Consider the following 57,671-nt stretch of genomic DNA (forward strand, 5'->3'; position numbering starts at 1 on the left):
CTTCGGTGAAACCGTTCTGTCTCGTGAGAAAGCTAAACGTCACGAAGCGTGGCTGATGCTGGAAAAAGCTTACGAAGAAAACGAAACTGTTGTTGGTATCATCAACGGTAAAGTTAAAGGTGGTTTCACTGTTGAACTGAACGGCATTCGTGCGTTCTTACCAGGTTCACTGGTAGACGTTCGCCCAGTTCGCGATACAACTCATCTGGAAAACAAAGAGCTTGAGTTCAAAGTCATCAAATTAGACCAAAAACGTAACAACGTTGTTGTGTCTCGTCGTGCGGTTATCGAATCTGAAAACAGCGCAGAACGCGATCAGTTATTAGAAAACCTGCAAGAAGGCATGGAAGTTAAAGGTATCGTTAAGAACCTTACTGACTACGGTGCATTCGTTGATCTGGGCGGTGTTGACGGCTTACTGCACATCACTGACATGGCTTGGAAACGTGTTAAACACCCAAGCGAAATTGTCAATGTTGGCGACGAAATCACTGTTAAAGTCCTGAAATTCGACCGTGAACGTACTCGCGTATCATTAGGTCTGAAACAACTGGGCGAAGATCCATGGGTAGCTATCGCTAAACGTTATCCAGAAGGTACTAAACTGACTGGTCGTGTAACTAACCTGACTGATTACGGTTGTTTCGTAGAAATCGAAGAAGGCGTTGAAGGTCTGGTACACGTTTCTGAAATGGATTGGACTAACAAAAACATTCACCCATCTAAAGTTGTTAACGTTGGTGATGTTGTTGAAGTTATGGTTCTTGACATCGATGAAGAACGTCGTCGTATTTCACTGGGTCTGAAACAGTGCAAATCTAACCCATGGCAGCAGTTCGCAGAAACTCACAACAAGAACGACCGTGTTGAAGGTAAAATCAAGTCTATCACTGACTTCGGTATCTTCATCGGTTTAGACGGCGGTATTGATGGTCTGGTTCATTTATCTGACATTTCTTGGAATGTTGCAGGTGAAGAAGCAGTTCGTGAATACAAAAAAGGCGACGAAATCGCTGCTGTAGTTCTGCAAGTTGATGCTGAACGTGAACGTATCTCACTGGGCGTTAAACAATTATCAGAAGATCCATTCAATAATTACCTGTCTGCTCACAAAAAAGGTGCTATTGTTTCTGGTAAAGTAACTGCTGTTGACGCTAAAGGCGCAACTGTAGAATTAGCTGACGGTGTTGAAGGTTACCTGCGTGCTTCAGAAGCTTCACGTGACCGCGTTGAAGATGCAACTCTGGTTCTGAATGTTGGCGAAGCTGTAGAAGCTAAATACACTGGCGTTGACCGTAAAAACCGCGTTATCAACTTATCTGTTCGTGCTAAGGACGAAGCAGACGAGAAAGACGCTATCGCTTCTGTAAACAACAAAGAAGAAGTTGGTTTTTCAAACAACGCTATGGCTGAAGCTTTCAAAGCAGCTAAAGGCGAATAATTTAAGTTATTAACGGAAGGCAACGTTAATCGTTGCCTATTTATCGGTAGTTTAGGGAGGTAATATGACCAAGTCTGAGTTAATCGAAAGACTTGCAGGCCTACAATCTCATCTTTCGGCTAAGACGGTTGAAGAAGCTGTAAAAGAAATGCTTGATCATATGGCTGATACTTTAGCTGATGGTGAGCGTATCGAAGTCCGCGGATTCGGCAGTTTTTCTCTACACTACCGTGCGCCGCGTACGGGTCGTAACCCGAAAACTGGTGATAAAGTAGATCTGGAAGGTAAATACGTTCCACACTTTAAGCCAGGTAAAGAGTTACGTGACCGTGTAAATATTTATACGGAATAATAACTCCTGTCGAAATGGCACGATGTTAGTTAACTTTCTCAAAAACGGTGCTTAGGTGCCGTTTTTTTATTACTAATTGTTATGACTTTTAGTGTATTTTCTGCTCCCTAATCTTCTTCAATCTCTAATCTCTAATTGATTGATTGGCTCTATTTACTTTATCCCACTAGTACCTACCTTTCTTGCTTCTTCTTTACTACTGTATTCTGCTTTAGTTGTAATTTCTCTATTTAATTACCTATATCACTTAGTTGTTTTGTTTTTTACGAGTGTCTTCTCAAAATTTATTGTATGTAACAAGAAATCCTTTTCTTTTTATAAAGTATCGCTAAAAAATGACCTAAAAGCCTTTCTTTAATTAAATTATAACATCATGATATTTAAAGAATGATTGAAGGTAAGGATACTGAAAATGATTTTATTGAATCGTATGATAAATTTGTTTGAGTTAGAGGTAGTATCAATAAAACGGAAGTGCTTTCATTCAGCCTATTTTCAAAAACTCTATTTCACAAAGCTAACTTTAGATAATATTGCTTTAGCTATGGTATTAGGTTGTTTACCGTTATTAGTTCAACATACACTTTTTAGCCAAACTATTTATTCTATTATTATTTTTATTGCATTATTTCTATTATTTATTCCTTTTTGCTCATTCCGATTTTTAGCGATATTTCTGTTTTTCTGGGTTTATTCGAATATGACTGCGTCATCGTTAATGACGAGAACTGAACAGTTTGCTGATAATATGGTAATACTTGAAACCAAAGTTATGGAATATCGCCAATTAACAGATGGTAATATTATTATCAAAATACCTATTACGAAAAAAATGCTATTTTCATCATCTGTTTATGCTAACGTGTATTGGCGAAACCCGCCTAAAAATATAGCAGTAGGACAATATTGGAAGTTTAAAATTCAATTTAGAGCTGTACATAGCTATTTAAATGAAGGTGGATTTGATAGCCAAAAGTATGCTGTTTCTATGAAAGAAACGTTAACGGGTAAAGTGATGACAGCTAAGTTTATCCGAGATGATATGTCACTGCGTACTCAGCTTATTCAGACAATTTCAGCTTATTGGCAAACTGCAAAAAATAAAGGTGAAATTATTGCTTTAGTCTTAGGTGATAAACGATATATCGAACCTGAAAAAAAAGATCTCTATATGAAAACAGGGATTGCACATTTAATTGTGATATCGGGTTTACATATAGGTTTAGCCGCCTTTGCTGGTTGGGTTATTGCAAGAGGTATTCAATTTCTTTTTCCTATCAGATGGATTAATCCACAGTTCCCATTAGCCATAGCCTGGCTGTGTGGTGTCTTCTATGCTACGTTATCAGGTTGGGGAATACCAGCAACAAGGGCTGTTATTGGATTAACGGTTTGGGTGGTTTTACATTTTGGGAACCGATTATTTTTACCTTGGCAATGGGCACTTTGGAGTGCTGCACTCATTCTTATTGTTGAACCTCTTTCTATACTTTCAGCCAGTTTCTGGCTTTCATTTTCTGCTGTATTCGCCATTATTTTTTGGTATTGGATGTACCCATTAAAAACTAAATATAATCATAAAAAGCGGTGGTTTATTTTAAGATTAGTACATTTACAATTTGGTTTATTAATTATTTTATTACCATTTCAATTATATTTATTTAATGGTGCTAATTTTTTTAGTTCTATTGTTAATTTATGGGCTGTTCCTGTGATTTCTTTTATTTCAGTACCATTAATAATGTTTGGCTTATTGACATTTTTTCTCCCGTTTTTACAACCGATAATTTGGTATTGGGTTGATCTTTCTATTAGTCTTGCTTTTTGGGGTGCTCCATTATTTTTACCATTTTGGCAAGATAGTGGCGCTATTCCTTTATTATTAGGATTTTTAGGAATTGGTATTATTTTAATCATCAAAATGTCATGGTGGCGTCATCATTTTGTTTGTATTGTGGCTATTGCTACAATTTTATATTGTGAGTTAGTAGCTTCTACACATTATCAATGGCGAATGTCTATGCTAGATGTTGGACATGGTTTGGCGGTTATTATTGAAAAAGAAGGAGAGGCGATTATTTATGACACTGGAATACGTTGGAAAAGTGGTGGTTCAATTGCAAAAAGTGTCATTATTCCTTATTTAAAGAGTCATCGACTTAAACCAGTTGCATTGATAATTAGCCATGATCATCTTGATCATACGGGGGGAATTAAAGATTTAATAAAAGCTTATCCTGATTTAAGCATTCGTAGTAGTTTTGACGATCCTTCACATTTACCTTGCTTAAGTAATAAATCATGGCAGTGGAAAGAGCTTCAATTTGATGCATTATGGCCACCAAATAAATCATTCTCCCCGAAGAATAATCAATCTTGTGTGATTAATCTCAGCGATGGTAAACACAATATTCTTTTGACTGGAGATATAGAGAAAGAAGCTGAAGCTCACTTAGTAAGAGTAAAAAAAGAACAACTGAAAGCAGATGTTTTACAAGTTCCTCATCATGGTAGTCAAACATCATCCACATTGATGTTTATTCAAGCCGTATCACCAAAAATTGCACTCGTTTCTGCTGCTCGTTATAGCCCTTGGCGTTTACCTTCTGATAAAGTACATCATCGCTATAAAAAAGAAGCTATTAATTGGCTAACAACCTCTATTAGTGGGCAAGTTTCTATCGAGTTTAATCAAGATAATATTGATGTATTTACCTATAGACGAGATATTTTACCTCGTTGGTATCATCAGTGGTTTGGTGTTTTGACGTTTCCCGAGTAGAATGTCCGGCTAATTATTAAAAGTTTGGTAATGTATATATGAATGATGTAGATCTATCAACGTGGCAAACATTCCGCCGCTTATGGCCAATGATCCGACTTTTCAAAGCAGGTTTAATCACTGCTGCAGTTGCATTAGTCATCAATGCGGGCGTGGATGCATTTATGATTTCTTTATTAAAACCGTTACTTGATGAAGGTTTTGGTAAAGCGAGTAATGACGTATTAAAATGGATGCCTTTGGCCGTTATTGGACTGATAGTTCTGCGTGGTATATCTAACTTTATTTCAAGCTACTGCCTTTCTTGGGTCTCAGGAAAAGTGGTCATGAATATGCGCCGCCGACTGTTTTCTCATATTATGGGAATGCCGGTAAGCTTTTTTGATCAGCAATCAACAGGGACTTTACTCTCCCGTATCACATATGACTCAGAACAAGTTGCCTCTTCATCATCAGGTGCATTAATCACTGTTGTACGTGAAGGTGCTTATATCATTGGGCTATTTTGTTTGATGTTTTACTATAGCTGGCAATTATCCCTGATCCTTATCGTTATCGCGCCTATTGTTGCTGTTGTTATCCGATTGGTATCGACTCGTTTTAGAACGATCAGTAAACGAATTCAAAATAGCATGGGGCAAGTGACAACTAGTGCAGAACAAATGCTAAAAGGGCATAAAGAAGTTCTGATTTTTAATGGCCAAGAAGTTGAAAATAAACGTTTTAACCATGTAAGTAATCATATTCGCCGTCAAGGTATGCGTATGGTTGTTGCGTCGTCAATTTCAGATCCTATTATTCAATTGATTGCTTCTTTCGCATTAGCATTTGTCCTGTATGCAGCAAGTTTCCCTGAAATTATGGATACATTAACAGCCGGTACAATTACGGTTGTTTTCTCTTCAATGGTTGCATTAATGCGCCCACTGAAATCGCTGACTAATGTGAATGCTCAATTTCAGCGTGGTATGGCTGCTTGTCAGACGTTATTTGCTATCCTCGATATGGAGCAAGAAAAAGATACGGGTAAGCTTGAACTGAAAAAACCAACCGGTGATATTGAGTTTCGTAACGTGACTTTTCAATATGTCACAAAAGATACACCTGCACTGAAAAACATGTCATTTACTATTCCAGCGGGGAAAACTGTTGCATTGGTTGGACGTTCAGGTTCAGGTAAGTCTACGATTGCAAATCTGCTCACACGTTTTTATGACATTAATGAAGGTGAGATATTAATTAATGGTCATGATATTCGTGAATACACATTGAAATCTTTGCGTAACCAAGTCGCACTGGTTTCTCAAAATGTGCATCTTTTTAATGAAACTGTGGCAAATAATATTGTCTACGCTTGTGAAGATCAGTATACCCGTGAAGATATTGAAAAAGCGGCGAAAATGGCACATGCGATGGATTTTATCCAAAAAATGGATAAAGGTTTAGATACTGAAATTGGTGAAAATGGTGTGTTACTTTCAGGCGGACAACGCCAGCGTATTGCAATCGCAAGAGCGTTATTACGAGATTCACCAATTCTTATTCTTGATGAAGCAACATCAGCACTAGATACAGAGTCAGAGCGTGCTATTCAGTCTGCCCTTGATGAACTACAGAAGAATAGAACCTCTTTAGTGATTGCTCACCGTTTATCAACTATTGAAAAAGCGGATGAAATATTAGTTATTGAAGACGGTGAAATTGTTGAACGTGGCGCACACCTTGATTTGATTGAGAAACAAGGTATTTATGCTCAACTTCACAGGATGCAATTTGGCAAATGATTGAACGGATTTGGTCTGGTAAATCTTGGTTTTATATCCTATTGCTTCCATTCTCATGGTTGTATGGTGCGATCACACTGCTAAGGCGTTTTGCATATCAGAAAGGGTGGTTAGCATCATGGAAGGCTCCAGTTCCTGTTGTGATTGTTGGCAATTTAACCGCAGGTGGGAATGGCAAAACACCTGTTGTGATATGGCTTGTTGAGCAATTAATACAGCAGGGATTTAAACCAGGTGTTGTGTCTCGTGGTTACGGCGGGAAATCAGATCATTATCCATTACTTTTGACATCGGATACATCACCGTCCATAGCAGGTGATGAACCTGTATTGATTTATCATCGAACAGGTGTTCCCGTTGCGGTCGCACCTAATCGACGAGATGCAGTAAAAGCGTTATTAGATCAATATGAACTTGATGTGATCATCACTGATGATGGTTTACAGCATTATGCATTACAGCGTGATTATGAAATTGTTGTTATTGATGGTCAGCGTCGGTTTGGTAATGGTTGGTGGTTACCAGCAGGCCCTATGCGAGAGCGTGCAGGGCGTTTAAATTCAGTAGATGCAATTATCGTTAATGGTGGAGTAAGCCAAGGCAACGAGATAGGTATGGTGCTGGAAGGTGATATTGCTGTTAATCTTAAAACGGGAGAAAAGAAACCTGTTCAGCAAATTAAAAAGGCTGTTGCTATTGCTGGAATTGGTCACCCACCTCGATTTTTTAACTCTTTACATGAAAAAGGGATAGAGTTAATCACAACAAAAGCATTTAGTGATCATAGTGATTATAGTGTTCAAGAATTACAGGATTTAACACCTGATTTAGAACCCCTTATTATGACAGAAAAGGATGCTGTTAAATGTCAGCATTTTGCGCAAGATAATTGGTGGTATTTACCCGTTAGCGCTGAATTAAATAGTCAATCTGTGCTAAAACAAGTCAGTAATTTAATTTACGGCTCGAAAAAAACTTGTATCTGATCTGAAACAATGATATTTATAGTGAAAATCAGGATAGCGTTACATAAAAGATTACCTACCTACAGTCGCATATCGCTTTTGTCGTAGTTCAATTTAACTCGCCATTACCCTATCTACTCAAAGGCCTTGTGTGGAGAGTTTGTGGATCTTGAATGTAGGGTTGATATTTTGTGTAGTGAATAGCGTTGGCTTTTGTACACAATGAATGATAAAAACCATTTTTGATGGTGACTAATTATCTCTATATTCGGTTATCTTTTTTATCAGTGCGCAATAAATATCAACATGTCATCTTTTGGTCATATTGATACTGTAAATATTTATTGAGCTTTAAGATATTTATTAAGCTTAGCTATCACGATTTTGAACATTTATATTGAATAATAAAATGCACTACTTAAATTAATGTGTTCAGAATTTAATTGGGGTTTTATATAAGAAGACTTAATAAAAAGTAGGATGCATTTGTATAGGAAAATAAAACTATACAAAGAACAAAAGGAGTTTATCTATCATGACATTACAATTAAGAATGGGTCGCGTAAAATGGTTTGACAATAACAAAGGTTATGGTCTTATTGTTGCAAGAGATATTGAACAAGAAGTTTATGTCAATAAAAAAGCGATTGCCAATACAAAAAATAAAGCATTAACAGAAGGTCAAGACGTTGAGTTTTCTGTTATCAGAACAGCAGCAGGTTTAGAAGCCGCTGATGTTATTGGGTTTTAAATAAGGCTTAGCCTTGTTAAAGTTGTAGATAAAACGATAGTTTAACTTTGAGATTAAATTATCGTTTATGCCTATTTTTAGGTAGGCAAGCGGAAATGGTTTGCCACCAAGCTGAATAAGTAATATAAAAGGGTCGTTTCGTTAATTAGAATGTAATAAAGATAATAAAAAGGTTAAATTATTATCAATAAAAGCTGAATGTAATTCTTTATTAATGATGTTGCAGACTCAACGATAAAAAGCCACATTAATGTGGCTTTTTTGTTGCTTATAGTAAAAGATAAAATAATAAATTTATTAATAACTAAAATAATTTTCGAATTATCACTAAACGAGAGGTTTTGAGTATTAACGCTGATCCTTCCTTATGATATCCTTTTGCCATATAAAATGATTAACCCTTGAGAGGGACAAAATGGATCACCGCTTACTTGAAATTATTGCTTGCCCAGTTTGCCACGGCAAACTTATCTTTGATAAAGAAAACTCAGAGCTTATCTGCAAAATTGATCATTTAGCTTATCCTGTTCGTGACAATATCCCCGTTCTTCTGGAGAATGAAGCAAGAGAATTATCACTAGAAGAGGAAAAGTAACTTCATGTTCACGGTCATTATCCCTGGTCGATATGCATCGACCCGTTTACCGGGTAAACCCCTCGCGGATATTCATGGCAAACCTATGATTGTTCGTGTGATGGAACAGGCTATGCGCTCTGGTGCAAACCGCGTCATTGTTGCAACTGATAACTTAGATGTTGTTGCAGCAGTTGAAAAAGCGGGCGGGGAAGCGTGTATGACTCGCGAAGATCACCATTCAGGTACAGAACGTTTAGCGGAAGTCATTGAAAAATATCAATTTGCAGATGATGAAATAATCGTTAACGTACAAGGTGACGAGCCTCTTATTCCACCCGCTATTATTACCCAAGTAGCCGAAAATTTGGCAAGTTGTGGCGCAGGAATGGCAACATTAGCGGTGCCTATTGTTGACTCAAAAGAAGCTTTTAATCCTAATGCAGTGAAAGTCGTGATGGATGCAAAAGGTTTCGCACTTTATTTTTCTCGTGCAACTATTCCTTGGGAAAGAGACCGTTTTAATTTATCACATGATGAAATTGGTGAGCATTATCTACGCCATATTGGCATTTATGCTTATCGTGCAGGCTTTATTCGTCGATATATTACTTGGGAACCAAGCCCGTTAGAATCTATTGAAATGTTAGAGCAACTGCGTGTGCTGTGGTATGGCGAAAAAATCCATGTTGCAAAAGCATTAGAAGTTCCTGGAGTGGGTGTAGATACACAAGATGATCTTGTTGCAGCCAGAGCTGCATATCGAGCACTTAACCAAGAATTTTAGTCTTTGAGCGACAACAAATAATTTCAACGGCACTTAATTTTATTTAAGTGCCGTTTTTTGTATCAGCCAGCAAAGATATTTTTAATTATTGGCTTTCTTCTTTATCAGATTGATGATTTTCCTTTTCAGGAATAGTGGCGGGTTGTCCTGCCGGTTTTATTGATTGCCACATCGACCCTAAAAACTCATACCATGCACGTTCACTGTGTTGAAAATAAGTGGCGGAGGGAAAGTATTTCTCCCAGGGATGTAATGGTGAAGTGATAGCTAATTGATTAGCTGGTGCAACGATAGGGTTCATGCCTCGTGCTAAAAAGAAACGTTCAGCGCGTGCTAAATGGTTGGCAGACGTCACAAGTAAAAATGGTTTCTTACCAATTAATTTATCAACTTCATAGGCTTCTTCTTCAGTATCTTTCGGTATTGATAATGCGATAGTTCTCTCAGCAGGTACACCTAAAGATTGTGCCACCTGAGCCGCTACCTCTGCACTGCTTATCTGATTAACACCTGCACCACCTGTAAAAATCAGTGTCGAATTAGGATTGCGATAATAAAGCCTTACACCTTCAGTAACACGAAACAAACTATTGTTAAGAAGATTGGAACTTGGTGCCCATTCTGGGTTATAAGTAAATCCACCACCTAAAACAACAATGTAGTTCACATCTTGTTGCGAATTTTCTCGTAATTCATAACGAGCTTGATACTCTTTTTCACTTGGCATCAATAGTGTATCAGCAACAGGTTGTATGCCTAAAATAGTTAACAGAACAAGCGCAACAGTGAGTAGGCTTTTTCCGGTTTTTTGCCAACGCGTAAACCAAAGTAGTGCTAATGCAAAAAAAGCGATTAATAAGAGCAAAGGCAAAGGCATCAGAAAGCCTGCAACATATTTTTTGAGCAAAAACAGCATAAATCATCCTAAATTGAGTGAAATACATGCAATTGATAGCGAAAGCTTAGTGAAAACTAGGGGAATTCCAAGACGTTGTGTCAAAATAGCTAACACAACAACGTTTCACTAAGTTTTCATCAATAGAAATAAAGAACCGTTTAATTATTTATAAAAAACGATAAACGTTTGAACGTTAATTTTTTCATTAATAAGCGTTATATTTATACTGCGCTTTGCGAATAGTCTGATTCATGACTTATTTCTTTAGAGAAAACAGTCAGTATCATAGAACACTGGTAAAATTGCCGTCTTTATTTATGTACAGTGTCTCATATTTTTGAATTTATCAGAACGCAAAGAGCGCAAGTAGTAAGTTGTTATCATGAGGCGTTTTAATGTCAGATCGTAATTTTGACGATATTGCAGATAAATTCTCCCGCAATATCTATGGCACAACAAAGGGTAAAATACGTCAAGCGGTGATTTGGGAAGATTTACAACAATTATTGACCCTCTTACCTAACCGAAGTTTGCGTATTTTAGATGCAGGTGGAGGTGAGGGTTATTTCTCTCGTCAGCTTGCTAAATTAGGACACCAAATTATCTTATGTGATTTATCACAAGAGATGCTTAATCGCGCACAAGAGGCTGCGATTGAAGAGGGTGTAGTCGAGAACATGACGTTTATTTGTTGTGCAGCTCAAGAGATTAAAGAGCATATAGATGAAGGGGTTGATTTAATTCTATTTCATGCAGTGTTGGAATGGATCACGGATCAGAAAGACGCCGTAAATGTTCTTACCGATATGTTGCTACCTAGTGGTATCTTATCGCTAATGTTTTACAATGCGAATGGTATTGTCATGAGAAATGCGATTTTAGGAAATTTTCATCTGGCAAATCCTGAGATCCCACGTAGAAGAAAAAAATCACTATCACCTCAAAACCCATTGCAACCAGAAGATGTTTATCAATGGTTAAATGAGTTTTCGATGACAATATTAGGAAAAACCGGTGTCCGCGTTTTCCATGATTATTTGCAAAGTCGTCAGTTACAAAATAAAGATTTTCCATCGTTGCTTGCATTAGAGCAACGATATTGTCGGCAAGAGCCCTATATCAGTCTGGGGCGTTACATTCATGTCATGGCACAAAAGTGTGTAAATTAAGGATGTACTATGAGTGATTTTACCCAGACCGTTCCTGAGTTAGTGTCTTGGGCGAGAAAAAACGATTTCTCAATCTCACTGCCACCAGAAAGATTAGCTTTTTTGATGGCTGTCGCTGTATTAAACAGCGAGCGCCTTGATGGCGAAATCAGTGAAGGAGAGTTAATTGATGCCTTTAGGGAAGTGTGTAAAGGCTTCGAACAACCTGCTGAATCAATACAAGTTCGCGCGAATAATGCCATTAATGACATGGTAAAGCAGCGACTTTTTAACCGTTTTACCAGTGAATTGGTAGAAGGTAATGCAATATACCGTTTAACCCCGTTGGGAATTGGAATTAGTGATTACTATATTCGCCAACGTGAATTTTCATCATTGCGTTTATCTATGCAACTTTCTATTGTGGCGGGGGAACTTGATTCTGCGGCTAGCTCTGCTGAAGACGGCGGTGATGAATATCATTGGCATCGTAATGTTTTCGCGCCTCTAAAATATTCAGTGGCGGAAATTTTCGATAGCATTGATTTGTCTCAGCGAATTATGGATGAGCAGCAAAATACAGTAAAAGAAGATATTGCTGCGTTATTGAATCAAGATTGGCAAGCAGCTATTTCGAGCTGTGAACAGCTGTTATCTGAAACATCCGGTACATTAAGAGAGCTACAAGATACGCTTGAAGCCGCTGGCGACAAACTTCAAGCCAATCTTTTACGTATTCAGGAAGCAAATATGAATACGGGCCATGTTGAGCAAATAGACACATTAGTGTTTGAACTTCAAAGTAAGTTAGACCGCATTATTAGTTGGGGTCAGCAATCTATTGATTTATGGATTGGATACGATAGACATGTCCATAAATTTATTCGTACAGCAATTGATATGGATAAAAACCGTATTTTCTCTCGCCGTTTACGTCAATCCGTACAAAACTATTTCGACAACCCATGGGCATTAACTTACGCTAATGCTGATCGGTTGTTTGATATGCGTGATGAAGAGCTGGTTCTACGTGATGAAGAGGTCACAGGTGAGTTACCCGAAGAGCTTGAATATCAAATGTTCAGTGAAGTGAACGAACAGATAGCGCAATGGGTAGAACAAGAGCTTGCTTCTTACAAATTAGAACAACGAGCATTAGATCTCAGTTCAGTGTTAGTTGAATATCTTAATCGTTATCCGCAACAGAAACATTTCGATGTTGCACGTATTGTTATTGATCAAGCAGTACGATTAGGTGTAGCGAAAGCTGAGCTCGCAGGATTACCTGCAAAATGGTCAGAAATTAACGAATATGGAGCTAAGGTACAAGCGCATGTCATCGATACATACTGAACAATTTATGCCAGCTAAACTGGCGCAGGCATTAGCGAACTCACTTTTTCCTGAACTGGATAGCCAGTTACGTGCAGGTCGACATATCGGTATAGACTCTCTGGATAATCATGCTTTTTTGATGGATTTTCAAGATGAGTTATCAGACTTTTATGCGCGTTATAATGTCGAATTAATTAGAGCGCCAGAAGGCTTCTTCTATTTGCGTCCTCGTTCAACCACACTTATTCCACGCTCTGTTCTCTCTGAAATGGATATGCTGGTGGGGAAAATACTTTGTTATCTCTACCTTAGCCCTGAGCGATTAGCGAATCAGGGAATATTCACCGTTCAAGAGCTGTTCGATGAATTAAGAACATTAGCAGATGAAACCAAACTTCTACGTTTAGTGAATCAACGCTCAACAGGTTCTGATCTTGATTTGCAAAAATTACAAGAAAAAATGAGAACCTCGTTAAATCGTTTACGTCGTTTAGGCATGATTTCATTCTTATTAAATGATATGCAGCGTTTTTCGATCACTGAGTCTGTTTTCCGCTTTGGTGCCGATGTACGAAGTGGCGATTCTCCACTTGAGGCTCAAATGCGAATGATCCGCGATGGTGAAGCTATGGCGCTTGAAGATAGCTCAGAAGCACTTAACGATGATGAAGAAAATGAAGATGAGCAATTACAATCCAGTGAAGATGATGCGGAGGGAGAAAATAAATGATTGAACGGGGAAAATTTCGCTCATTAACACTTATCAACTGGAATGGGTTTTTTGCTCGTACTTTTGATTTAGATGAGTTGGTGACTACATTATCAGGTGGTAATGGTGCGGGTAAATCAACCACAATGGCTGCATTTATTACAGCTATGATCCCTGATCTAACTTTACTTCATTTCCGTAATACCACAGAAGCAGGATCAACAAGCGGATCTCGTGATAAAGGTTTATACGGGAAACTGCGTCCAGGTGTGTGTTATGCCGTATTAGATGTGATTAACTCGCGTCACTTACGTGCGGTGGTTGGTGTTCGTTTACAGCAAATTGCAGGACGTGATAAGAAAGTTGATATCAAACCCTTTATGATCCAAGGGCTGCCAATGGCGGAAAACCCAACAGAAATTTTGACGCAAGCTGTTGCAGATCGCCAAGCCCGTGTTTTACCGCTTAATGAATTAAAAGAAAAAGTTGAAGCCATTGATGGAGTTGTTTTTAGACAATTTAACTCTATCACTGATTTCCATGCTGTGATGTTTGATTTAGGGGTTATTCCTAAACGTTTACGCTCTGCAAGTGATCGTGCCAAATTCTATCGTTTAATTGAAGCCTCATTGTATGGTGGTATTTCAAGTGCGATTACACGCTCTCTACGTGATTATTTACTACCTGAAAATAGTGGTGTAAGAAAAGCGTTCCAAGATATGGAAGGCGCATTACGTGAAAACCGAATGACGCTTGAAGCTATTCGTGTTACTCAATCTGATCGTGACTTATTTAAGCATTTAATTACAGAAGCGACATCTTATGTTGCTGCTGACTATATGCGCCATGCCAATGAACGACGAGTTCATCTTGATGAAGCTTTAACCGTGCGTCGTGAATTATGGAGTCAGCGTAAATCCATTAATAACGAAGCATATCGTTTTGTTGAAATGGGTAAAGAGTTAGAAGAGCAACAAGCGTTATCTTCTGATCTTGAAGCGGATTATCAAGCGGCAAGCGACCGATTAAACTTAGTGCAAAATGCGGTTCGCCAACAAGAAAAAATTGACCGCTATGTCGCTGATGTGGAAGAAATCACTTTTCGCTTAGAAGAACAAAGTGAAGTGGTTGAAGAAGCCGCCTCAAAGAAAGAAGAACTTGAAGCACGTTTAGAGACAGCAGAAGAAGAAGTCGATGAACTGAAAAATCAGTTAGCAGATTATCAGCAAGCATTAGACGTACAACAGACACGCGCTATTCAATATCGCCAAGCTGTACAGGCTTTAGAGCGCGCTAAAGCACAATGTGCTATTGATGATTTAGACGAAACGAATGCGGAACAATGGGCTGAACGAATTCAGGCTAAAATTCAAACCATTACACATTCATTACTTTCTATGGAGCAGAAACTCAATGTTTCTGAAGCGGCTAAAACGCAATTTGATCAAGCCTATAAACTGGTGAGTTCAATTGTAGGTGAAGTTGAACGCCAAAACGCATGGGATGCAGCAAAAACAGCATTGCGTGAATGGTCTTCTCATCGACATCAAGCGGATAGGGTTCATCCTATTCGTATGCAGTTAGCTGAATTAGAACAGCGTTTACATCAACGAAATAACGCAGAACGTCAACTTGAAGAGTTTAATAAACATCATGGCAAATCGATGGAGCCAGATGACCTATTAATTCTACAAGATGAGTTAGAAGCCAAAATTGAAGAGCTGAGCGATTACGTTAATGAATCTGGCGAACAGCGTATGCAAATGCGCCAAGAGCTAGATCAGCTTAAACAACAAATTGAAAAACTGAAAAAACAAGCACCGGCATGGCTTGCGGCACAAGATGCGTTAACACAATTATGTGAGCAGACTCGTCAATCTTTTGAAACGGGTCATCAAGTAACAGAATATATGCAACAGTTACTTGAGAAAGAGCGTGAAGCAACTGTATTACGTGATGAAACGGCTTCTCGAAAACAACAGATTGAAGTGCAAATTGAACGTTTAAGTCAGCCAAGTGGTGCTGAAGATGGGCGATTAATTACGTTAGCGGAACGCTTTAATGGTGTTTTATTATCAGAAATTTATGATGATATTACGTTAGACGATGCACCTTATTTCTCTGCATTATATGGTCCTGCACGTCATGCAATTGTTGTGCAAGATCTCTCTTTGGTTCAGGAACAATTAGAAACATTAGAAGATTGCCCTGAAGATCTCTATTTTATTGAAGGCGACCCACAATCTTTCGATGACAGTGTATTTAATGCTCAAGAGATGGATAAAGCCGTTCTTATCAAGAGTACTGATAGACAATGGCGTTATTCTCGCTACCCTGAAATTCCACTGTTTGGTCGAGCAGCGCGTGAAAATCAATTAGAAATTTTATCGCGTCAACGTGATGAGCTTTCTGAGCTTTACGCAACACAAGCTTTTGATGTACAGAAGATCCAACGTGCTCACCATGCCTTTAGTCAGTTTGTGGGACAACATATTTCTGTGGCATTTGAGGCTGATCCTGAAGAGAATATTCGTCAGCTTAATCAGCGACGTAACGAGTTAGAAAGAGCGTTAGCGCAATACGAAGAGAGTACTCAACAACAGCGTCAACATTATGCCCGTGCTAAAGAATCGTTGAATCTTCTTAATAAGCTTATTCCTCAAGTTAATATCTTGATGGATGAAACGCTTATTGATCGTGTTGAAGAGTTACGCGAAGAACTGTATGCCGCTGAAGAGTCAATGCGCCACTTACAGCGTCACGAAAAAGCATTAGCAACATTAGAGCCTATCGCCTCAATCTTACAAAGTGATCCACAAGCGCATGAACAATTAGCGCAAGATTATGAGCAAGCAAAAGCAGAGCAGCAACGTTATCAGCAACAAGCTTTCTTGCTGGTGGAAGTGGTACAGCGCCGCCCTCACTTTAGTTATAGTGATGCCGTTGAGATTGTCAGTGAAAATAGTGATCTTAACGAGAAGTTACGTCACCGTTTAGAGATGGCAGAAACAGAACGAGCTACGGCAAGAGAACTTTATCGTCAGCAACAAGCCCAATGTGCTCAATTTAATCAAGTACTTGCATCATTAAAAAGCTCCTTTGATACTAAATCTGAATTGCTAAGAGAACTTGAGCAAGAGATGCGGGATACAGGGATCCATATTGATATTGGTGCAGAAGCAAGAGCTAAAGAGCTTCGTGATCAACGTTATTCTGCGGTAAGTGCAAACCGCACACGTATTAGCCAACTTGAGCGAGATATCGCACTGAGTGAAGCCGAGCGAGATAATCTAACCAAGAAAATTCGTAAACTTGAACGTGACTACATTCAAATTCGTGAGCATGTTGTGAGTGCAAAAGCGGGTTGGTGCGCGGTCATGCGATTAGTGAAAGAAAATGGTATGGAGCGTCGTTTACACCGACGAGATTTTGCTTATCTTTCTGCTGATGAATTACGTTCAATGTCAGATAAAGCGTTAGGTGCTTTACGCCAAGCGGTTGCTGATAACGAATATTTACGTGATGCGTTACGTCGCTCAGAAGATGCGAAATATCCTGATCGAAAAGTTCAGTTCTTTATTGCGGTATACCAGCATTTAAGAGAACGTATTCGCCAAGATATCATTAAAACCGATGATCCAGTTGATGCAATTGAGCAGATGGAAATCGAACTTGCTCGTTTAACTGAAGAGTTAACTAGCCGTGAGCAAAAATTAGCGATTAGTTCACGAAGTGTCGCGAATATTATTCGTAAAACTATTCAGCGTGAGCAAAATCGTATTCGTATGTTAAACCAAGGTTTGCAAGCAGTTTCATTTGGTCAGGTGCGTGGTGTCCGACTTAACGTCAATATTCGTGAAAGTCATCAAGTGTTATTGGATGTGCTATCTGAAGAAGATAACCAGTATCAAGATCTATTTAAAAACCAAAACCTGACCTTCTCTGAAGCAATGGCGAAACTTTATCAGCGTTTAAACCCTCAGGTGGACATTGGTCAACGTATGCCACAAACCGTGGGGGAAGAGCTGTTAGATTACCGTAATTACCTTGAAATGGATGTCGAAGTCAATCGTGGACCAGAAGGTTGGTTAAAAGCAGAAAGTGGTGCTTTATCAACAGGTGAAGCGATTGGTACGGGGATGTCAATTCTGGTGATGGTCGTACAAAGCTGGGAAGAAGAATCACGACGCTTAAGAGGAAAAGATATCTCTCCTTGTCGTTTACTCTTCCTCGATGAAGCGGCGCGTTTAGATGCGAAATCTATTGCGACATTATTTGAGCTTTGCGACCGTCTTGATATGCAGTTAATTATTGCGGCACCAGAAAATATCAGCCCAGAAAAAGGAACAACCTATAAATTAGTACGTAAAGTGTTTAATGGCACTGAACATGTACACGTTGTTGGGTTAAAGGGTTTTGGCCAACAGGCTGAAAAAGATAAAATTGCATCATCAAATGTTGCTGAAATAACAGAATAATTTTATTCCATTATCAGCCTCAAAGGGCAAGAATAAAGGCGCTACGAGCTTATGCTTATAGCGCCTTCTTTTTTTAAAGTGTTATATAGATCAAAAAATGAAAGTAAATTAACAAAAAAATGAAATTATAAATGACATAACGTGCGCCACATCTCATTTAAATGTAATTATGATGTTTATGATTGTTCCCGTATGTGATTAATATAAAAATTTAAAGGAAAGAGAATGCGTAAAGTCACGTTAGCTTTTAGTGCAATTGCTTTAGCGTTAAGTTTAAACGGCGCGGCAATGGCAAAAGTACATCTGCCAGAAGTTGTTAGCCCAGGTGTTACGGTTGCACAACTTGCACAACAACAACCAATTCATTGGGTTTCTGTTGCTGATATTGAAAAAAGCCTAGCAGGTCAAGCACCGATGGCGGTTGGTTTTGATATTGATGACACCGTTCTGTTCTCAAGCCCAGGTTTCTACCGTGGTAAACTGGAATACTCTCCAAACGATTTCAGCTACCTGAAAAACCCAGAATTCTGGGATAAAATGAATAATGAATGGGATAAATTCAGTATGCCTAAACAAGTCGGTATCGATCTTGTTCAGATGCACTTAAAACGTGGAGATACTGTTTATTTCATTACTGGTCGTACTCAAACTAAAACTGAGACTGTGACCAAATATGTACAAGAAGGCTTAAACATTCCTGCTGATAAAATGCAGCCTGTTATTTTTGCTGGTGACCAACCTGGCGCAAATAACAAAGTCAGCTGGATGCGTGATCACAAACTGAAAATTTACTACGGTGATGCTGATGCTGATATCGCAGCAGCAGATGAATTGAATATCCGTGGTATTCGTATTCTGCGTGCAGCTAACTCATCTTACCAACCACTGCCAAAAGCAGGTCAGTTTGGTGAAGAAGTCGTAATCAATTCAGAATATTAATCTTTACCCTTTGTTTACCTTTATTTGTAAGGCGTAGGAAACTGCGCCTTTTTCGATTTTAAAATACCTTCCATTTAAATAATCTTATTTATCCATTCATAATTCTTTATTATTTCTTGAAAGCTTATTTTTAATTTGTCTGTTTTTTGTTCTTTTATTGTGCCTTTATTTAAATTATATATTTGAATATAAAAACAGCTAAATAGTCTTTTTTTGATTAAATAAAATCAAATTTCTATCAAGGACTTACAAAACTTTAAAAATATTAGTTTATTCCTATAAAACTCTTTTCCAAGCTCATCTAATATTCTAGGATACCAAAATAATAATAAGGGATGAGGGTAGAGGATTTATGGCGCATAAACCAATTAAAAGAGCAATCGCATATTCAGTTGTTATAGGTACACTCCTATCTGGGCACTATACAATGGCCACAGAAACAGAGCCGGTGACTTTATCTGCACCCGAAACAGAAAACGCGACATTAGTTCCTGTGAATAACGAAACTATGCCAGCACCTGCAATTGTGGCTATGAATGTTCCACAATTGACGGAATTAGCAGTAAGAACAAAACTACAATCATGGGGCTCAACAGCAGGATACAAACCGTTATATTTAACCCAGATAGTGAAAGTTTACCAAGCAAATGACTTAGCATTAATCTGGCAAGATGAAAAAATAGTACAGCAATTACAGCAACAAATTGCTGAAGTGGCGATATCGGGGATCCAACCTCAATTTGGGCAATGGCTAATACAACTAGAGTCACCTGAATTAACAAAAGAAGCGCGTGACCTTATTTTATCAGATGCTTTTTTAGGCTATATCAGTTTTGTTGAGCAAGTAAATAAATCAGGCATATCTTTACTGTATCGTGATGTGATGCAAACATTACCATCACCAACTGATAAATCAGTCGTGGAATTACAGCAAAATATTCAAAATAATACCTTAGGTAGTTTTGTTATTTCTTATGCACCGTCTCATCCTTATTACGCCTTAATGAAAGAGGAAGTGCGAAAGCAGTTACATAGTTCAGTTGTTTGGCCAGAAATGAAAGGAACGACATCATTAAAGCCAAATCAATCATCACAAGAAGTTGTACCGCTGAGACAGATTTTACGTAATTTAAAATTAATTCCTGAGTTGGCAGCAAATGAGCAGGAAATTGTAACAACCGTTTATGACGCGCCTTTAGTTGCGGCAGTTAAATTATTTCAAACTGCTCATGGATTAGAGCCAGATGGTGTTATTGGGCGACAAACGCGAGTGTGGTTAAATATAACACCAGCACAACGCGCTAGTATTATGGCATTAAATATTCAACGTCTTCGCCTGACTCCTGCTATTGGTGATACTGGAATTTGGGTTAATATTCCTGATTTTTCACTCTATTTTTATGCTAATAACGAGCTTATTCTTGACTCAAAAGTTATTGTCGGCCGTCCTGATAGAAAAACACCGATTATGAGTAGTGCACTAAATAATGTCGTGGTTAATCCACCTTGGAACGTGCCAACAAGCATGACTCGTAAAGATATTGTACCTAGAGGTAAAGCAGATCCTAGTTACTTTAGTCGTAAGGGATATACCATTTACTCAGGATGGGGAAATGATGCTTATCCTATTAACCCATACGATATTGATTGGCAAAATATGAGTGCTAATAACTTCCCTTACCGAATTTGGCAGGCTCCGGGGCCAACAAACTCATTAGGGCGTTATAAATTTAATATGCCAAATTCAGATGCAATATATCTGCATGACACACCAAACCATTCACTGTTTTCAAAAAATATGAGAGCAATCAGTTCAGGCTGTATTCGTGTTAATAAAGCCTCTGAACTTGCTTCAATTTTATTAGGCGATGCAGGATGGAAACAAGATAGAATTGATGCGGCATTAAAACGTGGTTCAACACAATATGCGTTAATTCCTGAACGTATTCCGGTTTATTTATATTATCAAACAGCATGGGTAGCGCAGGAAAATGCGCCTCAATATCGTGCAGATATCTATGCTTATGATAAAAGTATTACAAATGCACAACCTTATTTAGAGAATATTAAGAAATACTTGTGATATAAATAAATATAAATTAAATAAAGGACAACTAATTTTATTGTCCTTTATTTTTATATAAATCAATAAGATGAAATCATTTTTTTGTGATTATTAATAAGAGAACTAAAAATATAAAATATTTTTAAAATTTCTATTAAAAATAGAATGATAAAAATAGAATTTAGTATAAATAACTAAATTTATAAAATTACTAATGGCGTTAAATTGAAATGAAGTGTTATTTACAATACTATACAAACAATAAGAAACAATTCGAGAAATTTATTGTCATAATAATGGTTCTTCCTCCTGAAATAATTTGTTGAGTGCATATACTATGGATATTATTGATTCACATCGCCGTAAATGGCTGGGGCTTGGTATGGCCGCAGTGGGATTAGGGTTATTGCCTTCTCATGCATTTGCTTCATTAGCAACACCTCGTCCGAAAATCCTTCGCTTTAATAATTTAAATACCGGTGAAACTATTAAAGCCGAGTTTTTTGATGGAAAACGTTATAATAAACATGAGCTTGCTAAATTAAATCACCTTTTTAGAGATTACCGTCAAAACAAAATCAAAACCATTGATCCCGCACTGTTTGACCAAATCTACTTATTGCAAGTGATGCTTAATAACAATAAACCCGTTGAACTTATTTCAGGTTATCGCTCTTTAGTGACGAATAATAATCTACGTCATAGTAGTAGCGGAGTGGCAAAGAAGAGCTATCACACGCGTGGACAAGCAATGGATTTTCGTTTAGTCGGCACTGATCTTTCTAAAGTTCGTCAAGTCGCACTAAGAATGAAAGCGGGTGGTGTAGGCTATTATCCAAGAAGTAATTTTGTGCATATTGATACAGGACCTGTCCGCTCATGGTAATCTATTGAGAATTAGATAATAAAGAGTGGAGTGATTCATGATGTATCACATTGTACCTGTGACAAACTATATGCAAAATTGCACCCTTATTTGGTGTGATGAAACGAAGGAAGCGGCGATTGTTGATCCTGGTGGCGATGTCGAAACGCTTATTGCGGAAATCGAAGAACGCCAATTAACATTGACCAAAGTATTATTAACACACGGGCACTTTGACCATATTGCAGGCACCTCACAAATTGTTGAGCACTTCAATGTCCCTGTTTATGGCCCTCATAAAGATGATAATTTCTTATTGGAAGAATTAGAACAACAGTGCCGTATGTTTAATTTCCCTTGCGGAAAGTCATTTACACCAGATAGCTGGTTAAATGAAGGCGATACCATCACTATCGGTAAAACCATTTCGTTATCCGTTTTACATTGCCCGGGGCATACACCAGGACATATTATTTTTGTAAATCACCAGAATAAAATTATCTCTATGGGAGATGTGTTATTCAAAGAAAGCATTGGTCGTACCGATTTTCCTCGTGGAAACCATGCTGATCTTATTGCTTCAATCAAAAATAAAGTTTTACCTTTAGGCGATGATTATCTGTTTATTCCGGGGCATGGTCCAATGTCTAATTTAGGACATGAACGCCAATATAATCCTTTTTTACAAGATGAAATGCCAATCTGGTAATACTGATAATATCTATTAATTGATGAAAAGCTCTTTATATTGAAGGGCTTTTTTTATGAATAAAAAGTGTGGTTTATATTTCTTTTATATCAATAAAAATGCCATGTTATTTAATAACATGGCATCTATCTTATCTAGCCTCTAAAAAATATCAGAGTACTGCAACAATGGCTTCACACAGTGGAACCATGTTCTCAAGGGTTAAACCTGCAACGTTAATACGGCCTGAACCCACGATATAAATACCATATTCAGCACGTAAGCGTTCAACTTGCTTTTTATTTAAACCACTAAATGAGAACATACCATTTTGGTCGATAATAAAGCTAAAATCTTGCTTAGCGCCTTTTTCTTGCAGAGTAGTCACTAACAGTTGACGCATACGCTGAATACGTTCGCGCATGGTTGTTAGTTCTTCAATCCACTCTTCTTTTAACTCTGGGTTAGAAAGGATCGTTGTTACTACTGAAGCGCCATGTGCTGGTGGGTTTGAGTAGTTTGCACGAATAATTGCTTTTGCTTGGCTAAATGCTTTCTCAGCAGTGTCGCTGTCTTTGGTGACAATGGTGCATGCACCTACACGTTCATTATAAAGACCGAAATTTTTAGAATATGAACTAGCAACAATAAGCTCAGGGTTCTTTTCTGCAAAAAGACGTAAGCCTTGTGCATCTTCTTCAAGACCACGCGCAAAACCTTGGTATGCAAAGTCAAAAACAGGTAACCAGCCTTTTTCTGCTGACAGTTCAGCTAATTGGCGCCATTGCTCTTCTGTTGGATCAATACCACTTGGGTTATGACAGCAACCATGGAACAAAACAACATCGCCAGCTTGAGCTTTGGCAAGGCTTTCTAACATGCCTTCAAAATCTAACCCATGATTTTCTGCATCATAATAATCATAATTACAGATCTCAAGACCTGCAGTTTGGAAAATATTATTATGGTTAGGCCAAGTTGGATTACTTATCCAGACGCGTTTTGCGGTGGTTTGCTGAGCAATAAAATCAGCTGCAATACGTAAAGCACCTGTACCACCTGGGGCTTGTGCTGTGCGTGCGCGTTTTTCAGAGATAATAGGATGCTGTTCACCAAACAAAAGTGCTTGGGTTACATTGCCAAATTCAGGGATACCGCTAATAGGAAGGTAGTTTTTGGTGGTTTCGTTTTCTAACAGGTATTTTTCTGCTTTCTTAACAGTGGTCAAAACAGGTGTTTTACCTGTCTCATCCTTGTAAACACCAATCCCTAAGTTAATTTTGTTTTCACGAGGATCAGAACGGAAACTATCAGCTAAACCTAGAATAGGATCGGCTGGTGCAGCAATGATTTTCTCAAACATAGTGTAATTGTTCCCTAAGCTCAAAACGAAGCCGAAATATGAGTATCAAGAGTAACGCTATGAGGGCTTTTTGCCAACTGTTTGTAGAGAAATTAGCAAGAAGTTGTGAACTAAGTGAGAATAAATAGCAAATCAAGATGTAAATAAGTGAATATCCTGTGATTACATTAACACGTAAAAATTATTACTAAAAAAACCTAATTGTTTAGTGCGATAAACTTTTTGATAATTTGAAAAACAAAGAAAAGAGGGGATGTTTTTAAGTGAATAAATAAATGGTACGTGTGGTGGAGGTAGTGATTGTTAGATTTAAAAATAAAAAAGCAACACCGAAGTGTTGCTTTTCAAATCAATTAACTTGACTGTTTAATTACCTAAGTGGTAATTAGAACTGATAAGTCAGACCTAAACCAACTACGTTGTCGTCGTTGATGCCCAGTTTGTTATCAGATTTCAGCAGGTTGATTTTGTAGTCAACAACTGCAGTCATGTTTTTGTTAAATTTGTAGAAAGAACCTACAGAGATATATTTAACTAAATCTTCATCACCAACAGCTACGCTTCCCTTATACAGGTCTTTACCTTTAGATTGAACATAACCTAAAGATGGTTTCAGACCTAAATCAGCAAAGTCATACTGTGCAGTTAACTCGATGTTTTGAGTTTTGTTAGCAATGTTACCGTCACCTTTGAAATGAGTCATGTTACGGGTTTCACCGTACATAGCTGCTAAGTAAACATTGTTAGCTGCAAATTTAGCACCGGCGTTCCATGCTTCTGCACGTGAACCTTTAGCAGAACTGAAGTCTTGTTGGCCAGAAGTACGAGCAGAGTTAGAATAACCACCACCCAGTGTTACGCCCCAGCCTAAGTTATAAGCTGTAGAGAAACCAAAACCGTCGCCATTAGCTTTTTTATCTACACTATAGTGAGTGCTACCGTTTTGTACCCATTTGTCGCCACGAGCATTACTGGTGTTTTCGTTGTTTTTACCTTGGTATTGCAGAGCAAAACTTAGGCCATCAACATAACCGAACATATCAGTGTTACGGTAAGTTAAAACACCAGTAGTACGGCTAGTCATGTAAACGTCAGTTTGTGCCATGGAGTCGCCGCCCCATAAAGGCAGTACGTCTGTCCATGCGTTGGTGTCGTAAATTACACCGTAGTTACGACCGTAGTCCAGTGAACCGTAGTCAGCAAATTTAAAACCAGCATAAGCAAAACGAGCACGTGAATCAGTGTCACCTTCAGTGTTGCTTGTACGGATTTCGTATTCGAAACGACCAAAACCAACTAAATCTTTATTGATTTGAGTTTCGCCTTTGAAGCCGATACGTGCACGAGATGCATCACCGTCTTCACCTGAATCTTTATCAGCGAAGTAATGACGAACGTCAACTTTACCGTAGATGTCTACTTTGTTGCCGTCTTTGTTGTACATTTCAGCTGCGTTTGCTGCACCAGCAAACATTAAAGCTGGGATTACCACTGCAAGAAGATTGCGCTTCATCATTATTATTACCCTCATTGGTGTTATTCAGACACCTTTGCCACTGCCAGAAATAGTTTCTTAATTTTTATGGAACTATTTATGAGAGTTAAGTGTCGTCTGTGTCGGGTGACAGTGTTCCATTGGTAAAAAATTTTATCTACCCCCAATTTGCTACAAAAACGAAAAAAGTGTAACAAATTGTAACTATGTATTTCAAAGTGTGTATTTCGGGGAACTTTTGAATCAAATAACAGCCATGCATAAAAAAAGCCAACCTTGAGGTTGGCTTCTTGATTTAAGTGAAACGAGTACAATAAAACAGTAATGCAAATTTCTAGTTGAATACTAATTAATCACTAAATTAAAAATCTGCATTTCTTGGTGTACGTGGGAATGGAATAACTTCACGAACATTTGAGACACCGGTCACATAAGCAACTAAACGTTCAAAACCTAAACCAAACCCTGAATGAGGCACTGTGCCGTAACGACGCAGGTCGCGATACCACCAGTAGTCTTCTTTGTTCATTCCCATTTCGTCTAAACGTTTATCAAACATATCTAAACGTTCTTCACGTTGAGAGCCACCGATGATTTCACCAATTCCTGGTGCTAACACGTCCATTGCTGCAACTGTTTTACCATCTTCATTCATACGCATATAGAATGCTTTGATGTCTTTCGGATAGTTTTTCACAACAACAGGTGCTTTAAAGTGTTTCTCTGCAAGATAACGCTCATGTTCAGAAGAGAGGTCAACACCCCAATAAACTGGGTTTTCAAATTTCTCACCACAGTTTTCAAGCACAGTGACCGCATCGGTATAATCAATTTGAGCAAAATCAGAGGTGATAAAGTTCTCTAAGCGTGTAATAGCGTCTTTATCGACACGTTGTGCAAAGAATTCCATATCATCTTTACGCTCTGCCAATACAGCTGCAAAGGTGTATTTCAGCATTTTTTCAGCAAGGGCTGCAATATCGTTAAGATCAGCAAATGCCACTTCTGGTTCAACCATCCAGAATTCAGCGAGGTGACGGCTGGTATTTGAGTTTTCAGCACGGAATGTTGGACCGAAAGTATACACTTTGCTTAATGCAGAGGCGTAAGTTTCACCATTTAGCTGACCAGAAACAGTTAAAAACGCTTCACGGCCAAAAAAGTCTTCACTGAAATCAACTTCGCCTTTATCTGTGCGTGGCAGGTTGTTCATATCTAATGTAGAAACACGGAACATTTCACCCGCACCTTCTGTATCAGCCGCTGTAATAAGTGGCGTAGAAACCCAGAAGAAGCCTTGTTCATCGAAGAAACGATGTAGTGCTTGTGCTAATGTGTGACGAACACGAGCAACTGCACCAATTAAGTTAGTACGAGGACGAAGGTGAGCAACTTCACGTAGGTACTCAATACTATGACGTTTGGCGGCCATCGGATAAGTTTCCGGATCATCGACCATTCCTACCACAACAACATTAGTGGCTTGAATTTCAAAGTTCTGTCCCTGGCCCGGAGATTCAACAATTTTACCGGTGACTTCCACAGAACAGCCTGTGGTTAAGTGCAGCACTTCATCTTGATAATTCGGTAAATTATTATTAATGATGGCCTGTACTGGATTAAAGCAGGAACCGTCATAGACGGTAAGGAATGAGATACCAGCTTTTGAATCTCTTCTTGTACGTACCCAACCGCGAACGGTGACGTCTTCGCCAACCGCGATACGGCCTTGCAGTACGTCGACTACAGGCGCAACGATCATAAATAAATCTCTCTTCGTTTAATTAAAATAATTGTTTGGTTAATTCACTCTGCCCCTGTCGGACAGTTTTTCTATGTTACTTGCAATAGCGCAGGAAACAAGTAGGAAATTTTAGTTTAAAGAGTCAATAAAGAAGAGAAAAGCTTTTGTATAAAATAAATTGATAAAAATAGGTGAAATATTGATGAAAGCGGGTGTTATGACAGCAGTATGACAAAAGAAAGGGCAATTATTACCCTTTCTTTTATTAATGAAGATTTTTAGCTAATTAACAGGCCTGTTTAACAAGAGGAACGTCAAAGGCTTTGCGTAGCTTGTCAACAAAATCATTATCGTCACAAATCGTTTTACCGGGGCTATCTGATAATTTAGCAACTGGCTTACCATTACACTCCACCAGCTTAATCACAATATTAAGAGGTGTAATTTCAGGAATGTTACAAGTGAGTCGAGTACCAATACCAAAGATTAGACGAATACGCTTATGGAAATGCTTATAAAGTACAAGTGCTTTTTGAAAATCGAGGCTATCAGAAAAGACTAATACTTTACTCATTGGATCAATACCCAATTTTTCATAATGCGCGATCGCTTTTTCACCCCATTCAATTGGATCGCCAGAGTCGTGACGTAAACCTTGGTAGCTATCGGCAAAGTTTTTATCAAAATCACGCAAGAACGCATCCATTGTAATGCAATCTGTTAATGCAATACCTAACTGATCTGGATATTCATTTAACCAAGATTGTAAGGCTGCACGCTGGCTATTAGCAAGCTCAGGGCTAATTTGCTGATGAGCTTGAAACCACTCGTGGGCCTGTGTTCCCACAGGAGCCAAATGCATACGTTCAGCTAAATAATAGTTACTTGTACCAATAAGATAAGGGAAATGATTTTTCAGCTCATCCACAATGGCACACTGCACATCATAAGAGAAACGGCGGCGAGTACCAAAATCCATTAATTTAAAATCAGCTAAGTCAATCTGTTGCTCAGCCGCATCACGGTAGAAGATATCAATTAATTTACGTAGTTGATTAACTGCATCATCTGGTGTGATTTGAGGAGAGCGAGCACGATGTACAATTTCACTCACTAAAGCCAACAAAGGAACTTCCCATAGAATAACTTCGCGCCAAGGGCCCGTTATTCTGATCGACAGTTGATTTTCAGGTGTTGTTGAAATATGGACTTGTTCTGGTTTAAAGCGAAAATGCTTAAACCATTGCAGATAGTCATTTTTGAAAAAGGGGAGGCTCTGAAGATAGTCAAATTCTTCATTCGTTAATGACAAGTCTGCCATCATATTAACTTGATGGCGTAAGGTTGTTGCATATTCACCTAGACGTTCATCACTCCGACAGCGGAACTCAGCAACGACAGGAATATCACTATAATGGTGGTAAACCGCTTGTTGCATGTGGAGCTTATATGCATCGGTATCCAACAGTGATGTAATAATCGGTGTAGCGTCTAAAATCATAGCGCGTCAAGCATCCTCACGGAGCGTTTTTATGTCTGCTAAATCGTTAAGGTTGGAGAGTATACCCGAATATGACGACAAAGCGTCACTATTCAACAATATTTCTCTGCGACATAAAAACAAGCTGTAAAACTTAGATGAGTTTACCACGTTAAACATAATTTGGGAGTATATTAGCATCATTTACCAAATAAATTGATTACATGTATTAATAAGCTATTAACATTCTGTTGACTTTTGGTGTTTTCAATTGAATATTCGACTGGCTAAACAGATTTTTGACGAGTAAGCTTTGGCAATATAACCGTTAAATAGTCGTGTTAACTAAAAGGTTTTTTCTATGACACAACAAAGAATCGCGAAATTTCGCAAAGATTATCGTGCCCCTGACTACACAATTACCGATTTACATCTTGATTTTATCTTAGATAAAGAAAATACCCAGATTACAGCAATAAGCCAATGTAAACGTCTAAACTCAGATGCGACAGCATTAGTGTTAGATGGTGAAGACTTAACATTAAAATCAATCGCAGTGAATGATGTTGCTTGGACACACTATAAAGAAGAAAACGGCAAACTCATCATTGAACAACTGCCAGAGCAATTTACATTAAAAATTGTTAACGACATTAATCCATCGGCTAACACGGCGTTAGAAGGGTTGTATGTTTCTGGTGATGCATTATGTACACAGTGTGAAGCTGAAGGTTTCCGCCATATTACGTACTATTTAGATAGACCTGATGTGTTAGCTCGTTACACCACAACAATCACGGCAGACAAAAAACAGTATCCTTATTTATTGTCCAATGGTAACCGTATTGCGCAAGGTGAACTGGATAATGGTCTTCATTGGGTAACATGGGAAGATCCACATCCAAAACCAAGCTATTTATTTGCTGTGGTAGCGGGTGATTTTGATGTATTACGAGATACTTTTATCACCAAAAGCGGTCGTGAAGTTGCCTTAGAGCTTTTTGTTGATAAAGGTAATTTAGATCGTGCAGATTGGGCTATGACATCATTGAAAAATGCGATGGCATGGGATCAATCTCGCTTTAATTTAGAATATGATCTCGACATCTATATGATAGTTGCTGTTGATTTCTTTAATATGGGTGCAATGGAGAATAAAGGACTGAATGTCTTTAACTCTAAATATGTGCTAGCGAAAAGTGAAACGGCAACTGACAAAGATTACTTAGGTATTGAGTCTGTTATTGGTCATGAATATTTCCATAACTGGACAGGTAACCGTATTACTTGTCGTGATTGGTTCCAGTTAAGCCTGAAAGAAGGTTTAACCGTTTTCCGCGATCAAGAATTTAGTTCTGACTTAGGCTCTCGCTCTGTTAATCGTATCAATAATGTACGAGTGATGCGTACCGCTCAGTTTGCAGAAGATGCAAGCCCAATGGCGCACCCAATTCGTCCTGATAGTGTGATCGAAATGAACAACTTCTATACTTTAACAGTATATGAAAAAGGTTCAGAAGTGATCCGAATGATCCACACCTTATTAGGTGAAGAGCAATTCCAAGCTGGTATTCAAATGTATATTCATCGTCACGACGGCAGTGCTGCAACATGCGACGATTTTATTCAAGCAATGGAAGATGCTTCTAATGTTGATCTTACTTTATTCCGTCGTTGGTATAGTCAATCAGGTACACCTCAGCTGACTGTTCGTGATAGTTATGATGCTAATAAAAAGCAATACACTTTAACTGTTAGTCAAATGACGCCACCGACAGCCGATCAAACTGAAAAGCAGCCATTACATATTCCATTGGATATTGAATTATATGATACCAAAGGCAATGTGATCCCACTGCGTTCACAAGGCCAAACTATTTCTAATGTATTGAATGTGGTACGTGAAGAGCAGCAGTTTGTCTTTGACGATGTGCCAGAACAACCGATCCCATCTTTATTACGTGAATTTTCTGCGCCTGTAAAACTTGACTATCCATTTACGGATGAGCAACTCTCTTTCTTAATGAAATATGCACGTAATGCATTTTCACGTTGGGATGCGGCTCAAGCATTATTAGGTCGCTATATAAAAGAAAATGTTGCTCGGGTTCAAAAGGGGGAAACCTGTATTCTGCCTGAAATGGTGGTTGATGCTTTCCGCGCAGTATTACTTGATAAAGATATTGATCCTGCATTAGCTGCACTTATTCTGACATTACCAACAGATGTCGAAGCGGGTGAATCATTTAGTATTATTGATCCAGTTGCTATCCATAAAGCGCTTGGCTTTATTCGTAAAACACTGGCAACTGAAATGGCTGATGAATTCTCAGCTGTTTATCATTCAATGCATATCGGTGCTTATCGTGTTAATCATGATGACATTGCAAAACGTGATTTACGCAATGTGTGTTTAAGTTACTTAGCGACTGAAAATGCACAAACAGGCAATCACCTTGTTGATGTGCAATATCACAACAGCGATAACATGACTGACGCGCTTGCTGCATTGAATGCCGCTGTAATGGCTCAGTTACCTTGCAAAGATGCGCTATTACAAGAGTTTGATGATAAATGGCATCAAGATGGTTTAGTGATGGACAAATGGTTTAGTTTACAAGCCATGAGCCCAGCAAAAGAGGTGTTACAGAAAGTACGTAGTCTGTTATCTCATCGCTCATTTACACTTGCAAACCCTAATCGTACTCGGGCGTTAATTGGTGCATTTGTGAATAATAACCCTGTGGCATTCCACGCAGAAGATGGCTCAGGTTATTTATTACTGACAGAAATTCTGACTGATTTAAATAGCCGTAACCCGCAAGTTGCATCACGCCTTATTGAACCGTTTATTCGTTTAAAACGTTATGATGCAACGCGCCAAGAAAAAATGCGTGCAGAGTTATTAAAACTGAAAGAACTTGAGAATTTATCGGGTGATTTATATGAGAAAATCACCAAGGCGTTAGCTGATTAATATTAGGTTTTATATCACTTTATGAGTGAGTAAATAGTATAAAATCAGCAAGATAATTAGATCCCCAGCATAGTCTGGGGATTTTTTATGGCGAATTGTGAAATTGAGGCGTTTACTTTTCGTGCTTTTATCTATATGATGCTCGACGCTTAAATTGTCGTAGACATATCATTCCTAATACCCGATATTCTCAATGGAGATCGTATGTATTATTCCTTAGTAAGGAAGGCATTGTTTCGGCTAGATCCTGAACGTGCCCATGATTTTACCTTCCGTCAGTTAAAACGTTTATCTCATTCCCCATTTCAATTTCTTATTCAGCAGTCACTTCCTTCTAAACCCGTTTCCTGTATGGGACTCTCATTTAAAAATCCACTAGGTCTTGCTGCCGGTCTTGATAAAAACGGTGATTGTATAGATGCATTGGGTGCAATGGGATTCGGTTTTATTGAAGTTGGTACGGTGACACCACGCCCTCAAGTGGGAAATGATAAACCTCGTTTATTCCGCTTAGTGGAAGCAGAAGGTTTAATTAACCGAATGGGCTTTAATAACCTTGGCGTCGATAACTTAATTGAAAATGTAAAACAATCTCGTTATGGTGGCGTACTGGGTATTAATATCGGTAAAAATAAAGATACCCCAGTAGAGCAAGGCAAAGATGATTATCTGATTTGTATGGAAAAAGTCTATGCTCATGCCGGTTATATCGCAATCAATATCTCATCACCAAATACACCGGGTTTGCGTACACTACAATATGGTGAAGCATTAGACGATCTGCTATCAGCAATTAAAAATAAACAATTAGAGTTGCAGGGTAAATATCAAAAATATGTTCCTGTTGCTGTTAAAATTGCACCTGATTTAACGCATGAAGAATTAATTCAAGTTGCAGATAGCTTAGTCCGTCATCATATTGATGGTGTTATTGCGACTAATACCACATTAGATAAATCATTAGTCAGTGGATTAGATCACTGTAATGAAGCTGGGGGATTAAGTGGTCGCCCGGTACAATCAAAAAGCACACAAATAATTCGACAATTAAATGAAGAATTAAAAGGTGCATTACCTATTATTGGTGTTGGTGGAATTGATTCATTAACTGCAGCCAGAGAAAAAATGGATGCGGGCGCGTCTCTTATTCAAGTCTATTCAGGATTCATTTATCAAGGTCCTGCACTTATCAAATCTATAATTAATCATATCTAAATACATTTAATAATGAGTTAGGGGCTTTTCTTCTGCCCCTAACTCGTTTATATTGCCCCTAGTTGGTTATTTTTTATTAAATTGCACTGATTGTGCTTAATTAATAGTAAAATGAATCCTGTTTTTGTTAGGTGATATTAAATATTTTATTTAGGTCATTTAATTTTGATTGTTTATCAGAGTATAAAACAGGGAATGAATCGAAGGGGGATTAATTAGTGATAATAAAACCCGATGATCGCTGGCGTTGGTATTTTGATGTTGAGCAACAAAAATTAATGCTTGATTTAGCAAACGGTATGGTTTTTCGTTCCCGTTTTCCAAGCAAAATGTTGAGTGAGAGTGCTCGACAATCAGCATCTTTTACCGTTGATGATGCAGCTCTTTATTATGGATACGATGAGCAAATTCGACAAATAGATATGCCATCAGAATCAAGAGCTGAATTAGCTTTAAATGCATTAATAGCCCATCGCTTTTTAAAGCCACTGATGCCTAAGAGTTGGTATTTTGAAGTTAACAATAATCAAATCAACCCTTATTTATCTCAAGTGGTAGAAACTTCATTAAAAGAAGAAGGCGAAACCGCTCTTTTTTTAGTGACTGAAGTGGGGGCTCAAGCTTGTTTATGTTTATTAGCTCAACCTCAGTTAACATTATTTGATAGAACGCTTAATTTTTGTGACCCAATAAAAATTATGAATGATAGGTTAAGCAATTACCATAAAGAGCCAGAGTCAGGATCATTTTTGTACGAGAAAGTTATTTAACAAAAAGAGTAAAAAGGACTTACTCTTTTTATCGTCACTCATTTCACTCATTATTTATAACATTCTAAAAACAAATCCACCCCAAACAATACTTCCTAAAATCAAATCTTCATTACTCTCTTTCTGTAATCTTTTTCTAAAAAATAAAATGAATTTATTGATAATTTATTATTGAGCTATTAATAAGATAATTCTTATTAAATAAACTGTTTTATTTAAAATAAAAAAGAAGGTAAGGGCAAATTACCTTCTTTTAATTTGTGATAGAGGTAAGCGTTATTTTTTATTAAGTGAAAGTTTCACATTACCGTTAGGCACACAGCTACAAGCTAAAATTTTACCTGAGCGTTTAATTGCTCCGGCTTTTAATGCATTAACATCGCCTTCATCTAATTGGATAACACAAGAGCCACAAAGGCCAGCTCGGCAACTATAAGGAATGGTATAACCATTATTCTCAAGCTGTTCTAACAGGACTTCTTGGTTATTACCCTCAAAAATTTCACCGTTAAATTCAATACTGACAGTCTGCTCTTGTGTGTGTTCAACAATAGGTGTTGATTGTGTTTCAACAGGTGCTGTTACAAGATATTGTTTCGCTTCTTTATAAGCTAATACCTCAACAGTATCTCCCACGCGAATAATACCAGTTTGACGAATGATGACATTTTGACCAAAATCGACATCACCTGTTTCATCACTACGGAATGTTTGCAGTGTTGCGAGTGGTTCTGTGTTAGGATGTTTAACGCCTTTATCAATACTAATTGTGGTCATGATGCAACGGCTACAAGGTTTCATCAGATCCATCACAACAGAGCCAACACGAATAGTCTGCCAAGTATCTTCTTCAAAAGGCTTTGCACCTGTTATGAGGATATTACCTCGAAATTGCTCAATATTAATTGAAGCAGGGCAACGCTGTTGCAAGTATTGAAATGAGGCTTCATTAATTAATAAGTAAGGGTAACCATCAGCGAAAGAAACAGCGGTTTCTGGATTTTTTTTCACTCGGCGTGTCGATTTTTCGCCAGTCCAACGAAGTTGAACATCCATTTTTAAATAACGACTGAACCACTGATTTATTTCATCTGGAGCCACATACGCGGTAAAATGGTTACCCCAAACTTCTGTTGGTTGCAATGTGGTTTCAAAATCTTGATAAGTGATCGCAATACCTTCACCATCAGGTGCTTGAATATAAATACCATTTGCCATGACAGTGGGAATAAAACACAGCAAAACGGGAAATTTTCGTGCCGTGATAAAAGTCCCTTCAGGGGTGGTTATCATAAAATCGCGATCAAACGTGAATCCGCTCTCACGAGCAAATGCATGAGAAAGTCGAATTCCCTTCATTGATTTAACTGGGTGTATATAAAGGCGTGAAACGTTGATCATCAGTGCTCCCCAAAAAACATTATTATTTTTTATAGCCAGTAACTTTATGACAACGTAATACAATTAGCTATAATGCCCAACAATTTTATTTTAGGTGGTAACAATATTATGCGCTCTCTGTTTGCCAGCACAGGCCGAGGTCTGGAAGAACTATTAAAATCTGAACTTGAACACCTTGGTGCTCAGGCTTGCCAGATAACTCAAGGCGGTGTTTATTTTCGTGCTGATGATAAAACCATGTATCAGTCTTTACTTTGGAGTCGTTTAGCGTCGCGCATTATGTTGCCGTTAAATGAATTCAATGTTTATAGTGATCTAGACTTATACCTTGGTGTGCAGGCAATTGATTGGAGTGAGATTTTTACAGTTGATCAGACTTTTGCTATCCATTTTAACGGCACGAATGACATTATTCGTAATAGCCAATATGGTGCATTAAAAGCGAAAGATGCCATCGTTGACTCATTTCAACGTAAAATAGGGCAACGTCCAGATGTTGCTAAACAATCTCCTGATATCCGTTTAACTATCCACCTTCATAAAGAAAAAGCTTCATTGTCTTTAGATCTAAGTGGTGATGGTTTACATCAACGTGGTTACCGTGATTTAACAGGACAAGCACCTTTAAAAGAAAACTTAGCCGCCGCAATTATTATGCGTTCAGGCTGGAAACTTGACACATCATTAATCGATCCAATGTGTGGCTCCGGTACATTATTAATTGAAGCGGCTATGATGGCGACTGATTGTGCTCCAGCATTAAATCGTGTGCATTGGGGATTCCGTCATTGGTTAGGTCACGATGAAGCACTATGGAAAGAAGTGACTCATGAAGCGTTTGCCCGTTTTCGTGAAGGTAAAAAGAATACCACTGCGCGTTTCTATGGTTTTGATGTTGATAAACGTGTATTGGATATGGCGAGAGCCAATGCTCGCAGAGCAGATGTTGCTGAACTGATCACATTTGCTCATGGTGATGCAGCTAAACTGACAAACCCTGCCTCAACAGAAATAAAAGGGACAATTATCAGTAACCCACCGTATGGTGAGCGTTTAGAAAGTGAGCCTGCGTTAATTGCACTGCATAGTCAATTAGGAAGAGCGATAAAAGCACACTTCCCAGGTTGGAGATTGTCACTATTTAGTGCATCACCTGAATTGTTAAGTTGCATTCAATTGCGTGCTGAAAGAGAGTTCAAAGCAAAAAATGGCCCTCTTGATTGTGTACAAAAGAACTATTTACTTTCTGATACACCTTCAACGATTAACACTGGACTTGCGGAAGATTTTGCAAACCGTTTACGTAAAAATGAGAAAAAACTCGCGAAATGGGCAAAACAACAGCAAATTGAATGTTATCGCTTATACGATGCTGATTTACCTGAATATAATGTTGCTGTGGATCGCTATGGCGATAAAGTGGTTATTCAAGAGTATGCGCCACCTAAAACAGTTAATGAACACAAAGCTCGTCAGCGTTTATTCGATGTGATTAGCGCAACAATGGAAGTATTGGCATTACGTTCTGATCAACTGATTTTAAAAACACGCCAACGCCAAAAAGGTAAACAGCAGTATGAAAAAATGGCCGAAAAAGGTGATTTTTTCTTAGTTGACGAGTTTGGTGCAAAATTCTGGGTAAATCTAACAGATTATCTCGATACAGGGTTGTTCCTAGATCACCGTATTGCACGAAAAATGCTGGGTGAAATGAGTAATGGAAAAGACTTCTTAAATCTTTTTGCTTATACCGGTACGGCTTCTGTTCATGCAGGAATTGGTGGTGCAAAAAGCACAACAACCGTTGATATGTCCCGTACTTATCTTGAATGGGCTGAGAAAAACTTCCAAGCGAATGGCTTATCAGGTAGACAACACCGTTTAATGCAAGCAGATTGCATTCAGTGGTTAATGCAGAGCAACGAACAATTTGATGTGATCTTTATCGATCCACCTACGTTTTCTAACTCAAAACGAATGGAAAATACCTTTGATGTACAGCGTGATCACATTGAACTAATGAAACATCTAAAACGTTTGTTGAGAAAAGGTGGAACAATTATGTTCTCAAATAACAAACGTGGATTCAAAATGGAACATGACGAGTTAGCAAAAATTGGGTTGTGTGCAAAAGAGATAACACAGAAAACATTATCACAAGATTTTGCGCGTAACCGCCAAATTCACAATTGCTGGCTGTTAACTCATGCTGGTGAGGAATAATTTACAATGCCGTTAATTAGTTTGACTGGGGCTTATTTATCTTTCAGTGATGCCCCGCTATTAGATAGCACCGATTTATTTATTGAAGAAAATGAACGCGTTTGTTTAGTTGGGCGCAATGGTGCGGGTAAATCAACACTATTAAGAGTGTTATCTAAAGAGCAACCTTTAGATGATGGCCAAGTTGTTTATGAACAAGATCTGGTGACTGCTCGCTTACAGCAAGATCCTCCAAGAGATATTGAAGGTACTATCTTTGACTTTGTAGCAGAAGGTGTTGAAGAAGATGCTAAATATCTAACAGATTATCACCATATCTCTAAATTGATTGAGACAGATCCTTCTGATAAAAATCTCAATAAAATGGCAGAGCTACAAGAAGTACTTGATAGTCGTAATTTGTGGTTACTTGATAGCCGAATTGCAGAAGTACTAGAAAAACTCGGTTTAGATGGTGAAGCGGAGCTTTCTTCTTTATCTGGTGGTTGGTTAAGAAAAGCGGCATTAGGACGCGCATTAGTCAGTGCGCCAAGAGTGCTGTTTTTAGATGAACCAACAAACCACCTTGATATTGAAACGATCCTTTGGCTTGAGAAATTCTTAAAAGATTTCCAAGGAAGTATTGTATTTATTTCCCATGACCGTTCATTTATTCGTAATATGGCAACGCGGATTATCGATCTTGATCGTGGAAAACTTTCCTCATGGCCGGGAAATTACGATAAATACCTTGAAAGCAAAGAAGAAGCATTACGTGTTGAAGAGCAACAAAATGCAGAGTTTGATCGTAAATTAGCGCAAGAAGAGGCATGGATACGCCAAGGTATTAAAGCTCGACGTACGCGTAACGAAGGTCGTGTGAGAGCATTAAAAGCATTACGTGTTGAGCGCAGTGAACGCCGAGAGGTGTTAGGCAGCGCACGTATGCAGGTCGAAGAAGCCACTCGCTCTGGTAAAATTGTTTTTGAACTTGAAGATGTTAATTACAGCATTGGAATGCGTAAGTTAGTTCATGACTTTTCTGCCAAAGTACAGCGTGGTGATAAAATTGCGCTGGTGGGACCGAATGGTTGTGGTAAAACCACTTTATTGAAACTCATGCTAGGCGATTTAAAAGCAGACAGCGGGCGAGTTCATTGTGGTACTAAGCTTGAAGTTGCTTATTTTGATCAGCACCGTGCGACACTTGATCCTGATAAAACAGTGATGGATAACCTTGCTGAAGGTAAGCAAGAGGTGATGGTAAATGGTCGTCCTCGCCATGTACTTGGTTATCTGCAAGACTTCTTATTTCCACCTAAACGTGCGATGACGCCTGTTCGTGCCCTATCAGGGGGAGAGAGAAACCGTCTATTACTGGCACGTTTATTCTTAAAACCAAGTAACTTACTTATTCTCGATGAGCCAACCAATGATCTTGATGTTGAAACTTTGGAATTACTAGAAGAGCTCGTTGATGCTTACCAAGGCACTGTTTTACTGGTTAGCCATGACCGTGAATTTGTTGATAATAGTGTTACTGAGTGTTGGATCTTTGAAGGTGATGGTGTTATTAACAGCTACGTTGGAGGATATTACGATGCTCAACAACAACGAGCACAGTCGGTTTCACTAAAGAATGCGACAAACAAACCACGCAACGCACCAGAAAAAGCTGAAAAAGAAGCAAAAGTGAAAGATAGCTCTAAAAAGAACACGCGTTCTAACAAGTTAAGTTATCATTTGACGCGAGAACTTGAGCAACTTCCTGCTAAATTAGAAAGCTTAGAAACGCAGTTAAGTGCATTGCAAGAAGAAGTGAGTGGGGCAGATTTCTTTACTCGTCCTCATGAAGAGACTGAAAAAGTCTTAAAGGCGCTTGCAGATAAAGAACAAGAGCTTGAAACTGCTTTTGACAGATGGCAAGAGCTAGAATTGATGCAAAACGGCGAATAGCCAACCGAAAACGGGGCATCACGCCCCGTTTTACTTTCTGGATTAAATATTCTTTTATTGATTACTCTAAATAAGAGGTGTCGCTGTGTGCTCTGGTCAACAACATCGTCATGAACATAAACATGAGCAAATATTATGTCCTCAGTGCGATCTGGTGGTCAGTGTTCCTCAATTAACGCAGGGAACAAAAGCAACATGCCCTCGTTGCCATACTGTATTAATTGCACGTTGGCGCCAACCTTTTTATCAGCCTGTTGCGTTGGCGATTAGCGCATTATTTATGTTGTTTATGGCGAGTCAATTTACTTTTGTGAGTATGGAAGTGGCTGGTATCGCCAATAATGTCACACTGATGCAAATTCCAGCTGTTATGTTTAGTGAAAATTACGTCGAATTAGGCGCATTTTTCCTACTGTTTGTCCAAATTGTGCCAGCTTTTTGTATGGTGGCAATCTTACTTCTTTGTACACCAATTCAATTACCTAGAAAGCTACAAATTTGGTTATCACGCATTTTATTCCAATTAAAATCGTGGTGTATGGCAGAGATTTTTCTTGCGGGAATTTTAGTTAGCTTTGTAAAATTAATGGCTTATGGTGATATTGGATTAGGACTCAGTTTTCTACCTTATGTGCTTTATTGCTTATTTCAAATTCGTGCTTTTCAGTGTCTTGATAGACATACTTTATGGGAAAAATTAGAACCTCGTCCAAATTACCCTGATATTGAATCAGGTAAATCGGGATTAAAACAAGGGGTTAGATTATGTCGTTCATGTACGGCAATCTTACCTGCAGATCAATACGAATGTAGTCGTTGTGAAGTGAAAGGGCATGCAAGAAGACCTAGAAGTTTGCAATGGACGGTTTCGTTGTTGATTACGTCATTAATTCTTTATATCCCCGCTAATTTATTACCCATTATGGTCACTGAATCTTTAGGTAATAACCTTTATTCAACCATTATGGCTGGGGTTATTTTGTTATGGGAAGATGGATCTTATCCTGTTGCAATGGTGATATTTATTGCCAGTATTATGGTACCAAGTTTAAAAATGCTCGCAATAGCTTGGTTGTGTTGGGATGCACACAAATCCAATGGAAAAAGAGATCCTGCTAGAATGCATTTTCTCTACGAAGTTGTTGAATATGTAGGGCGTTGGTCGATGATTGACGTATTCGTAATTGCTGTTTTAGCTTCATTAGTCAGAATGGGACGTCTGATGAGCATCTATCCTGATTTTGGTGTGGTGCTATTTGCATTGGTTGTAGTGCTAACTATGTTCTCTGCAATGATGTTTGATCCTCGATTGACGTGGGATAAGTGTACAACCGAGGATGATAAACCCACGATTAAGGAGCCTAAGGGTGACTGAAAAGAATGAAACTGCTTTAACTGAAGCAAAAATTAACAAACTCAAAAGCTGGTCTCCAGTTTGGATCATACCACTTGTCACTTTACTGATTGGTGCGTGGATACTTTATTATCATTTCAGCCATCAGGGCCCTGAAGTTACATTAATTACCTATAATGCCGATGGTATTGAAGCAGGTAAAACCAAAATTAAAAGCCGTAGTGTGGATATCGGTCTAGTTGAAAGTGTCACACTCGACAGCAATTTTAGTCGCGTTATTATTACGGCTCGTCTCGATAAAGGAATGAAAGAGTTATTACGTGCAGATACTGCATTTTGGGTTGTAAGACCTCAAGTCGGTAAAGAGGGTGTAACGGGTTTAGGCACCTTGCTTTCTGGTGCTTACATTGAATTGCAACCGGGATTAAAAGGTAAAGAAGAAGATGAATTTAATCTTCTCGACTCGCCTCCGTTAGCTTCACCAGATGCAAAAGGTATTCGTATCAATCTGGTAAGTGAAGGGGCAGGCCAATTAAATGCGGGCGATCCTGTTTTATTTAGAGGCTACCAAGTCGGCTCTGTTGAAACCAGTGAATTCAACATTGAGAGCCGAGATATGCACTATCAACTCTTTATCAAAGCACCTTATGACAAAATGGTGACCTCAAATGTTAGATTCTGGAAAGATTCAGGTATCGCTTTTGATATGTCTTCATCAGGTGTGCGCGTTGAAATGGCATCACTTTCTACACTCTTTAGTGGTGGCGTTAGTTTTGATGTTCCTGCGGGATGGATCCCAGGTGATCCTATTGCGCCTAAAACAGAATTTAAGCTTTACGATAATGAAAAAAGCATTCAAAACTCGCTATATACCGACTATCGTAGCTACATTATGTTCTTCTCTGATTCTGTAAGAGGGTTGCAAGCAGGAGCTCCTGTGGAATTCCGCGGAATTCGTATGGGAACAGTTGTACAAGTGCCTTATTACACTAAAGGTATGCAACAATCGCTGGATAAAGATTTTCGTATTCCCGTACTTATCCATGTTGAACCAGAACGTTTTGCTAATGATGTCGGTGAGAGTTTCGACTTCGTTAAAGAAATCACTTTTGCTTCTAATAATGGGTTAAGAGCATCATTGAAATCAGGTAACCTTTTAACTGGGGCGCTTTATATTGATCTTGATTTCTATCCTGATGAAGCTAAATGGGAAGGCCCTCAAGAAGTTGCTGGTTTCCAACAAATTCCGACTGTTGGCTCTGGTTTAGCGCAAATTCAGCAAAAAGTGATGACATCATTGGATAAGATCAACAATCTTCCTGTTGAACCAATGCTTAAAGAGATGACTGCCACTTTATCTGAAAGCCAAAAAGCAGTAACTGAGGCAAAAGAAACTCTGAAAGCATTAAATGCCATGATTGGCAGTGATGAATTTAGAAACCTTCCTAATGATATTCAACAGTCATTGAAAGAGATTAATCGCAGTATGCAAGGTTTCCAACCAGGCTCTCCTGCATACGGAAAAATGATCGATAATATGCAGCAGCTTGATCAGGTCTTAAGAGAAATGCAGCCTTTATTGAAAACATTGAACAATAAAAGCAACGCATTAATTTTTGAGGCGAAGGAAGGTAAAGATCCAGAACCAAAGAGGGCTGAAAAATAATGAAATACATCATTGGGATATTTGTATTGATGTTAACGGCATGTTCAAGTCAGATTGATAAAACGTATTATCAGTTACCTGATGTTTATCAAGGTGGCGTGTCAGAACAAGTCTTGGCAACACTGTCAGCCAAGAAGCCTCAGATTTGGGTTCAGCCGATCCGCTTGTCCAATATGCTAGTTAATGCAGGAATTGTTTATCAAACGACAGATATTAACTATACCGTGGCTAATCAGCATCTATGGATTAATCCACTTGATCAGCAATTACAGCAGAACCTTATTTCAGGTTTAACAAAAGCATTGCCGGGTACTGTTGTTGCTAATCAACCGGTTGAAGATAACTTGGCAAAATTAACAGTCACAGTTAATTACTTTCAAGGCCGTTATGATGGACAGGTAATTATTTCAGGTGACTGGATTTATACTGAAAATAATAAAGTAATTAATCAGCCATTCTCTTTAGTTTTGACTCAAACTGAAGATGGTTATCCTGCTTTAGTGCGTACATTAGGACAAGGGTGGGAGCAAGTGGTTTCTGATATAGCGAAAGCAATTCAAGCTCAATACTAACTGACTTAGCATTACGTATATTCAAACCCAATATTTTCTTAAATTGCATTTAAGTTGAATATTGGGTTTTGTTTATTTGAAAAAGGACAACAAAGGAAACAATATGTTAGAAATTCTTAAAAAGAAATATCCCACTGCAATCAGTTGGTCATTTGGTGATAATGCCCAGTTAGCGGATGAACTTGCTATGCTGGTGGTAGAAGGAAAAAAAACGGCAACGTGTAGTTCATTAAGTGGTTTTTTTAGTGACAGTGTTATTCCCGTTATTGGTGGTTTTAGCATAATTCTAAACAATAAAAATGAGCCTGTTTGTGTTATTCGTACACGCTCCTTACAGCTAATTCGATTTAATGAAGTTACAGAAGAGCAGGCTAAGAGAGAAGGTGAAGGCGATTTAAGTTTGGCATATTGGCAAGAAGGGCATAAAGCTTTCTTCAATCGAGAAGGTCATTTTTCAGAAGATATGGAGTTGGTATTTGAAGAGTTTGAATTAATAGAAGTATGTAAGAGGTATTAATAGTTGATTTTACCTCCAATAATGGCTAATTCCTTAATAAAACAAAGGTAATTAAAAAGAGTTTTCTACGAAAAAATAAAAATAGAGCAAAAAGTTATATTTATAAACCAAGTCTTATATTGACATAAATTTAAAAATAAACATCATTTTTTCTTATTTAATTTATTGATTACATAAGATAAAAATAAAGAAATTCATTTTTAAGTAATGATAATTATTAAATATCAATTGGTTGTGTTTTATTTTGGTATAACTCATTAAAAGAATTAGATAATCGTTAAGTTAAAGTATTAAATAAAATAAATAATAACACTAAGTATTAATTTTACAGTTAGCTCAACATCACAAATATGACATTTGTATTAACTTCTTTACTTGCTTAAATGTGCAATAAAGCGTATCAATTTATAGTGGTTGTTGAAAAAACAATCATTATCTTTCCGCTTAAACTTAGAACGTGAGGGTTGTCTAGATATGAAAAGACAGAAACGAGATCGTTTAGCTAGAGCATTATCGAAAGGTTATCAAGCTGGTATGCAAGGTCGTTCAAAAGAGCTTTGCCCTTATTTCGCCATTGATGCGCGTTCACATTGGCTTGGAGGTTGGCGACAGGCGATGGAAGATCGCCCGAGTCTGGTAAAATAAATAACCCGTCGTAGTGAAATAGATAATAGCTTATTTTTAGCTATATTAAATATTATCACTAAGATTTTACCGACAATCAAAACGAGGGTTATTTATATACATTCCTATGTACATATTGAGCATAGGACAATTTGAGTATAAATAACAAATAATCAATTTGGATATAAAAAAGGCTTACATTTTTGTAAGCCTTTTTACGTTATATTGTCATTATTATTTTTATGAAGAAAGAAATAGCGCCAATAATGCTGAAAATATTTTGGTGTATATCAATGCTTCCTATGACTATTGCAATAGCAATAAGTATTCAAAATACATTTGATAATACAAATGGTAGTAACCAAGCAGAAAATTTAGGTGGGATGTTAGGGATCTTATTTTTAGCGGGATTGCTTGTTTATCTTACATATAGCTTATTTTTCTCTGTTAAAATTAAACACTATTTTCAGTATTTACAAGATAAACAATCGACGGCATGTATTGATAAAAACTAAATTGAATATGATCTATTTTTTATAAAAAATAAATATGCTGCTAGTATAGATAAAAATACCGTGTATTTTATGTTACACGGTATTTCTATAATATACTCGTCATCCTTCAAGCTGCAGGGGTGTTGGCTATGCCCAGTTACTCGAATCACATACATGAGTATGCTCATCGGGATATCTTTGATTGCCACCTACCTGCACTCGAATGATTTAGAATATAGATTAGGGGGATCTATTTTAGAATGCAGTTGTATCTTTAAATAAGCCAACTTTTAAATCTTTTGCTTCATAGATCAGCTTACCATCAACATACACTTCACCATCGGCAATACCCATAATCAGTTTACGATTGATAACACGTTTGAAATCAATTTTATAGGTAACTTTCTTTGCTGTTGGTAATATTTGCCCAGTGAATTTAACTTCGCCAACACCAAGCGCACGGCCTTTACCTTCACCACCAAGCCAGCCAAGATAGAAACCAACAAGTTGCCACATGGCATCTAGGCCTAAGCAACCCGGCATAACAGGATCATTGACGAAGTGGCAATCAAAGAACCATAAATCTGGCTTGATATCGAATTCTGCTTCGATAAAGCCTTTATTATGGGTGCCGCCATCTTCTGTCATTTTAATGATGCGATCCATCATTAGCATATTACCAGATGGCAGTGGTGGGCCATCTTGGCCAAATAATTCACCACGGCCTGAAGCAATGAGGTCTTCTTTAGAATAAGATTCGCGTTTATCAACCATTGTCTATATAGCCTTTATCAAGTGTAAGACAACAGAATAGCTTACACTTGTACGCTGAACAACTCCGATCACTTGAAACAGAATTATCTGAATAGACGTAAGAACCAAGGTAATTTAGGTCTATCCTGATTATTTGCAAGTGTTATACGGTCATGAATAACAGCTAACAAGTGTGAGTCTGATTGTTCTGGTTCACATTGCTCTTCATAATATGGCTGACGAGTCAGTAACGTTATCGCTTCCGCTACATGAGTGACAGGCCAAATATGAAATTTTTCTTCTTTTACCGCTTGTTGTACATTTTCATTGAGTACAAGGTGACGAATATTGGCAAGAGGAATAATTACGCCTTGCGCACCAGTTAATCCTCTTTGTTGGCAAATATCAAAGAAGCCTTCAATTTTCTGGTTTACACCACCAATAGGTTGGACTTGACCAAATTGATCAACGGCACCTGTAACAGCAATTTGCTGATCAATAGGTTGCTGTGCCAGCGTGCTAATAAAAGCACATAATTCAGCCAAAGAGGCGCTATCTCCATCAACTTCACCATATGATTGTTCAAAAACAATCGAGGTGCTAAATGGCTGCGGCTGGTCTAAACGTAATTCTGAGTTTAAGTAAGCTTGCATAATCATCATTCCTTTAGCATGAAGATTGCCACCAAGCTCAGCTTTTCGCTCAACATCCGTAAACTCACCATCACCTATATGTGCAACGCAGGTAATACGGGTCGGTTCACCGATTAAATCAGGATATCCCGGGTAATCTAAGACAGAAAGCCCATTGATTTGACCAATAGCTTCACCTTCTGTTTGTATCATTACTTGGTCTTGTAAAATCTCATCACGACTACGTTCTAATAAATAACTGTGTCGCCATAGGCGATTTTCTTCAGCCTTTTTCAATGCATCAGCATTTAGAGAAGCACCATGATTAAAACGCATTGCATAACGAAGCTGGCGTAAGATCCATTCTAAATCAAGGCTCAGTATTAGCTGATCTTCATGTTGTCTTGCAGCTTGTGTTAGCAAGACTTCCCAAGCATCTGCAGATAAAGAAGGGAGGCGATATTTTTGGCACAGTGAATTTACAAAGCCACACCATTGAGAAAGAGCGGTTTCGTCTTCTAAATACATATCGTATTCATATTCACCATATAAAGCAGTGCTACTTAGTTCAGGCTCCATAAATTCAAGCTCTTCAAGACTAAGTCTATCACCAACTAAAATAACACGAAGATTGAGCGGCATGCTCTCAATAGGTAAAGGTAGGGCTTGATTGTCATTCCAGACAAGCCATTCAAAACGTTGTTCTTCAACCATTTTTTTAAGGCGGAACCACATTAGTGGTTGTGCAAGTAAAGATTTTATAGAGAGGACTAAGATGCCTCCATTTACTTTATGCAATAAACCTGGGCTGAGGGTAACTTCGTCTTTATGGCAATAGAATGAACCAAAGAGCTGTTCTGGCTCTATCCATTGGCAACAAATAATAGATTCTGATGATGAAAATGCACCTTGTACATTTTCTTGCCAATCGATTTTATTGGTTTCTGCTTGATAACTGCCAACAACAGGATCAGTTTTGATCTCTGATTGCGTTAATGTGTCTGTCAGCATATCGAAGTAAGCAGCAGAATCATCCGCTTTTAACAGCATAAACTGCCCTGAATCTGCATTGTTTAACCATTGCAGGCTTTCATACAGGCGAGGTTGAACCTCACGAAGTAGAGATGCAGGTAATTGAGATGCTGTTTGAAAGAAAGTTTGGTAGGAGGCGTAATCAGGACGTAACGCCTGCCATTCTAATTCGTTGTTTTTCAAGGTTACCGTTTTTATTATTGATTAGTGAAAAGAGATAATTAGATATCGTATAAGTCGATACCTATCCTGCAATAAGACGGTTCTTTAACTGTCATCAACTGCATAGGCAGGGAATATGTACCGCTACGACCTTATAATGACGGGTTAATAATTGGTCATTAAGGTTTTATGATAGCGACGCTCGATTCTATCATAATGTGCTCAGAAAACTATCCCTTATCAAGGCTTGTTACTAATTGATAAGAAAGATTATGTAAATTGTCTTTGCCTATAAATTTGCCTATAAAATAATCGAAAAATTTCGGTTCAGTGGCAGTATTTTTGTAAAATTGTTGATATGCTACTATATAGTTACGTTGTCACGGGATTTTGTATGAAATATCAACAGTTAGAGAACCTAGAATGTGGCTGGAAATGGGCCTATCTAGTAAAAAAACATCGTGAAGGTGAATTAATTACCCGTTATATAGAAAAAAGCGCCGCTGATGAAGTTGTCGAGCAATTGTTACTTCTTGAATCGCAACCATTAAAAGTTTTAGAGTGGATAGATTTGCATATGAATCCTGATTTATCTAATAGGATGAAGCAAACGATTAGAGCTCGTAGAAAACGTTATTTTAATGCAGAGCATCAACACACGCGCAAAAAATCAATCGATTTAACGTTTAAAGTTTGGCAGCGCTTATCCGCATTGTCACAACGAAGAGGGATCACATTATCAGAAACAATCGTGCAATTAATTGAAGACGCTGAACGAAAAGAACAATATGCATTAAAAGTGCATAGTTTAAAAGATGGGCTTATTGAGTTATTAGAACGCGATAAAGAAAAATAAGTTACATTAATTTTGGCTTATTGGTTTCGATAATTTATTTGTTTCTATTGTGATATTTCATACTGGTCTGAAAACGTTCTTGTCTTTATATTTTTACCTAATTTTATCTCCATAAAGAAAAACCCTGCCAATGGCAGGGTTTTGAATTCATCAACAGTAGATTATTCTACTATCTGAATTATTTACCAGCAGGAACAACAACTTCAGTTGTACCTTGGATTTCGATCTCAACACGACGGTCTGGCGCTAAGCAATCGATCAGAGCTGAACGAGCTTTAACGTTGTCACATGTGTTGCCAGTAACTGGATTTTCTTTACCACGACCTTCTGCAGAGATGCTGTTTGCAGGGATACCTTTAGAAACCAGGTAATCAACTACAGATTGAGCACGTTTTTCTGACAGAGGCAGGTTGTAGTTTTGTGAACCAATACGGTCAGTGTAACCGATAACTACTACACGACCTTGAGTTGGGTCGATGTTAGCCAGTTCAGTGTACAGACCATTCAGAGCTTCTTGACCTTCAGCTTTCAGAGTAGATTTGTTGAAGTTGAACAGAACGTCTGAACGCAGAGTAAAGGTTTTGTTCTCAACAACTGGAGCTGGAGCTACAACTGGTGCTGGAGCTACAACTGGAGCTGGAGTTTCTTGGTTGAAGCGGTAAGCAACACCAACACTCAGCATGCCGTTGTCTGGACGAGCATTCAGAGTACCTTTATCACCGATGTTGTTGATCCATTGATATTCAACACGGGTAGCGATGTTTGGAGTGATCGCGTATTCAGTACCTAATGCGAATACTGGAGAAACACCAGTGTCGTTATTAGAGAAACGTTCTTGAGCTGGAGATGGTGAAGTTGCGTTTTTAGTTGCAGAAGAATCTGCACGCCATACCATACCACCTAAACGTGTATAAACGTCTAAGTCTTCCATTACTGGATAGCTCAATTTAGTGGTTAATTGGATACCTTGTGCACGGAATGCACCGTTGTCATATGAACCTTTGTAAGTCATACGACCTAACCAATCATAACCCAGCTCAAAACCTAAGTATTGGTTGTATTGATAACCAGCAAATGCACCTGCACCTAACTGATCACGGTGAGTGTTACCGTTACCAATAGAAGTTTCACCGAAATGGTTACTAGTACCTTGGTATTGAGACCAACCTAATTTACCACCGGTATACCAGGTATTGTCTTTTGGAGCTGCTTGCGCTGCAGTTGCGAAAGCTGCCACTGCCACTGCTAATGCGATAGCTGTCTTTTTCATTTTACGCCTCGTTATCATCCAAGTTAGGCATTTGGCTTTAAGCCTTATTATTTGCCCTTGGTTAAATTATTGTTAGGAATCCAATGCTTTCATCAAATGATGATCCCAAAAATGGGATTTAAAGCATAACCTTAACGACATAAAGTCTACAATGAACTTAAAAAGTTACAAGTAATCCTTTAAAATTCGACTTAAAATTTTAAAAAGATCCGTCTTATTCCACAATGGGGAAGATTCTGTATTTTTGTTAAATTTGTTGTAACTATATGATTTAGGTTATAAATACATTTGACTTATCTTAAATGATATCAGAGTGTTTTGAGTATTAGGAAAACTCTTAAATTTCACTAATGGTAGTGAATTGAATGAATTTTTACGGAATTCAAATGTCGTTTAGATGCATTACTACTTTCTAAATGGATATTTGTATTAATTTGCTGTCGCATAATAAACCCGAGGGTTTTTCCTTTACTTGCAGCAGATTCTAATCGTTTCATCTCTTCTGACGATATTTCTGGTAACCAACCGAGTACTACACTGTAATTACCACTCATCAGTGCTTTTTCCATTAAATCAACAGTAGTTATCATATTTATATGATTTAACTGGATTATTTTGTTAAGTGGTAATCCTGCATTTTTTAACCAAGTACGATTTAGTTTTTGTTGTGGGTTTAACCACAATAACCAACGCGATTCATGGCTATACTGTTTTAGTAATGGCAAAAGAATGTGATTAATGACGAGCGGATTTTGGTAGAGAAGTTCACTCACCATACCTTGTCTATTATTACTATCGTAAGTCGCCACTGTTGAAGGGATAGATAGAGGTAATACCTCATTTGAGATCTCTTGGAGAATGGCGTTCTGTCTTGTCGGAGATGATGTTGAGATTTTCATATTTACCTCGTTCCATATGTACTGTATGAATATACAGTATCTCTATATTTCGCTTAAATCAAGCTCATTTTTTGAAAGTTCCTCTCAAATTTTATGTAAATCCCTATTTTTAAGCCGTTAACTATTGGCAATACAAAGGAAATTCTTTATTGTCTTTCTTGTGATGTCTTATGCATGTTTTTGAATTCAAAGATAAAATTTAATCTTAAAGTATGTGTTGGAGTTTCAATGTTATTTTTACCTGAGCAAAGGAAGGCTCATTTATTATCGCGTATTGCGCAATATGGAGAGTTAACAACAAAGTCTCAATTTGGTGGTGTTAGCTTAATGATTGATGATGTTATGTTTGCTATCACGTCTGATAATGAGTTTTATTTAAAAGGAAGTGGCTTTTTAGAAACTCTTTATAAGGCAACAAAAATGAGTTCCTATACCTATTTGAAAAAAGGAATTCCTATCATATTGCGTTATTACCATATAACGGATTCGCTATGGGAAAATCAGCAAAAATTAGATCAATATATTGATATGTCATATCACTACAGCATTCAAGAATATTTAGGACAACGAAAGAAGCCTTGCAGAATAAAAGACTTACCTAATTTAGGTGTGATATTAGAAAAAAGATTGAATCAAATTGGCATTAATCAAGTTGAAGAACTGCGTTTAATCGGTGCTAAAGCGTGTTATCTAAAATTAATGCATAGCCACAATTTGAGAAATAGTGAACTTTTACTTTCATTGGCAGGAGCTATCGTTGGGTGCCATCGCTCTGTATTACCTAGTCAACTTAAAATGGAGTTATTAGATTGGTATAACGAATTGTCTTTCCAATAAGATAAAAGTAATGACTGTTATTTTCTCTAATGTGCTTATGGAAATTAGAGAAAATAACGTCAATAAGAGACTAAACTTGAGGTTGAGGTAGGCAGTTTGATTCGCTTTGCTCAATAATTTGGATACAACTAATAATTTGTGGCAGTAAATCCAATAATAATCGGATTTGAGTAAGTACTAATTGAATGCGAGGATTATCTGCATTAGGTAATAGATTGATCCTTTCAATTAATTCTACATGGGATTGCTTAAATACTTCGCCTTGTGGCGTTTTGCGACGTAAAGCCGAATCGATATAACAAACCGTATCATTAAGCAACGTGAGCACATTCTCATCTTCTATTTTTGAACGATGAACGCCAAGTGCAGAAATATAACTAAGTAAAGTATGATTTAAGCAAAGCAACTGGAAGGCCACTTCTTGGGATGCTTGATAACTTTTTGGCTCTGATGACATATTTGAGATCAGTGATGCTAATTCACCATCACTGCTATGAGCATTTCGACGCGCAATTCGATAACTCAAGCTATTATCTTTTCCTTGGTAATACTGAATAAGGATGGCATCAAGATAATAGCAGTTATTCGTCATTGTTTTTTGAATAACAACAGGCAGTTGACGGAATTTCCAATCAGGCCAAATAAAGCTAACAGCAAACCATGCTATGGCACAGCCAATTAAGGTATCGATAATACGAGGAAGGGCAACATCATAACCTTCACCAAGCAAATTGAAGCTTAATAACACCAATAAAGTAATAAATAGTGTGGCATGTGCATATTGTATAGTTCTAAATGCGAAAAAGAGCGTACCGGTTATCACAATTAAAACTAGTTGCCCTTCAATTGAAGGAACGAAATATAAAATAGGAAAGCCAATTAAAATACCAATAATAGTACCACTTACACGTAAGGTAAGACGTCGGCGAGTAGCATTGTAGTTGGGTTGGCAAACAAATAGGCTGGTCAATAATATCCAATAACCTCTATCCAATTGGAAAAATTGAATAATGGCATAGCCAATACATAACACGAGTGACATCCTAACGGCATGTCTAAAAAGTGCCGATTTAGGCGTGAGGTGCTCTTTTATTCTTAGTGCAATATCGCGCCATCCGGTTAAACCATCATCAGAAAGTTGCGTTTCTTCTTTTTGGTCATGGGATATTTGGTATTGCTCTGTACTAATACTTCGTAAAAGCGCATCAATGCCTTGAAGATTTTGCAGTAAATTATTTAAAGGCGTTATTAATTGAGGCTCTGAAGTCGTATTTTTTAAATGATTTAATGCATTCTCTAAATAATTTATCGCACGTTCTAATGAAGAGTTATGCTGATATTTTTTATGCCAAAGAATAGATTGTGCAACTTGTTCACAAGCTCGCGCCTGCATAGAAAGCAAACGTTGAAAACGAAATAACACATCGCTATGTCGCAATTCATTACTTAATAGTTGGTATTGAACATGCGACGAACTTGCTCTTTCATGAATATCTTGAGCAACAAAATAGTAATGAAGTGTGAAACGGCTGCTACGTTGGCCTCTATCACCTTTTAATCGACTTAATAAAGTAACCTTAGTTTGGTTCATCGTGTCAATTAATTGGCTATTTGCCATTGCTAAATTATAAAGCGAATGTTGATAATCATCTTCGATATCAGGATCAAATAATGTCGCTTTAGCTTCGAGGTAAGTTGCAAGTTGTTGGTAGCAGCGAGTTAAATTGTCCTGAACTGGGCGAATTGGGAATAATAAGTGACCAACTAATGTTAACGAGTTATACCAAATAGCGCCTAATAGTAATAAAACGGGTTGTTCATACCATTCAGGGAAAATAGGCATACCGAGCATAGTATAAATTGCGATTAATAAAGCACCAAAAGCAATGGTTGCGTACCGTTGCCCTAAAGCGCCTAATAAAATAAATCCCCAAGTAGAAATGGCTAAACCACAAAAGAACAAAATAGGATATGGATAAAGTAATCCTATTGATGCTGAAGCAAGAAGAAAACAGCATAAAGTGATAACGAGGTTTTTTAAACGTCCAACAAGCCTATCATCTAAATCAGTTAATGCTGCCGCAACCACACCTAAAGTTAGAGGAATTGTGTATTTAGGCTCTTGCCCTAAAATCCAAGGAAACAAAGTCGTTCCTGTAAGCGCGATTATTATGCGAATATAATATAAAAAGTGGCTATTATAGATAAATCGGCGGGCGCCATTTAGCAAAGTGAACACAAAAAGCCCTTAAATAAACAAGATGAAGATAATTACCTCTTAGAATATAGGGTTTATCACCGATTAAAAAGAGCTTAACAACAGACTATTTGTTATTTATTGCAGGAATTACGTATGGAACTGAAATCCACCCCGATGGGACAACGTTTAGCACAACATCCTTATAATAGAGTCAAATTGTTAAATGCAGGTATTGAAGTCAGTGGTGAAAAACATCAGTATTTAATTCCTTTTAACGAATTGATTAATATTTTCTGTAAAAAAGGGATTGTGTGGGGGGAATTAGAATTTTTATTGCCAGAAGATAAAGTTGTTCGATTACATGGAACAGACTGGGAAGAAACTCAGCAGTTTTATCGTTATCTTTATCAATCATGGCAAAATTGGAGTAAAGAAATGAGCGAAATAAGTGCTCAGGTACTTGAGAAGCAACTCCATAATATTAATGAAATCACTCAATCAAATAGATGGATAAAACAGTCTAAACTTAGTGAAATTCAACAGTCTATCAAAGAAAGCTTTTCTGCTATTCCTCTGCCTCTTGAACGCCTTACTCAATTTGATAATTGCCATACGCTTTATCAGCAATGTTTAGAATGGCTAAAGCAAGGTGAAGCACTTATTAATAAAGAAAATTCTGCATGGGTAACTCAAATATTAAATGAGCATGCGGAATTTTTTAATACGATTGAATCATCGCCATTAAATGAATCGCAGTGTCGTGCTGTAATTAATGGCGAAGAAAATATTCTTGTTCTTGCTGGTGCGGGAAGTGGTAAAACATCGGTACTAGTCGCGAGAGCAGGCTGGTTATTACGCCGTCAGTTAGCGCAGCCAGATCAAATATTATTACTTGCTTTTGGTCGTAAAGCCGCACAAGAAATGAACGAAAGGCTTTCTAGTCGTTTAAATGCCGATATTATGGCAAAGACATTCCATGCACTGGCATTATCCGTTATTCAGCAAGCGACCAAAAAACAACCTAAAATTAGTGAGCTTGAAATAAATAGTGAAAAAAGAAGAGCTCTATTATTAAGTGCGTGGCGAGATCAGTGTCAACAGAAAAAAGCACAAGCAAAAGGGTGGCGAGAGTGGTTATCTCAAGAGTTTGAGTGGGATATTCCTGATGGTGAGTTTTGGCATGATAAAAAATTAGAAAACCAGGTTGCTGTAAGATTAGAGCGTTGGGTTAGTTTATTAAGGATGCAAGGCGGTAGCCAAAAATCGCTGATTGACAGTGTACAACCCGAATATACAGAAGCTTTTAAAAAGTATTTAAAATTATTATCGCCATTATTGAAAGCTTGGAAAACTGCATTAAAAGAGGAAGATGCGATCGATTTTTCGGGCTTATTACATCAAGCTATTAATCTTATTGAAAAAGGGCGTTTTATTAGTCCATGGAAACATATTCTTGTCGATGAGTTCCAAGATATTTCACCATTAAGAGCTTCATTATTAACCGCATTAAAACAGCAAAATAAACAAACATCTCTATTTGCAGTAGGAGATGATTGGCAAGCCATTTATCGTTTTAGTGGCGCAGAATTATTATTAACGACTTCTTTCCATCACTCTTTTGGTGAAGGGGCTGAATGTGCATTAGATACGACTTATCGTTTTAATGACACGATAGGAAATATTGCTAATACGTTTATTCAACAAAATCCAGCTCAATTATCTAAACCTTTAAATAGTTTAGTGAAAGGTAATAAAAAGTCAGTTGTGCTGTTATCTGACGATCAACTTGAGAATCTACTAAATAAAATGAGTGGTTATGTAGAAGAAAATGAAACTATTCTTTTACTCGCTCGTTATCACTATTTAAAACCAGAATTATTAAAAAAAGCGAAAACACGTTGGCCTAAATTAGATCTACAGTTTATGACTTTTCATGCTTCAAAAGGGCAACAAGCAGATTACGTTATTATTTTAGGTTTACAAGACGGTAAAGACGCTTTTCCAGCACCAGCAAGAGAATCGATTATTGAATTGGCATTACTGCCTAGTGTTGAAGATTATCCTAATGCAGAAGAGCGACGCTTAATGTATGTCGCTTTAACAAGAGCAAAAAAACAAGTATGGCTATTATTTAATAAACAACAGCCATCTTGTTTTGTTTCAGAACTAAAATCTCAAGGTGTTCCTATACAGCGAAAACCTTAGAATTATTTTAATCTCTCTTTTAAATAACCTTCGTAATCGGGAATCTTAATTGTAGATTCTTGTGAAAAGAGAGGAGAGGAAATTAAAAAGTTAGCAGTTGCACGATTTGTTGCAACTGGGATGTTCCAAACCGTAGCTAAACGTAGAAGAGCTTTAACATCGGGGTCGTGCGGAACTGCATTTAATGGATCCCAAAAGAAAATCATAATATCAATTTTCTTTTCGGCGATCATGGCACCTATTTGTTGGTCGCCACCCATTGGGCCACTTAGCATTTGAGTAACAGGAAGACCAGTGTGGTGATTAATTAAGTTACCGGTAGTTCCTGTTGCAAATAACTTGTGTAGAGACAGTTGTTCACGGTTATTTTCAACCCATTCCAGTAATGAGCTTTTACAGTGATCATGGGCAACAAGCGCGATATTTTTTTCTTTTAAGAGCGTGCGGTCAATTTGTTCCATTTGATACCTTTAAAAATAAATATAGTAATTGTTCCAGTTTTCAAAATACCTTTTTTTTATCTTATAAGCTATGAACAGATCAAGATACTATGATGTATCATAATCTTTTCAATCTTCATGATGAACGGAGTAGATAAATGGTGGATTCAGACATTTATGACATTTTAAGAAGCGTTAAAACCATTGCGCTTGTTGGTGCGAGTAATAAAGAAGATCGCCCAAGCTATAAAGTCATGAAATTCCTATTAGAACAAGGCTATGATGTTATTCCTGTCAATCCAGGTATGTCAGGGCAAACCTTATTGGGGCAACAATGCTATGCCTCATTAAAATATATTCCTGTTGCTGTTGATATGGTTGATGTTTTTCGTCAATCTGACGTAGCATTAGCAATTGCGCAAGAAGCCATTGAAATTAATGCCAAAGTATTATGGTTGCAGATTGGTGTTATTAATGAGGATGCTAAAGATTTAGCTGAAGATGCCGGGTTACGTGTGGTAATGGATCGTTGTCCTAAAAAAGAAATTGAAGCCCATGGTCTTCCTTGGTAATACGCCAAAATAAAATCGCCGAAAACAAATTCGGCGATTATCATTCTATTCAGATTACTGGTTATGTAGATTAATTGGGTTAATTTCTTAATCGTGGTGCCTGTAGTTGGCTACGAATTGACTGTGATAACTCATCCAATGAGTCATTATCTAAGTGTTCATCTGAAACTTCATAGGTTATCTGCGCTTCAGCAAGATAAGTATGAACAGGTTGTCCTTCATCATCTTCCATCACAACATGGTACCAAGGTGCTGCTCGCAAGGTCACATTAGATGCAATATCATCCTCATTAGGTTGATCAAGGGAATATTCAGCATCCACATCGACAACAACGCCTAAGTAGCCGAGTAATTTATGTCTAACTTGCTGTCCTATCCCAAATTTGCTGGCGGTCATCATAGTATCACCTCCATATAGCCTTGCTTGTTGGTTATATATATGAGGGCACAAAGTGAAATTTCAAGGGTTTGAATAAATATAATCCTTTGCTTTCATTATGAATAAAGAACCTCACAAAATCAGATTATCTATTGTATAAAGAAAAGACAATAACCTAGACAGAATTTTTATTTGAAGAAGACAATTAGAAGGGCATATGAAAATTGGTAGAGAATATATTATTCAAGGGCGTGTTCAAGGTGTTGGTTTTCGTTTTTTTACTTATCAATGGATGAAAAAACAGCCAATAACAGGGTATGTTTGGAATCGTGATGACGGTAGCGTGGGAGTAAAGGCTTTCGCGAAAGAAAAAGCATTAAAAGAATTTGAAGATTGGTTAGAAGCTGGTGGCCCAAGAAGTGCCAAAATTACATTTTGGTCAGCGGCATCTTGTGAATATGAAAAAATGGTAGATTTCTCAATCCACCATTATGAGTAATAATTTTTAATTATTTTTTATCGAAAGATAACATTAAATACATTTAACGGGTTTTGGTAAACCAGCAAGTTTTGTTGCTTGTTTGGCTGGGCCTTTAGGAAACAAACGATAAAGATAACGGCTATTTCCTTTTTCATCACCATATTTTTGTGCAAGCGCTTTTACTAACATGCGAATAGCAGGGGAGGTATTAAATTCTAAATAAAACTGGCGAACAAAACGGATAATCTCCCAATGTTGTTCTGTAAGCTCTATTTCTTCTAATTCTGCTAATGTTGGAACCATATCTTCATTCCACTCATTGCTATTTTTTAAATAACCGTGACTATCTGTTTCGATTTCTTTTCCGTTAAATACAAACATGTGCGTAGCAACCAATCAAAAATAATACTGCTAATTTAGCAAAAATAAGGAAAATACCCAAGTAGAACCCATAAATCGTTGATAAATTAAGCCATTGACTTGTAATGCGTTTAATTTTACGGCAAACAGTACAATAAGGGCTTTACAACATAAGCCTAGGTGTTTATATTGCTCCCCATTG

General features: G+C 37.7%; 46 protein-coding genes (1 of these 46 running past the window's edge). 32 read left to right on the top strand and 14 right to left on the bottom strand.

Features of this window, described 5'->3' with window-relative positions:
• From rpsA to kdsB, 8 genes are all read left to right on the top strand, one after another.
• Nucleotides 1-1,441: the 3' portion of a 30S ribosomal protein S1 gene (gene rpsA, locus CBE70_RS12310; RefSeq protein WP_006537421.1), read on the top strand. The gene continues 233 nt to the left of window position 1, outside the view; only the last 1,441 of its 1,674 coding nucleotides appear in the window; the start codon falls outside the window, past its left edge; the stop codon is at nucleotides 1,439-1,441.
• A 64-nt stretch (nucleotides 1,442-1,505) separates the two neighbouring features.
• Nucleotides 1,506-1,793 (top strand): integration host factor subunit beta, encoded by a 288-nt coding sequence (gene ihfB, locus CBE70_RS12315; protein WP_006537420.1) that lies wholly within the window; start codon nucleotides 1,506-1,508, stop codon nucleotides 1,791-1,793.
• A gap of 412 nt (nucleotides 1,794-2,205) precedes the next feature.
• The gene (locus CBE70_RS12320; protein WP_100159573.1) at nucleotides 2,206-4,575 is read left to right on the top strand and encodes a DNA internalization-related competence protein ComEC/Rec2; all 2,370 of its coding nucleotides are present in this window, start codon (nucleotides 2,206-2,208) and stop codon (nucleotides 4,573-4,575) included.
• Between the two features lie 38 nt (nucleotides 4,576-4,613).
• Nucleotides 4,614-6,359, top strand: a complete 1,746-nt coding sequence (gene msbA / locus CBE70_RS12325; protein ID WP_100159574.1) for a lipid A ABC transporter ATP-binding protein/permease MsbA — start codon at nucleotides 4,614-4,616, stop codon at nucleotides 6,357-6,359.
• On the top strand, nucleotides 6,356-7,345 hold the full coding sequence (lpxK, locus tag CBE70_RS12330; protein ID WP_100159575.1) for a tetraacyldisaccharide 4'-kinase: 990 nt from the start codon (nucleotides 6,356-6,358) through the stop codon (nucleotides 7,343-7,345). The genes msbA and lpxK overlap by 4 nt, the downstream gene beginning before the upstream one ends.
• Before the next feature lie 514 nt (nucleotides 7,346-7,859).
• Nucleotides 7,860-8,075: a cold-shock protein gene (locus CBE70_RS12335; RefSeq protein WP_023581324.1), complete on the top strand. Its 216-nt coding sequence runs from the start codon at nucleotides 7,860-7,862 to the stop codon at nucleotides 8,073-8,075.
• A gap of 415 nt (nucleotides 8,076-8,490) precedes the next feature.
• Nucleotides 8,491-8,670, top strand: a complete 180-nt coding sequence (locus CBE70_RS12340; protein ID WP_004244593.1) for a Trm112 family protein — start codon at nucleotides 8,491-8,493, stop codon at nucleotides 8,668-8,670.
• A gap of 4 nt (nucleotides 8,671-8,674) precedes the next feature.
• Nucleotides 8,675-9,436, top strand: coding sequence for a 3-deoxy-manno-octulosonate cytidylyltransferase (kdsB, locus tag CBE70_RS12345; RefSeq protein ID WP_100159576.1), 762 nt, complete (start codon nucleotides 8,675-8,677; stop codon nucleotides 9,434-9,436).
• An 85-nt stretch (nucleotides 9,437-9,521) separates the two neighbouring features.
• Here the strand turns inward: kdsB and elyC are convergent, their stop codons facing one another.
• Entirely contained in the window at nucleotides 9,522-10,352 is an 831-nt protein-coding gene (gene elyC, locus CBE70_RS12350; protein ID WP_100159577.1) for an envelope biogenesis factor ElyC, read from the bottom strand.
• A 377-nt stretch (nucleotides 10,353-10,729) separates the two neighbouring features.
• Between elyC and cmoM the strand changes: the two genes are divergently transcribed.
• The 8 genes from cmoM to CBE70_RS12390 all read left to right on the top strand — a co-directional run bounded on the left by cmoM (nucleotide 10,730) and on the right by CBE70_RS12390 (nucleotide 22,582).
• On the top strand, nucleotides 10,730-11,503 hold the full coding sequence (gene cmoM, locus CBE70_RS12355) for a tRNA uridine 5-oxyacetic acid(34) methyltransferase CmoM (RefSeq protein ID WP_100159578.1): 774 nt from the start codon (nucleotides 10,730-10,732) through the stop codon (nucleotides 11,501-11,503).
• A gap of 9 nt (nucleotides 11,504-11,512) precedes the next feature.
• Nucleotides 11,513-12,835 (top strand): chromosome partition protein MukF, encoded by a 1,323-nt coding sequence (gene mukF / locus CBE70_RS12360; protein ID WP_100159579.1) that lies wholly within the window; start codon nucleotides 11,513-11,515, stop codon nucleotides 12,833-12,835.
• Nucleotides 12,816-13,547, top strand: a complete 732-nt coding sequence (gene mukE, locus CBE70_RS12365) for a chromosome partition protein MukE (protein ID WP_100159580.1) — start codon at nucleotides 12,816-12,818, stop codon at nucleotides 13,545-13,547. Before mukF ends, mukE begins: the two co-directional genes overlap by 20 nt.
• On the top strand, nucleotides 13,544-18,004 hold the full coding sequence (gene mukB, locus CBE70_RS12370) for a chromosome partition protein MukB (RefSeq protein ID WP_100159581.1): 4,461 nt from the start codon (nucleotides 13,544-13,546) through the stop codon (nucleotides 18,002-18,004). The genes mukE and mukB overlap by 4 nt, the downstream gene beginning before the upstream one ends.
• 225 nt (nucleotides 18,005-18,229) lie before the next feature.
• Nucleotides 18,230-18,943: an acid phosphatase AphA gene (gene aphA, locus CBE70_RS12375; protein WP_098943714.1), complete on the top strand. Its 714-nt coding sequence runs from the start codon at nucleotides 18,230-18,232 to the stop codon at nucleotides 18,941-18,943.
• Between the two features lie 352 nt (nucleotides 18,944-19,295).
• Nucleotides 19,296-21,026, top strand: coding sequence for a L,D-transpeptidase (gene ldtD / locus CBE70_RS12380; protein ID WP_100159582.1), 1,731 nt, complete (start codon nucleotides 19,296-19,298; stop codon nucleotides 21,024-21,026).
• A 319-nt stretch (nucleotides 21,027-21,345) separates the two neighbouring features.
• Entirely contained in the window at nucleotides 21,346-21,894 is a 549-nt protein-coding gene (locus tag CBE70_RS12385; protein ID WP_099074987.1) for a YcbK family protein, read from the top strand.
• A 37-nt stretch (nucleotides 21,895-21,931) separates the two neighbouring features.
• Nucleotides 21,932-22,582, top strand: a complete 651-nt coding sequence (locus CBE70_RS12390; RefSeq protein WP_100159583.1) for an MBL fold metallo-hydrolase — start codon at nucleotides 21,932-21,934, stop codon at nucleotides 22,580-22,582.
• A gap of 151 nt (nucleotides 22,583-22,733) precedes the next feature.
• Here CBE70_RS12390 and CBE70_RS12395 read toward each other — a convergent pair whose 3' ends face one another.
• The 4 genes from CBE70_RS12395 to pncB form a co-directional block, all read right to left on the bottom strand.
• Nucleotides 22,734-23,924 (bottom strand): amino acid aminotransferase, encoded by a 1,191-nt coding sequence (locus CBE70_RS12395; protein ID WP_100159584.1) that lies wholly within the window; start codon nucleotides 23,922-23,924, stop codon nucleotides 22,734-22,736.
• 385 nt (nucleotides 23,925-24,309) lie between these two features.
• Nucleotides 24,310-25,440 (bottom strand): porin, encoded by a 1,131-nt coding sequence (locus CBE70_RS12400; protein ID WP_100159585.1) that lies wholly within the window; start codon nucleotides 25,438-25,440, stop codon nucleotides 24,310-24,312.
• A gap of 340 nt (nucleotides 25,441-25,780) precedes the next feature.
• A complete protein-coding gene (gene asnS / locus CBE70_RS12405; protein ID WP_100159586.1) occupies nucleotides 25,781-27,181 on the bottom strand; it encodes an asparagine--tRNA ligase in 1,401 nt (466 codons plus the stop codon).
• 268 nt (nucleotides 27,182-27,449) lie between these two features.
• Entirely contained in the window at nucleotides 27,450-28,664 is a 1,215-nt protein-coding gene (gene pncB, locus CBE70_RS12410; protein WP_100159587.1) for a nicotinate phosphoribosyltransferase, read from the bottom strand.
• A gap of 340 nt (nucleotides 28,665-29,004) precedes the next feature.
• Between pncB and pepN the strand changes: the two genes are divergently transcribed.
• From pepN to CBE70_RS12425, 3 genes are all read left to right on the top strand, one after another.
• On the top strand, nucleotides 29,005-31,620 hold the full coding sequence (gene pepN, locus CBE70_RS12415; protein ID WP_100159588.1) for an aminopeptidase N: 2,616 nt from the start codon (nucleotides 29,005-29,007) through the stop codon (nucleotides 31,618-31,620).
• A 204-nt stretch (nucleotides 31,621-31,824) separates the two neighbouring features.
• Complete coding sequence (pyrD, locus tag CBE70_RS12420) at nucleotides 31,825-32,835, top strand: quinone-dependent dihydroorotate dehydrogenase (protein WP_036912193.1); 1,011 nt, start codon at nucleotides 31,825-31,827, stop codon at nucleotides 32,833-32,835.
• 218 nt (nucleotides 32,836-33,053) lie between these two features.
• Nucleotides 33,054-33,605: a cell division protein ZapC gene (locus tag CBE70_RS12425; protein WP_100159589.1), complete on the top strand. Its 552-nt coding sequence runs from the start codon at nucleotides 33,054-33,056 to the stop codon at nucleotides 33,603-33,605.
• Nucleotides 33,606-33,881: 276 nt separating this feature from the next.
• Here the strand turns inward: CBE70_RS12425 and CBE70_RS12430 are convergent, their stop codons facing one another.
• Nucleotides 33,882-35,006: a YcbX family protein gene (locus tag CBE70_RS12430; protein WP_100159590.1), complete on the bottom strand. Its 1,125-nt coding sequence runs from the start codon at nucleotides 35,004-35,006 to the stop codon at nucleotides 33,882-33,884.
• 108 nt (nucleotides 35,007-35,114) lie between these two features.
• On the opposite strand from CBE70_RS12430, the gene rlmKL reads away from it, so the two are divergent.
• From rlmKL to CBE70_RS12470, 8 genes are all read left to right on the top strand, one after another.
• A complete protein-coding gene (rlmKL, locus tag CBE70_RS12435) occupies nucleotides 35,115-37,229 on the top strand; it encodes a bifunctional 23S rRNA (guanine(2069)-N(7))-methyltransferase RlmK/23S rRNA (guanine(2445)-N(2))-methyltransferase RlmL (RefSeq protein ID WP_100159591.1) in 2,115 nt (704 codons plus the stop codon).
• Nucleotides 37,230-37,235: 6 nt separating this feature from the next.
• Complete coding sequence (locus CBE70_RS12440) at nucleotides 37,236-39,164, top strand: ABC transporter ATP-binding protein (RefSeq protein WP_023581344.1); 1,929 nt, start codon at nucleotides 37,236-37,238, stop codon at nucleotides 39,162-39,164.
• 85 nt (nucleotides 39,165-39,249) lie between these two features.
• Entirely contained in the window at nucleotides 39,250-40,539 is a 1,290-nt protein-coding gene (pqiA, locus tag CBE70_RS12445; RefSeq protein WP_100159592.1) for a membrane integrity-associated transporter subunit PqiA, read from the top strand.
• Nucleotides 40,532-42,184: an intermembrane transport protein PqiB gene (pqiB, locus tag CBE70_RS12450; protein ID WP_100159593.1), complete on the top strand. Its 1,653-nt coding sequence runs from the start codon at nucleotides 40,532-40,534 to the stop codon at nucleotides 42,182-42,184. Before pqiA ends, pqiB begins: the two co-directional genes overlap by 8 nt.
• Nucleotides 42,184-42,756 carry a membrane integrity-associated transporter subunit PqiC gene (pqiC, locus tag CBE70_RS12455; RefSeq protein ID WP_100159594.1) on the top strand — a complete coding sequence of 191 codons (573 nt, stop codon included), beginning with the start codon at nucleotides 42,184-42,186 and terminating at the stop codon, nucleotides 42,754-42,756. The genes pqiB and pqiC overlap by 1 nt, the downstream gene beginning before the upstream one ends.
• A gap of 103 nt (nucleotides 42,757-42,859) precedes the next feature.
• Nucleotides 42,860-43,273, top strand: a complete 414-nt coding sequence (locus CBE70_RS12460; protein ID WP_100159595.1) for an ASCH domain-containing protein — start codon at nucleotides 42,860-42,862, stop codon at nucleotides 43,271-43,273.
• 474 nt (nucleotides 43,274-43,747) lie between these two features.
• Complete coding sequence (gene rmf / locus CBE70_RS12465; protein WP_023581348.1) at nucleotides 43,748-43,918, top strand: ribosome modulation factor; 171 nt, start codon at nucleotides 43,748-43,750, stop codon at nucleotides 43,916-43,918.
• A gap of 272 nt (nucleotides 43,919-44,190) precedes the next feature.
• Nucleotides 44,191-44,412, top strand: a complete 222-nt coding sequence (locus CBE70_RS12470; RefSeq protein ID WP_100159596.1) for a hypothetical protein — start codon at nucleotides 44,191-44,193, stop codon at nucleotides 44,410-44,412.
• 234 nt (nucleotides 44,413-44,646) lie between these two features.
• Here CBE70_RS12470 and fabA read toward each other — a convergent pair whose 3' ends face one another.
• Both fabA and CBE70_RS12485 read right to left on the bottom strand, forming a co-directional pair.
• On the bottom strand, nucleotides 44,647-45,165 hold the full coding sequence (fabA, locus tag CBE70_RS12480; RefSeq protein ID WP_023581351.1) for a bifunctional 3-hydroxydecanoyl-ACP dehydratase/trans-2-decenoyl-ACP isomerase: 519 nt from the start codon (nucleotides 45,163-45,165) through the stop codon (nucleotides 44,647-44,649).
• An 83-nt stretch (nucleotides 45,166-45,248) separates the two neighbouring features.
• The gene (locus tag CBE70_RS12485; RefSeq protein WP_100159598.1) at nucleotides 45,249-46,991 is read right to left on the bottom strand and encodes an AAA family ATPase; all 1,743 of its coding nucleotides are present in this window, start codon (nucleotides 46,989-46,991) and stop codon (nucleotides 45,249-45,251) included.
• Between the two features lie 373 nt (nucleotides 46,992-47,364).
• Between CBE70_RS12485 and matP the strand changes: the two genes are divergently transcribed.
• Nucleotides 47,365-47,826 (top strand): macrodomain Ter protein MatP, encoded by a 462-nt coding sequence (matP, locus tag CBE70_RS12490; protein ID WP_088493264.1) that lies wholly within the window; start codon nucleotides 47,365-47,367, stop codon nucleotides 47,824-47,826.
• A gap of 178 nt (nucleotides 47,827-48,004) precedes the next feature.
• On the opposite strand, the gene ompA is transcribed toward matP, so the two are convergent.
• Together ompA and sulA are read right to left on the bottom strand one after the other, a co-directional pair.
• Nucleotides 48,005-49,096, bottom strand: coding sequence for a porin OmpA (gene ompA / locus CBE70_RS12495; protein ID WP_100159599.1), 1,092 nt, complete (start codon nucleotides 49,094-49,096; stop codon nucleotides 48,005-48,007).
• A 347-nt stretch (nucleotides 49,097-49,443) separates the two neighbouring features.
• Entirely contained in the window at nucleotides 49,444-49,995 is a 552-nt protein-coding gene (gene sulA / locus CBE70_RS12500; protein ID WP_100159600.1) for an SOS-induced cell division inhibitor SulA, read from the bottom strand.
• Nucleotides 49,996-50,223: 228 nt separating this feature from the next.
• Between sulA and CBE70_RS12505 the strand changes: the two genes are divergently transcribed.
• A complete protein-coding gene (locus CBE70_RS12505) occupies nucleotides 50,224-50,832 on the top strand; it encodes a TfoX/Sxy family DNA transformation protein (protein ID WP_100159601.1) in 609 nt (202 codons plus the stop codon).
• Between the two features lie 70 nt (nucleotides 50,833-50,902).
• Here the strand turns inward: CBE70_RS12505 and yccS are convergent, their stop codons facing one another.
• The gene (gene yccS / locus CBE70_RS12510) at nucleotides 50,903-53,071 is read right to left on the bottom strand and encodes a YccS family putative transporter (RefSeq protein WP_100159602.1); all 2,169 of its coding nucleotides are present in this window, start codon (nucleotides 53,069-53,071) and stop codon (nucleotides 50,903-50,905) included.
• Between the two features lie 114 nt (nucleotides 53,072-53,185).
• Here yccS and helD point away from each other — a divergent pair, with 114 nt between their 5' ends.
• Nucleotides 53,186-55,237 (top strand): DNA helicase IV, encoded by a 2,052-nt coding sequence (gene helD / locus CBE70_RS12515; protein ID WP_100159603.1) that lies wholly within the window; start codon nucleotides 53,186-53,188, stop codon nucleotides 55,235-55,237.
• A gap of 2 nt (nucleotides 55,238-55,239) precedes the next feature.
• Here the strand turns inward: helD and CBE70_RS12520 are convergent, their stop codons facing one another.
• Nucleotides 55,240-55,698: a methylglyoxal synthase gene (locus CBE70_RS12520; protein ID WP_100159604.1), complete on the bottom strand. Its 459-nt coding sequence runs from the start codon at nucleotides 55,696-55,698 to the stop codon at nucleotides 55,240-55,242.
• A gap of 137 nt (nucleotides 55,699-55,835) precedes the next feature.
• On the opposite strand from CBE70_RS12520, the gene CBE70_RS12525 reads away from it, so the two are divergent.
• Complete coding sequence (locus CBE70_RS12525) at nucleotides 55,836-56,249, top strand: CoA-binding protein (RefSeq protein WP_100159605.1); 414 nt, start codon at nucleotides 55,836-55,838, stop codon at nucleotides 56,247-56,249.
• 79 nt (nucleotides 56,250-56,328) lie between these two features.
• Here CBE70_RS12525 and hspQ read toward each other — a convergent pair whose 3' ends face one another.
• Nucleotides 56,329-56,649 (bottom strand): heat shock protein HspQ, encoded by a 321-nt coding sequence (gene hspQ / locus CBE70_RS12530; protein ID WP_006537351.1) that lies wholly within the window; start codon nucleotides 56,647-56,649, stop codon nucleotides 56,329-56,331.
• Nucleotides 56,650-56,845: 196 nt separating this feature from the next.
• Between hspQ and CBE70_RS12535 the strand changes: the two genes are divergently transcribed.
• Nucleotides 56,846-57,127: an acylphosphatase gene (locus CBE70_RS12535; RefSeq protein ID WP_100159606.1), complete on the top strand. Its 282-nt coding sequence runs from the start codon at nucleotides 56,846-56,848 to the stop codon at nucleotides 57,125-57,127.
• 33 nt (nucleotides 57,128-57,160) lie between these two features.
• On the opposite strand, the gene tusE is transcribed toward CBE70_RS12535, so the two are convergent.
• The gene (gene tusE, locus CBE70_RS12540) at nucleotides 57,161-57,490 is read right to left on the bottom strand and encodes a sulfurtransferase TusE (RefSeq protein WP_023581360.1); all 330 of its coding nucleotides are present in this window, start codon (nucleotides 57,488-57,490) and stop codon (nucleotides 57,161-57,163) included.
• Nucleotides 57,491-57,671: the final 181 nt, after the last annotated feature.

The sequence above is a fragment of the Proteus columbae genome (genome assembly GCF_002777965.1).
Lineage (GTDB): Bacteria > Pseudomonadota > Gammaproteobacteria > Enterobacterales > Enterobacteriaceae > Proteus > Proteus columbae.

Bases quoted from the DNA above. Each gene is read 5' to 3' on its own strand.
- ihfB (WP_006537420.1), top strand. From the start codon at position 1,506: ATGACCAAGTCTGAGTTAATCGAAAGACTTGCAGGCCTACAATCTCAT.
- CBE70_RS12320 (WP_100159573.1), top strand. From the start codon at position 2,206: ATGATTTTATTGAATCGTATGATAAATTTGTTTGAGTTAGAGGTAGTA.
- msbA (WP_100159574.1), top strand. From the start codon at position 4,614: ATGAATGATGTAGATCTATCAACGTGGCAAACATTCCGCCGCTTATGG.
- lpxK (WP_100159575.1), top strand. From the start codon at position 6,356: ATGATTGAACGGATTTGGTCTGGTAAATCTTGGTTTTATATCCTATTG.
- CBE70_RS12335 (WP_023581324.1), top strand. From the start codon at position 7,860: ATGACATTACAATTAAGAATGGGTCGCGTAAAATGGTTTGACAATAAC.
- CBE70_RS12340 (WP_004244593.1), top strand. From the start codon at position 8,491: ATGGATCACCGCTTACTTGAAATTATTGCTTGCCCAGTTTGCCACGGC.
- kdsB (WP_100159576.1), top strand. From the start codon at position 8,675: ATGTTCACGGTCATTATCCCTGGTCGATATGCATCGACCCGTTTACCG.
- elyC (WP_100159577.1), bottom strand. From the start codon at position 10,352: ATGCTGTTTTTGCTCAAAAAATATGTTGCAGGCTTTCTGATGCCTTTG.
- cmoM (WP_100159578.1), top strand. From the start codon at position 10,730: ATGTCAGATCGTAATTTTGACGATATTGCAGATAAATTCTCCCGCAAT.
- mukF (WP_100159579.1), top strand. From the start codon at position 11,513: ATGAGTGATTTTACCCAGACCGTTCCTGAGTTAGTGTCTTGGGCGAGA.
- mukE (WP_100159580.1), top strand. From the start codon at position 12,816: ATGTCATCGATACATACTGAACAATTTATGCCAGCTAAACTGGCGCAG.
- mukB (WP_100159581.1), top strand. From the start codon at position 13,544: ATGATTGAACGGGGAAAATTTCGCTCATTAACACTTATCAACTGGAAT.
- aphA (WP_098943714.1), top strand. From the start codon at position 18,230: ATGCGTAAAGTCACGTTAGCTTTTAGTGCAATTGCTTTAGCGTTAAGT.
- ldtD (WP_100159582.1), top strand. From the start codon at position 19,296: ATGGCGCATAAACCAATTAAAAGAGCAATCGCATATTCAGTTGTTATA.
- CBE70_RS12385 (WP_099074987.1), top strand. From the start codon at position 21,346: ATGGATATTATTGATTCACATCGCCGTAAATGGCTGGGGCTTGGTATG.
- CBE70_RS12390 (WP_100159583.1), top strand. From the start codon at position 21,932: ATGATGTATCACATTGTACCTGTGACAAACTATATGCAAAATTGCACC.
- CBE70_RS12395 (WP_100159584.1), bottom strand. From the start codon at position 23,924: ATGTTTGAGAAAATCATTGCTGCACCAGCCGATCCTATTCTAGGTTTA.
- CBE70_RS12400 (WP_100159585.1), bottom strand. From the start codon at position 25,440: ATGATGAAGCGCAATCTTCTTGCAGTGGTAATCCCAGCTTTAATGTTT.
- asnS (WP_100159586.1), bottom strand. From the start codon at position 27,181: ATGATCGTTGCGCCTGTAGTCGACGTACTGCAAGGCCGTATCGCGGTT.
- pncB (WP_100159587.1), bottom strand. From the start codon at position 28,664: ATGATTTTAGACGCTACACCGATTATTACATCACTGTTGGATACCGAT.
- pepN (WP_100159588.1), top strand. From the start codon at position 29,005: ATGACACAACAAAGAATCGCGAAATTTCGCAAAGATTATCGTGCCCCT.
- pyrD (WP_036912193.1), top strand. From the start codon at position 31,825: ATGTATTATTCCTTAGTAAGGAAGGCATTGTTTCGGCTAGATCCTGAA.
- CBE70_RS12430 (WP_100159590.1), bottom strand. From the start codon at position 35,006: ATGATCAACGTTTCACGCCTTTATATACACCCAGTTAAATCAATGAAG.
- rlmKL (WP_100159591.1), top strand. From the start codon at position 35,115: ATGCGCTCTCTGTTTGCCAGCACAGGCCGAGGTCTGGAAGAACTATTA.
- CBE70_RS12440 (WP_023581344.1), top strand. From the start codon at position 37,236: ATGCCGTTAATTAGTTTGACTGGGGCTTATTTATCTTTCAGTGATGCC.
- pqiC (WP_100159594.1), top strand. From the start codon at position 42,184: ATGAAATACATCATTGGGATATTTGTATTGATGTTAACGGCATGTTCA.
- CBE70_RS12460 (WP_100159595.1), top strand. From the start codon at position 42,860: ATGTTAGAAATTCTTAAAAAGAAATATCCCACTGCAATCAGTTGGTCA.
- rmf (WP_023581348.1), top strand. From the start codon at position 43,748: ATGAAAAGACAGAAACGAGATCGTTTAGCTAGAGCATTATCGAAAGGT.
- CBE70_RS12470 (WP_100159596.1), top strand. From the start codon at position 44,191: ATGCTTCCTATGACTATTGCAATAGCAATAAGTATTCAAAATACATTT.
- fabA (WP_023581351.1), bottom strand. From the start codon at position 45,165: ATGGTTGATAAACGCGAATCTTATTCTAAAGAAGACCTCATTGCTTCA.
- matP (WP_088493264.1), top strand. From the start codon at position 47,365: ATGAAATATCAACAGTTAGAGAACCTAGAATGTGGCTGGAAATGGGCC.
- ompA (WP_100159599.1), bottom strand. From the start codon at position 49,096: ATGAAAAAGACAGCTATCGCATTAGCAGTGGCAGTGGCAGCTTTCGCA.
- sulA (WP_100159600.1), bottom strand. From the start codon at position 49,995: ATGAAAATCTCAACATCATCTCCGACAAGACAGAACGCCATTCTCCAA.
- CBE70_RS12505 (WP_100159601.1), top strand. From the start codon at position 50,224: ATGTTATTTTTACCTGAGCAAAGGAAGGCTCATTTATTATCGCGTATT.
- helD (WP_100159603.1), top strand. From the start codon at position 53,186: ATGGAACTGAAATCCACCCCGATGGGACAACGTTTAGCACAACATCCT.
- CBE70_RS12520 (WP_100159604.1), bottom strand. From the start codon at position 55,698: ATGGAACAAATTGACCGCACGCTCTTAAAAGAAAAAAATATCGCGCTT.
- CBE70_RS12525 (WP_100159605.1), top strand. From the start codon at position 55,836: ATGGTGGATTCAGACATTTATGACATTTTAAGAAGCGTTAAAACCATT.
- hspQ (WP_006537351.1), bottom strand. From the start codon at position 56,649: ATGATGACCGCCAGCAAATTTGGGATAGGACAGCAAGTTAGACATAAA.
- CBE70_RS12535 (WP_100159606.1), top strand. From the start codon at position 56,846: ATGAAAATTGGTAGAGAATATATTATTCAAGGGCGTGTTCAAGGTGTT.
- tusE (WP_023581360.1), bottom strand. From the start codon at position 57,490: ATGTTTGTATTTAACGGAAAAGAAATCGAAACAGATAGTCACGGTTAT.